The 57671-nt window shown below is 40.9% G+C and carries 37 protein-coding genes, 1 tRNA gene, 3 rRNA genes and 1 pseudogene; 19 read left to right on the forward strand and 23 right to left on the reverse strand.

All coding sequences use genetic code 11. The features are described 5' to 3' along the window. Positions 1-50: 50 nt before the first annotated feature. From BQ7489_RS12445 to BQ7489_RS12465, 5 genes are all read right to left on the reverse strand, one after another. Complete coding sequence (locus tag BQ7489_RS12445) at positions 51-1337, reverse strand: IS1380 family transposase (RefSeq protein WP_071147970.1); 1287 nt, start codon at positions 1335-1337, stop codon at positions 51-53. Between the two features lie 131 nt (positions 1338-1468). Further along, positions 1469-2530 carry a RagB/SusD family nutrient uptake outer membrane protein gene (locus BQ7489_RS12450; RefSeq protein WP_083580596.1) on the reverse strand — a complete coding sequence of 354 codons (1062 nt, stop codon included), beginning with the start codon at positions 2528-2530 and terminating at the stop codon, positions 1469-1471. Between the two features lie 17 nt (positions 2531-2547). Further along, positions 2548-5784: a TonB-dependent receptor gene (locus tag BQ7489_RS12455; RefSeq protein ID WP_083580598.1), complete on the reverse strand. Its 3237-nt coding sequence runs from the start codon at positions 5782-5784 to the stop codon at positions 2548-2550. A 118-nt stretch (positions 5785-5902) separates the two neighbouring features. Then, positions 5903-6907 (reverse strand): FecR family protein, encoded by a 1005-nt coding sequence (locus BQ7489_RS12460; protein ID WP_072531265.1) that lies wholly within the window; start codon positions 6905-6907, stop codon positions 5903-5905. A 67-nt stretch (positions 6908-6974) separates the two neighbouring features. After that, entirely contained in the window at positions 6975-7568 is a 594-nt protein-coding gene (locus tag BQ7489_RS12465) for an RNA polymerase sigma-70 factor (RefSeq protein ID WP_072531266.1), read from the reverse strand. A 185-nt stretch (positions 7569-7753) separates the two neighbouring features. Between BQ7489_RS12465 and BQ7489_RS12470 the strand changes: the two genes are divergently transcribed. The 10 genes from BQ7489_RS12470 to BQ7489_RS12515 all read left to right on the forward strand — a co-directional run bounded on the left by BQ7489_RS12470 (position 7754) and on the right by BQ7489_RS12515 (position 20825). Then, the gene (locus BQ7489_RS12470) at positions 7754-9202 is read left to right on the forward strand and encodes a THUMP domain-containing class I SAM-dependent RNA methyltransferase (RefSeq protein ID WP_072532178.1); all 1449 of its coding nucleotides are present in this window, start codon (positions 7754-7756) and stop codon (positions 9200-9202) included. Positions 9203-9310: 108 nt separating this feature from the next. Continuing rightward, entirely contained in the window at positions 9311-11599 is a 2289-nt protein-coding gene (locus BQ7489_RS12475) for a S9 family peptidase (RefSeq protein WP_072531267.1), read from the forward strand. A 26-nt stretch (positions 11600-11625) separates the two neighbouring features. Further along, on the forward strand, positions 11626-12900 hold the full coding sequence (gene purD, locus BQ7489_RS12480; protein ID WP_072531268.1) for a phosphoribosylamine--glycine ligase: 1275 nt from the start codon (positions 11626-11628) through the stop codon (positions 12898-12900). Positions 12901-12902: 2 nt separating this feature from the next. Then, complete coding sequence (locus tag BQ7489_RS12485; RefSeq protein WP_072531269.1) at positions 12903-13841, forward strand: hypothetical protein; 939 nt, start codon at positions 12903-12905, stop codon at positions 13839-13841. Continuing rightward, positions 13817-14278, forward strand: a complete 462-nt coding sequence (locus BQ7489_RS12490; protein WP_072531270.1) for a YqaA family protein — start codon at positions 13817-13819, stop codon at positions 14276-14278. Before BQ7489_RS12485 ends, BQ7489_RS12490 begins: the two co-directional genes overlap by 25 nt. A gap of 21 nt (positions 14279-14299) precedes the next feature. Further along, the gene (gene mnmD, locus BQ7489_RS12495) at positions 14300-14956 is read left to right on the forward strand and encodes a tRNA (5-methylaminomethyl-2-thiouridine)(34)-methyltransferase MnmC2 (RefSeq protein ID WP_072531271.1); all 657 of its coding nucleotides are present in this window, start codon (positions 14300-14302) and stop codon (positions 14954-14956) included. Between the two features lie 62 nt (positions 14957-15018). Continuing rightward, positions 15019-15891 carry a metal ABC transporter solute-binding protein, Zn/Mn family gene (locus BQ7489_RS12500; RefSeq protein WP_072531272.1) on the forward strand — a complete coding sequence of 291 codons (873 nt, stop codon included), beginning with the start codon at positions 15019-15021 and terminating at the stop codon, positions 15889-15891. A 9-nt stretch (positions 15892-15900) separates the two neighbouring features. Then, on the forward strand, positions 15901-16671 hold the full coding sequence (locus BQ7489_RS12505) for a metal ABC transporter ATP-binding protein (RefSeq protein ID WP_072531273.1): 771 nt from the start codon (positions 15901-15903) through the stop codon (positions 16669-16671). 128 nt (positions 16672-16799) lie between these two features. Next, positions 16800-20126 carry a DUF2723 domain-containing protein gene (locus tag BQ7489_RS12510; protein WP_072531274.1) on the forward strand — a complete coding sequence of 1109 codons (3327 nt, stop codon included), beginning with the start codon at positions 16800-16802 and terminating at the stop codon, positions 20124-20126. 87 nt (positions 20127-20213) lie between these two features. Then, positions 20214-20825, forward strand: a complete 612-nt coding sequence (locus tag BQ7489_RS12515; RefSeq protein WP_072531275.1) for a polysaccharide deacetylase family protein — start codon at positions 20214-20216, stop codon at positions 20823-20825. Positions 20826-20886: 61 nt separating this feature from the next. Here BQ7489_RS12515 and BQ7489_RS12520 read toward each other — a convergent pair whose 3' ends face one another. The 4 genes from BQ7489_RS12520 to BQ7489_RS12535 all read right to left on the reverse strand — a co-directional run bounded on the left by BQ7489_RS12520 (position 20887) and on the right by BQ7489_RS12535 (position 25018). Next, positions 20887-21681 carry a gluconate 5-dehydrogenase gene (locus BQ7489_RS12520; protein WP_072531276.1) on the reverse strand — a complete coding sequence of 265 codons (795 nt, stop codon included), beginning with the start codon at positions 21679-21681 and terminating at the stop codon, positions 20887-20889. Between the two features lie 86 nt (positions 21682-21767). Next, positions 21768-23168 (reverse strand): D-alanyl-D-alanine carboxypeptidase/D-alanyl-D-alanine endopeptidase, encoded by a 1401-nt coding sequence (dacB, locus tag BQ7489_RS12525; protein ID WP_072531277.1) that lies wholly within the window; start codon positions 23166-23168, stop codon positions 21768-21770. A 40-nt stretch (positions 23169-23208) separates the two neighbouring features. Further along, positions 23209-24549, reverse strand: coding sequence for a dihydrolipoyl dehydrogenase (lpdA, locus tag BQ7489_RS12530; RefSeq protein WP_072532179.1), 1341 nt, complete (start codon positions 24547-24549; stop codon positions 23209-23211). Between the two features lie 40 nt (positions 24550-24589). Beyond that, the gene (locus BQ7489_RS12535) at positions 24590-25018 is read right to left on the reverse strand and encodes a PH domain-containing protein (RefSeq protein WP_072532180.1); all 429 of its coding nucleotides are present in this window, start codon (positions 25016-25018) and stop codon (positions 24590-24592) included. A 136-nt stretch (positions 25019-25154) separates the two neighbouring features. Between BQ7489_RS12535 and nadB the strand changes: the two genes are divergently transcribed. Together nadB and BQ7489_RS12545 are read left to right on the forward strand one after the other, a co-directional pair. Continuing rightward, entirely contained in the window at positions 25155-26735 is a 1581-nt protein-coding gene (gene nadB, locus BQ7489_RS12540; protein ID WP_072531278.1) for an L-aspartate oxidase, read from the forward strand. Between the two features lie 108 nt (positions 26736-26843). Continuing rightward, entirely contained in the window at positions 26844-27602 is a 759-nt protein-coding gene (locus tag BQ7489_RS12545; RefSeq protein ID WP_072531279.1) for a polysaccharide deacetylase family protein, read from the forward strand. 278 nt (positions 27603-27880) lie between these two features. Here the strand turns inward: BQ7489_RS12545 and rrf are convergent. The 12 genes and pseudogenes from rrf to nadA all read right to left on the reverse strand — a co-directional run bounded on the left by rrf (position 27881) and on the right by nadA (position 46516). Next, positions 27881-27991, reverse strand: a 5S ribosomal RNA gene (gene rrf, locus BQ7489_RS12555). 94 nt (positions 27992-28085) lie between these two features. Then, positions 28086-30969: ribosomal RNA gene (locus BQ7489_RS12560) — 23S ribosomal RNA — on the reverse strand. A gap of 229 nt (positions 30970-31198) precedes the next feature. Beyond that, positions 31199-32726 (reverse strand): 16S ribosomal RNA (locus BQ7489_RS12565). Together the 16S, 23S and 5S rRNA genes form the textbook arrangement of a ribosomal RNA operon. Before the next feature lie 890 nt (positions 32727-33616). Then, entirely contained in the window at positions 33617-33994 is a 378-nt protein-coding gene (locus BQ7489_RS12575; RefSeq protein WP_072531282.1) for a DUF3836 domain-containing protein, read from the reverse strand. 224 nt (positions 33995-34218) lie between these two features. After that, on the reverse strand, positions 34219-34908 hold the full coding sequence (locus tag BQ7489_RS17815) for a rhamnogalacturonan acetylesterase (RefSeq protein ID WP_239496995.1): 690 nt from the start codon (positions 34906-34908) through the stop codon (positions 34219-34221). A gap of 72 nt (positions 34909-34980) precedes the next feature. Beyond that, a pseudogene (locus BQ7489_RS17820) lies at positions 34981-36369 on the reverse strand (glycoside hydrolase family 88/105 protein); the annotation flags it as partial. 13 nt (positions 36370-36382) lie between these two features. Next, positions 36383-38344, reverse strand: coding sequence for a rhamnogalacturonan lyase (locus tag BQ7489_RS12585; protein WP_072531284.1), 1962 nt, complete (start codon positions 38342-38344; stop codon positions 36383-36385). 12 nt (positions 38345-38356) lie between these two features. Continuing rightward, the gene (locus BQ7489_RS12590) at positions 38357-39808 is read right to left on the reverse strand and encodes a rhamnogalacturonidase (protein WP_072531285.1); all 1452 of its coding nucleotides are present in this window, start codon (positions 39806-39808) and stop codon (positions 38357-38359) included. Next, positions 39805-40434 (reverse strand): DUF4450 domain-containing protein, encoded by a 630-nt coding sequence (locus BQ7489_RS12595; RefSeq protein WP_239496953.1) that lies wholly within the window; start codon positions 40432-40434, stop codon positions 39805-39807. Before BQ7489_RS12595 ends, BQ7489_RS12590 begins: the two co-directional genes overlap by 4 nt. A gap of 138 nt (positions 40435-40572) precedes the next feature. Continuing rightward, positions 40573-41901, reverse strand: a complete 1329-nt coding sequence (locus tag BQ7489_RS12600) for an oligogalacturonate lyase family protein (protein ID WP_072531287.1) — start codon at positions 41899-41901, stop codon at positions 40573-40575. 15 nt (positions 41902-41916) lie between these two features. Then, complete coding sequence (locus BQ7489_RS12605) at positions 41917-45138, reverse strand: exo-rhamnogalacturonan lyase family protein (RefSeq protein ID WP_072532181.1); 3222 nt, start codon at positions 45136-45138, stop codon at positions 41917-41919. A 385-nt stretch (positions 45139-45523) separates the two neighbouring features. Further along, positions 45524-46516, reverse strand: coding sequence for a quinolinate synthase NadA (gene nadA / locus BQ7489_RS12610; protein WP_072532182.1), 993 nt, complete (start codon positions 46514-46516; stop codon positions 45524-45526). A 461-nt stretch (positions 46517-46977) separates the two neighbouring features. Between nadA and BQ7489_RS12620 the strand changes: the two genes are divergently transcribed. Next, positions 46978-47511 (forward strand): RNA methyltransferase, encoded by a 534-nt coding sequence (locus tag BQ7489_RS12620; protein ID WP_072532183.1) that lies wholly within the window; start codon positions 46978-46980, stop codon positions 47509-47511. Positions 47512-47578: 67 nt separating this feature from the next. On the opposite strand, the gene BQ7489_RS12625 is transcribed toward BQ7489_RS12620, so the two are convergent. Next, positions 47579-48190: a DUF4294 domain-containing protein gene (locus tag BQ7489_RS12625; RefSeq protein WP_083580602.1), complete on the reverse strand. Its 612-nt coding sequence runs from the start codon at positions 48188-48190 to the stop codon at positions 47579-47581. Between the two features lie 88 nt (positions 48191-48278). On the opposite strand from BQ7489_RS12625, the gene BQ7489_RS12630 reads away from it, so the two are divergent. Both BQ7489_RS12630 and BQ7489_RS12635 read left to right on the forward strand, forming a co-directional pair. Further along, positions 48279-50324: a helix-hairpin-helix domain-containing protein gene (locus BQ7489_RS12630; protein WP_072531289.1), complete on the forward strand. Its 2046-nt coding sequence runs from the start codon at positions 48279-48281 to the stop codon at positions 50322-50324. A 48-nt stretch (positions 50325-50372) separates the two neighbouring features. After that, positions 50373-51152, forward strand: coding sequence for a radical SAM protein (locus BQ7489_RS12635; protein ID WP_072531290.1), 780 nt, complete (start codon positions 50373-50375; stop codon positions 51150-51152). 54 nt (positions 51153-51206) lie between these two features. Here the strand turns inward: BQ7489_RS12635 and BQ7489_RS12640 are convergent, their stop codons facing one another. Beyond that, positions 51207-52901, reverse strand: a complete 1695-nt coding sequence (locus BQ7489_RS12640) for a SulP family inorganic anion transporter (protein WP_072531291.1) — start codon at positions 52899-52901, stop codon at positions 51207-51209. Positions 52902-53116: 215 nt separating this feature from the next. Here BQ7489_RS12640 and rbr point away from each other — a divergent pair, with 215 nt between their 5' ends. The 4 genes from rbr (at position 53117) to BQ7489_RS12660 (ending at position 57600) form a co-directional block, all read left to right on the forward strand. After that, positions 53117-53695 carry a rubrerythrin gene (gene rbr / locus BQ7489_RS12645; protein ID WP_072531292.1) on the forward strand — a complete coding sequence of 193 codons (579 nt, stop codon included), beginning with the start codon at positions 53117-53119 and terminating at the stop codon, positions 53693-53695. A gap of 142 nt (positions 53696-53837) precedes the next feature. Beyond that, positions 53838-55130 carry a phosphopyruvate hydratase gene (eno, locus tag BQ7489_RS12650; RefSeq protein ID WP_072531293.1) on the forward strand — a complete coding sequence of 431 codons (1293 nt, stop codon included), beginning with the start codon at positions 53838-53840 and terminating at the stop codon, positions 55128-55130. 269 nt (positions 55131-55399) lie between these two features. After that, positions 55400-55473: transfer RNA gene (locus BQ7489_RS12655), tRNA-Asp, on the forward strand. Positions 55474-56106: 633 nt separating this feature from the next. Further along, a complete protein-coding gene (locus BQ7489_RS12660; protein WP_072531294.1) occupies positions 56107-57600 on the forward strand; it encodes a glycoside hydrolase family 28 protein in 1494 nt (497 codons plus the stop codon). The last annotated feature ends 71 nt before the right edge of the window (positions 57601-57671 follow it).

Here is a 57671-nt window from a genome sequence, read left to right on the forward strand (position 1 = left end):
ACCATGCGACTTGAGGCAATACGCAAAATCACGACCATAAGTTGTCGGTGTCATCCAAAGTCATTCTGGAACACATCAGCATAAGCGTTGTTGCATGAATAGATATTCAGCACATACTGCCTTGATGTCCTGACCCATTTGGCTGGCACAGAGATGAACTTGAAGACAAACGCCTTGATGCGGCTTGTTGCTTTGAGTCCGAACCTCTTCACGTCAAGCCTCGCCATGATGAATTTATAGAAGTTGCGTATGAGTGCCGTAAGCAGAAGAAACACCGTGTTTTCTCCCATGAAGGATTTTGGAAGCCTGTTCCAGCCGAATCCGTTATTCATGTCATCGAAGATGCGTTCCTTCCCTCCACGGAGGTTATAGAATTCGACAATCTCTTTCTCGGAAGACTCGTAGTCATTTGTAAGGATGCAGCGGTAGGTGTATTCTCCTTCCCACAGGTCGAGTTCGCCGTCTATCCGCTTCTGTCTTTGAATCACAAGACGGTATGCCTTCCCTTTCCATTTCTCGATGAGAATGGAGGCCAGCTCAAACTCAATGCCGCCCAATTCCACTTTCTTCCAACCTCTGAGGGCAAAGATGTCATTGTAGAGCGAACTGCATCGGTTGGCACGGATATAGAAGGTCTTGCAGTGTTTAGCAATCTCTTCCACTATCTCTTCAGAACACGAGCCGCAATCAGCTCTGAAACGGTTGATCATAAGCTTGTTCTTTTCAAACCTTTCAAAGAACCTCTTCAGCGTGTCCTTCTGGTGGAAACGGACATTTGTGTTGCCGTCGCTGTTCTCAATGCCGACAATCAAGTCGCCAATAACCGCCACGCCAGGACGGTATCCGAGAAACTTCTTGTATGTGGGTTTCGCATCAAACTTCTCAGCCTCTATGAACTGGTGGTCGAAGTCAACGTCATACCCCTCGCCATCTTTCAGCTGCCCTGTGGACAATAGGCAATTGAGGAGCAGTGTATTCAGCATGTCTGCCGTGTTTAAGTCGTAGGTCTTGCCAGTGTCGGATGTGTAGGAAATGTTATCCTGGGTCAGTTCCTTTATGGCTCTGAGAATCGTGTCGGCACTGCATGTGCGAAGTGTCGGATGAAGCGAGAGGTGATACATCAGATGAGTGGTGACATCCTCTATGCATGAGCCGCCACAGAAATAAACGCTCATAAGCGAACGGATGATTTCGCTGTATTGATAACCATACAGCCTACATCTCATACCGAGGGTTGAGTCGATTACAGATGAGAGATTGGAGTCAAATTGCTCCATTATTGAAAAAATTCCTCCAAAAGGAGAGAGTTTCTCAGATTTTATTGCTACCTTTGCCATGTCTGTCGGGTTTGATACATATTTTGATTTGCAACACTAAGATAGGTGAAAAATCTGACATGGCAAAATCCTGAGCAACTTTTTGTTGCTCAGGTACTTATAAAATAAGTTAAACTAAAATGCTGCGGAATTTAGGTATTTGAAATCCATACATCTTTAAATATCACTTTATATCGTTGATCAATCTTTTCATTATATAATTGCAACAAGCGTTTTGATGGTAATGCACGTTGCCAAGGACGCCCATTAATTGCATCTCTCTCCATCCCTGCTTCCTTGTCATATTTCATAACGAAATATACATTTCCGACATTTCCACTACCTGTTGCAGTTGCATCAAATTTATTATTAGACAATTCTGCATTTGTAAAATTCACATAAAAGATAGACTCTGTATTGAGTCCTCCATCACAATTTGTAATATCCCACATATCACTATAATTAGAATACAGAGAATATCTTGAGGAATTAATTAATTCTAATGCTAAATCCTTAGCTTCATTATATAATGAAACATCATTTAATTTACAAGCTCTTGTTAAACAAACTCTGGCCTTGAATGCCTTTGCAACATCTTGAGTAATTCTTCCATCCATAGATTTCCCTACTGGCAAGTTTTTTATAGCAATATTTAAATCCTCAAAAATTACTTTATAAAAATCTTCAACAGAAGACCGATGAGCATCCGTAACAACCCCACTAATTGGCTCTGTATTTAAAACTACATCTCCCCATGTCTCTGTAATCATCCATAAATAAAATGCTCTCCAAAACCGAGCTTGACCTTCATATGACTTATTATCACTTTCAGATAAATTATTAGATGGCAATAAAGCTAGTGTCTGATTACAAATATTCAAAGATAAATACATATTTTTCCATACATTTCCTACAGTAGATTGAGAACCATTTAAATCAACTGTATAATCAGATAACTGATTAGCTTTATTATCACCACCACGCAAAAATAAATCAGTTCCTGTTTCAGTCATACCAAAACCGTCTTCCTGACCATAAAATGTTCTTGCTCCTGTATAACAAGCATTAAGTGAACTTTCAATACCAACTTCAGTATTAAAAAAGGGATTAATAGTTAAACCACTCTTATTAGTCTCTTCTAGAAAACTTTCACAGGATGTTAAATTTGCACAAGCTAAAGAGATAACTATTAATTTTATAATATTAGTTTTCATACTATATCTATATTAAATTACAAACTGAGATTTATACCAAAAAGGACTTGTTTTGCCAATGGGAAATCTAGGCTACCATCACTTTCTGGATCATAATTAGGAAACTTAGTAAAAGTTACAAAATTATTTAACGAACAATATACACGTAATTTAGACACATGTAATTTAGTCGATAATCTTTGGGGCAAAGTATATCCCAATGTTATATCTCGAATCTTCACAAAAGATGCCTTCCGATATGCCAAGCTCGACTGCAACAAATAATTATTTGTTGAATAGCTACTATTAGGACGTGGATAGTCGTTTGTTGGATTTTCTGGTGTCCAATAATTTACAGGTGCACTATTTTCCAAAGCACTTGGTTTATATAATTGTGTATATGCATCCTTAACATATTGACCAATACGCCCATAAATGAAAAACATTACATCAAAATCTTTAAACGTAATATTATTAGTTATACCAAATGTATACTTTGGCACTCGAGAAAATATAACCCTATCATCTGTAGAAAATACACCTTCCCCTGTTGTTCCTTTTGAAGACATATCAGCAACTTTAATATCTCCCGGTTTAAATCCACCAAAAGCTTCAGCTTCTTTTTCTTCTCCCAACTGCCATATGCCAATTTTTTTATAATCATAAAAGACTTTAGTAGGCGAATCAACAAACCATAAATTTCCCTCATCACGAGAAACTCCATTATTTAACTCTTTAATTTTTTCTCTATTAAGGCTAAAAGTCCAATCTGTAGTCCATGTAAATTTCTGACTCTGGAACCATATTGTATTCAATGTTGCTTCAATTCCTTTATTATCAACTTTACCCACATTTTGCATAACGGATGTAAAGCCAGTGGAATTAGGGAGCAAACTTGGTAATAACAAATCAGAAGTTTGAGATGTATATAAATCAAGTGTACCTGAAACTCTATTATTTAATATTGCAAAATCTAATCCCAAGTTCCAAGTCGCTGTTTTTTCCCATGTCAAATCTCTATTTTCAATTGCACTTGGATAATAACCATAGACAGGCGTATTACCAAATGCATATACAGATTTTGACAGACCTCCTAATGTAGCATACGCATCAATTGCACTATTACCTGCAACTCCCCAACTTAGACGAACTTTTAAATTATTGAAAATTTTTTGATTTTTCATAAAATTTTCTTCAATAATACGCCAAGCAACTGATGCTGAAGGAAAGTACCCCCATTTATGCCCTTCAGCCAACACAGAAGAGCCATCAGCGCGTAATGATGCCTGTAATAAATAACGTTCATTAAATTTATAATTTATACGTCCAAAGAATGAAACCATCTTGGTTTCAACCAAATTACTAGAAATTTCTTTAGAATCTGTATTAGCGCCAAGGTCATGAAAAGATGTTAAAGAAGAAGCTTGATTAGCCCCACTTGCAACAACACTTTCAGAACCATATGAAGTAGTACTACTACCAATCATAGTTGTCAACCCATGTTTACCGAACATCTTTGAATAATTCAACACATTATCCCAAGTATAACGATAATCATTATCTGATTGAATAGAAGACGTTGTCTTCTCACCTAAATTTTGCACAGTATTCTTACCTTTAAATATCCCTTCACGACTATCATGAATATCAATACCAATAGTAGATTTAAATGTAAATCCAGCCCCAATATTCAAATTAATGTATCCTGATGCAAATAATCTTTTAGAACGTATATTATCCTCATAAGCACCTGGCTGTTCATCACATAATGGGCTATACGTAGAACTACTTCCAGGGGCTGGATTCAAAATAAAGTTTCCCTCATCATCGTAAGCTCTACCAATACAAGGTATTTTATTAGCTAAATTTAACGGATTTTGTCGTTTATCTTGATCCTTAAAAGTATATGACGCATTTACTCCAACATTTATTAATTGATTAACTTTATGATCAAGACTTATACGCCCATTATACCTCTTCAGAACATCATTTTTAAGCAATCCATGATCATTTTGAAATCCCAATGACACCGAATAAGAAGTTTTTTCAGTACCTCCAGTCATACTGATTTCATAATTTTGTGTTAGACCTGTTCCCAATATTAAATCTTGCCAATCTACCCAATATCCTTTATCCAAATAATCCAACTCTTCTGCATTAAAAATTAAAGCATCATCCATATATTGATTTGGAGCAGCAGCATTAGTTGTACGATAAGCCTCTCTTTTTAACTGTGCATATTCTGGTCCATTCATCATACGGGGATATTTAGCCTTATTTTTAATTGACACATAAGCATTAAAATCAACTTTAGTTCTCTGACCTTTTTTCCCAGATTTCGTAGTTATAATAATAACACCATTAGCCCCTTTAGTACCATAAATGGCTGTAGATGAAATATCTTTCAATACTTCAATAGATTCAATATCCGTCGGGTTTATATCTACCAAAGAACCATAATCAATACCATCTACTAAAACTAATGGTTGATTATCTGCTTTAAGTGATCTATTTCCACGTAAAGTCAATGAAACAGTTGAACCTGGTTGACCACTAGATTGAACAATATCTAGACCAGCAACTTTACCTTGTAAAGATTTCAAAGCATTAGTAGTAGGAGTAGCTGTAATATCAGCTGTCTTAACAGAAGATATAGCACCTGTCAAATCACTTTTTTTCATAGTACCATATCCAATAACCACAACTTCATCCAATGCTTCAGTATCCTCTCTTAATATTATTGATAAATGTTTCTCATTTTGTGCTTTGACTTGTTGGGTTTTATAACCAACATATGAAATGTCTAAAATCGCATTATAAAATGTTTCTAAATTAAAATTACCATCGAAATCAGTAATTGTACCATTTGTAGTTCCATTTTCCTTTATAGTCGCACCAATTACTGATTCCCCATTAACATCCAAGACTCTACCCTGAACTTTAATTTTTCTATTAGAATCAGAGTTCTTTCTTGCATTTCTTTTAATTATAATTTTTTTCCCTTGTATTTTATAAACAACATCTGATTGCCCAGTTAAAATTTGACTAACAACATCATCAATTGATGAATTTTTCACATTGAGAGATACATGTTTTTGTGTATCTAAATCAGAGGAAGAAAAAACAAATGAATATCCCGTAACTTTTTTTAATTGTTCAATAGCCTCTTTTACAGTTATATCATTAAGAACCAATGATATATCTTGAGAAAAAACTGACAAATTAAGACAAAACGCCATTGAAGCTACGACAATAGCTTTATTAATAATTTCCATACAACATTAAATTAAGGTTTTAACAAAGATAACAGTCAATCTAAAAATTAATCAAATCTTATCGATTTGTCAAAAAAAACGTATAATTTTCATAATATTACAAATTTAAGATTTAACATTAATAAATTACAAAATCTCCATTTACACATCTATATCTCAACTGATTAGTAGATGACATCGTCTGTAAAATTTGATTTACAGTATTCCCTTGCACCTTAAAACTACCATAAAAACGTCTTTCCTTTAATGAATCAGCTACCACAATTCGAACATTGAAACTCCTAGATAATTGTTTAGCAATATCTTCTAATAAAATTTCGTCAAAAAATAATTCATCATTCATCCACAAATTGGATTTATCTGCCATCGTTTTTAATTTTTTCATCTCACCCGTGACTTTATTCAAAACCATTTTTTCATCTGGTTCCAAATAAAGTTCGGGCATTTTCTTAATCTTATTTACTAACGCTACTTTTCCCTCCAACAGACTAATAGCAATTTCTTTATCATCCAAATAATTTCGAAAATTAAACTTCGTCCCCACAACCTTTAAATCCAATTCCTTTGTATTAATTTTAAAAGGAGTTTCTTTATTGTGGGCAACCTCAAAATATCCCTCTCCTATCAGCTTCAAACTCCGGTCATCCACTCCAAAACCTTGAGAATAGATTATCTTCGAACCTGCATTCAACCAAACTAAAGTTCCATCCGGCAAATTCAATTTGGTACATGAACCTAGTGGAGCCTCTATTACAATATCAGCAAAATTTTGCTTAACGACTTGCTGACCTTGCCAATATGCAGTTATCGGTAATATTATAATCAGAACAACTGCTGCCGCCTTAAGAAACATTGTCCAAGAAAAGCGGTGGACATGTTCCTTCTGCCGCTCTGCATCAGCCACACGATTCTGAAATCTTTCAAAGGCCTTCTTTGCATTAAAGGCTACCTCCTCATCTACCGCACCCGATGAAAACCAAACTTCCATCTTCTCGCGTATATATTTTCTATTCTCTTCAGATTCAGCAGCCCAATCCTTCAACTGCTGAAAAGAACTCTTATCTAATGTACCAGAAAAATAACTTATAATTAGTGTATCTATATCTCGATTATTAACTTGCATAAAGTAACGTTCTTTTATAGTAAGACAAAAAAATAAAATTAAAGGGTAGTCTGATTTCTAGTTTTTTTCAAAAATCAATAAAAAAAGTGATAAGAAGTATTTCCAAATATTCCTTAAAGCGCTGCTGAAGACAAGATAATGCATTCTTAATGTGATACTTAACCGTATTAATAGAAATTCCTAATTCATTTGCAATTTCTTCATATGTTTTATATTCAAATCTACTTTTCTTAAAGACAGTACGACATCCTGTCGGAAGTTCTTCTATACACATCCGCAATTGCTGTTCCAATTCTTTTTCTAACAAAGAACCTAATGGATGGGTATCTTCCACAAATATCGTATCCAAAAACTCGAGGTTATCTGAAGACAAGAAAGAGGAAAGACGTAACTCTTCACGTTTGTTCAATGACTGCAATTCATTTAAGCATCGATTACGCACAGCCCGTATTAAATAAGAACGGATAGAATATGTTATTTCAATTTCTTCATGATGTTCCCATAAATAGAAAATAACATCATCTACAATTTCTTCAGAAAGAGCCAAATCTTTTAAAAACTGATTAGCAAAACGACATAAAAGACTATAATGATGAGTATAGATATATTTAAAAACTTTTTCATCTCCCTTATGTAGTTGATCAAGTAATATTTTATCCATCTTTAAAGATTGTTTTGGACGAAATAATAATAATTTCTTGAGTTAGCCAAATTTATTTTACCTTACGCAAATTTTTCATATAAATAGAACAATAAGATTTAATGAAAACCCCTACAAACTGTTGATTGATAGTGCAAAAATTGCTACTTTTGCACCGTCTATTGAAATTACGTAATTTAATCAAAATGAATCAAGAATTCGAGCTTATCGCCAAAACCTTCCAGGGACTGGAAGAAGTGTTGGCACAAGAACTCACTGAACTGGGAGCCGGAAATATAGAAATCGGACGCCGCATGGTTTCATTTACAGGGGATAAGGCCATGATGTACAAAGCCAACTTCTGCCTGCGTACCGCTATCCGTATCCTGAAGCCGATCAAACATTTCACGGCAAAGACAGCCGACGAAGTCTATGAAGCCGTAAAAGATGTAGCGTGGGAAAACTACCTGGACAATATGAGTAGCTTTGCTGTAGACGCCGTAGTATTTTCCAATGAATTCCGCCACTCTAAATTTGTGGCCTACAAAGTAAAGGATGCTATTGTGGACTATTTCCGCGACAAAACCGGAAACCGCCCTTCGGTACGTATCAATAACCCGGATCTGGCAATCAACATACACATAGCCGAAGACCAATGTACCTTGTCACTCGACAGTTCAGGTGAATCACTGCACCGCCGGGGATATCGCCAAGAACAGGTGGAAGCCCCATTGAACGAAGTTTTGGCTGCCGGCATGATATTGATGACCGGATGGAGAGGCGAATGTGATCTGATTGATCCGATGTGCGGCTCGGGTACAATCCCTATTGAAGCGGCTTTAATAGCACGTAATATCGCTCCGGGAATATTCAGGAAAGAATTCGGCTTTGAGAAATGGAAAGATTTCGACCAGGCGTTATTCGATGAAATATACAATGATGATTCACAGGAACGTGAATTCAAACATAAAATCTACGGATACGACAATAATCCGAAGGCCAACGAAATCGCAACCCATAACGTAAAGGCTGCAGGCGTAAGCAAAGATGTAATACTGAAAATACAGCCGTTCCAGCAGTTTGAACAGCCACAGGAAAAAAGTATCATCATCATGAATCCTCCTTATGGTGAACGAATTTCATCAGACGATCTGTTAGGTCTGTACCAAATGATCGGCGAACGGTTGAAACATGCTTTCGTGGGTAATGACGCATGGATTCTGAGTTACCGTGACGAATGTTTCGACCAGATTGGTCTAAAGTCATCTGTTAAAGTTCCTCTGTTTAACGGAGCTTTGGAATGTCAATTCCGGAAGTATCAGATTTTCGACGGCAAATACAAGGCCTTCCGAAGTGAAAACAGCGACAAGGAATTCAAACCTAAGCGTGAAGAAAGGGTTGCCCGTCCCCGTAGAAATGCTGAAAAGGTGGAATATAAAGGTAGATATAAATCAGATTCCAGGAACGAACGCCGTAACAACAGACGTAGTGAAGAAACAGACAGGGATAATTTCAGATACAGAAAAGAAGAAAGGAAACCACGTACGGCCAGACCGAATACTGATGACGGACGCCCGAAACCAACTCCGGGCCCACGCTATATGCATACCCGCCATCAGTTGAGAGATGAAGAGAATTCTAATAATGAACAATAAGAGCTATTACAGAGCCCGGTTAGTGGATAAAATCCAATCCAGTAACCGGGACTTCTTGTTCTAAAGAATTTTCTTTCGCTGATAAAAACCATAAAAACAAAATCCTACATGAAACGTATTTTTTCTTTTATAGCATTATTCTGTATGATAGCAGTATCCGTATCTGCCCAAGAGAAAAAGACATTCACATTGGAAGATGTCATTCCCGGTGGAAACAATTATTTTAATCTGGTCCCCAAAAATATGCCGGGCCTACAATGGTGGGGAGATGTATGCGTCCGCACTGATATAGAGGAAATCAAAAAAATCGATGTCAAAAGCGGAAAAGAAAGTACATTGGTCACACTCGATGAAGTGAACAATGCTCTGCAGAACAGCTCCAAACCTTATGGGCAACTTCGCCGGATACAACCTTTACGAACATTGATGTACATCAGTTTCCCGTCAGAGACAAAGACAGAAATTCAATTCACGGCCTCAGTTGGTGATGAAACAGCTAAAGACACTTATATGTTTTTCTACGATTTCAAAAAGAAAGAAATCACCGACATGTTCCGTATACAGGAAAAAGATGCTGCCAATTTCGATTTCTGTTCAGCAAACAATACGCTGGCCTATACATCAGGCGATTGTCTGTACATTGCCAATAAAGGAGACTTTACCCAGGCTATCAGTCCGATACCAACAAACAGCCATACAGATACACGGCATGCCATTGTTTACGGACAGGCTGTACACCGCAATGAGTTCGGAATCACAAAAGGGACGTTCTGGAGTCCGAAAGGCACTTATCTTGCCTTTTACCGTATGGATCAAAGCATGGTGACAGATTATCCGCAAGTAAATACTACAACCCGGATTGCAAGTCTGGAGCCTGACAAATATCCGATGGCCGGCATGACCAGCCACAAAGTGACTGTCGGCATATATAATATGAAGACGGGGAAGACTATCTACCTGCAGGCCGGCGATCCTACCGACCGTTACTTCACCAACATAAGTTGGGCACCGGACGAAAAAAGCATTTATGTAATTGAACTGAACCGTGACCAGAACCACGCACAACTGGTTCAATATGATGCCGAATCCGGTGAAAAGACAGCTGTCCTTTACGAAGAAAAACATTCCAAATACGTTGAACCTCAACATCCTTTGACATTCCTGCCTTGGGATAACTCCAAATTTATCTATTGGAGCCAAAGGGATGGATTCCATCATCTGTATCTGATGGATACAAACCGGAAGCAGAAAGAAGAATGGAAACAGGGAAAAGACACAGACTCCCAATATTGTGAGTACCTGGAAACCATTCCGCTGACACAAGGCGACTGGCTGGTACAGGAAATTCTAGGATTTAACAAGAACCGTAAGGAAATTATAATAGGCAGTACGGAAATATCATCATTGCAGACCAATATATTTTCACTGAACGTAAAGGATGGGAAACGGACCCTGATAGGTAACAAAGACGGAATGCACCATGCCCAACTTTCCACCAGCGGAACCTATATCATAGACAACTTTACATCGCACGATGTTCCACGTGAAATCAGTATATTACCGACCAACGGGAAAAAAGGGGTAATACTGCTACAGGCATCCGATCCGATGACAGACGGATACAATATGCCGGAAATAACTATAGGAACAATCAAGGCTGCCGACGGAAAGACCGATTTATATTATCGTCTCATCAAGCCGGTCAACTTCGATCCTAACAAAAAATACCCGGCAATCATTTATGTATATGGCGGACCTCATGCACAAATGATTCACAACACCCGCTTCTATGATGCACGTGGATGGGATTTATATATGGCTCAACAAGGCTATGTAATGCTGACAGTCGACAGCCGTGGCAGCGACAACCGTGGAATCCGGTTCGAAAACTGTACATTCCGTCACTTGGGAGACGAAGAAATGAAAGACCAGGTTGAAGGTGCAAAATTCCTTCAGTCTCTTCCATATGTAGATGCAGACAAGATCGGGGTACACGGATGGAGCTTCGGCGGTTTCATGACCACCAATCTCATGCTTACCTATCCGGAAATATTTAAAGTTGGTGTAGCAGGCGGTCCGGTCATCGACTGGCAATTCTATGAAATAATGTACGGTGAACGCTATATGGATACCCCCCAAAGCAATCCGGAAGGATACAAGAGTTCAAACCTGAGGGAAAAAGCGGGAAATCTGAAAGGCCGTCTTGAAATTATTATCGGTGGTACCGACCCTACCTGTGTACCCCAGCATAGCATCAGTTTCCTGAGGGCATGCATTGACGCAGGAACGCATCCCGACTTCTTTATCTATCCGGAAGACGGACACAACATGATGGGGCGTGACCGTGTACATCTGCATGAACATATCACCCGTTACTTTACCGATTTCTTAAAATAAAAAATAACATAACCATTATACAGACTATGAAACTTTTATTGTTAGGTTCAGGCGGACGCGAACATGCATTGGCATGGAAAATCGCTCAAAGCCCGAAAATAGAAAAACTGTACATCGCTCCGGGAAATGCCGGAACTCGTGAAGTGGGCGAAAACGTAGCTCTTAAAGCCGATGACTTTGAAGGCATAAAGAAATTCGTCATTGACAACGGAATCAATATGGTAGTTGTAGGCCCTGAAGATCCCTTGGTAAAGGGTGTATACGATTTCTTCAAGAATGATGACGCCCTGAAGCAAATCCCGGTAATCGGTCCGTCAAAAGCCGGAGCCGTACTGGAAGGAAGCAAGGAATTCGCCAAAGGATTCATGCAACGCCACAACATTCCGACAGCCGGATATAAAAGTATAACAGCCGAAAATCTGGAAGAAGGTCTGGCATTCCTCGAAACGCTGGAAGCTCCTTATGTGTTGAAAGCTGACGGACTATGTGCCGGCAAGGGTGTATTGATTCTACCTACGTTGGAAGAAGCCAAGAAAGAACTGAAGGAAATGTTAGACGGTATGTTCGGAAACGCTTCCGCTACAGTAGTCATTGAAGAATTTTTAAGTGGTATCGAATGTTCCGTATTCGTACTGACCGACGGTAAAAACTACAAGATTCTTCCTGAAGCAAAAGATTACAAGCGTATAGGTGAAGGCGATAAAGGTCTGAACACTGGAGGAATGGGATCTGTTTCCCCTGTTCCATTTGCCGATAAAAACTGGATGAAGAAGGTAGAAGACCGCATTATCCGTCCTACGGTTGAAGGCCTGGCAGCAGAAGGAATAGACTATAAAGGATTTATATTCTTCGGACTTATCAACGTAAAAGGTGAACCGATGGTCATTGAATACAATGTCCGTATGGGCGACCCGGAAACCGAAAGCGTAATGTTACGTATCAAAAGTGATCTTGTCGATCTGTTCGAAGGTGTCGCAGCCGGCAACCTGGACGAAAAGACACTGGAAATAGACCCACGTTCTGCCGTATGTGTCATGCTGGTTTCAGGCGGATATCCTGAAGCATACAAGAAGGGCTTCACCATAACCGGAATTGAAGATGCCAAAGCTGGAGGAAGCATCGTATTCCATGCCGGTACAGCCTTGAAGGATGACCAGACTGTAACCAATGGAGGGCGTGTCATCGCCGTCAGTTCGTACGGGACCGACAAAGAAGAAGCTCTGAAAACGTCATTTGCCAATGCCAGCAAAATCCATTTCGAAAAGAAATATTTCCGTTCGGATATCGGTTTTGACTTATAATCATGCAAGCAAGAAACAGATTTCAATATGACGTAGCTACGGGACGGGGCACCCTTCCCGTAGTTGCCCTCATCACCATATTGATATGGATGATATCGTCTGTACATAATTGGATCAACCTCGGTTCTTTGTTGTGTGCAGGCATCGTATCCTATCTCCTGATTGAAATGGATACGCATTTTGCTTTAATCCGCACACGTACAACCTTGCCATCTGTCCTGTTTCTTCTTTTTTATTGTGCATTGACTTTTCTACATAATTGGTCAATAGAATGTCTGATACCTGTATTCTTTCTGTTTACTTTGTCGGCATTATTCCAAAGCTACGAATTACCCAATGCATCTGTCACCATTTTCCATGCCTTTTTCTGGATAGGTATAGCTAGCTTGATTGTACCGAATTTTATCTGGCTGGCTCCGCTACTATACATACATATGATACCCTTGCGTTCATTGAATGGAAAAAGTTTCTTTGCCGGACTGATAGGTGTCAGCATACCTTATTGGTTTATCCTATGCTATTATGTATATCAGAACAATCTGCAAGGATTTACAGATCTGGCCAGCAGACTGATACAATTCCAGCCGATAGATTATATGAATCTGCAGCCCTCTCAATATGTATCATGGGCGGTAATCTTCATTTTATCTGCCACATTCATAGTCTTGTATCTGCAAACGGCCTATAAAGATAAAGTACAGACACGGATAACGTTAAAAGCAATCATACTCATTGGAGTATGGATACATATCTTCATATTCCTCCAACCTCAGCTGATCAATATCCTGTTACCAGTGACAATGATTCCAGCAGCCATTATCGGCGGCCATGTATTGGCGCTCACATTTTCAAAAATTACGTATATCCTGTTGATAGTCACACTATCTCTCTGCGGATTACTTTGTCTCTTCAATTTATGGATGCATTTATTCAGCTATTGACCGATTGGGGATATTGGGGAATGTTTATCTCTGCTTTTCTGGCAGGAACTATTTTACCGTTCAGCTCGGAAGCTGTCCTCCTCGCCTGTATAGGATTAGGACTGGATCCTGTCCTATCAACGCTTTCGACAACCGCCGGAAACGCCCTGGGAGGACTTACCTGCTACTGGATCGGTCATCTGGGAAAAATGGAGTGGATACACAAATATTTTAAAGTAGACCAGAAACAATTGGACCGTGCCGTCCACTTTATTCATGGACGCGGATCATGGATGGCCTTATTTTCCTTTCTACCGGTTATAGGTGACGCCATCCTGATTGTATTGGGGCTGATGCGTGCCAACGTTTGGATTGTCTGTATCTCAATGACTATCGGAAAGCTAGCCAGATATGCTTTGCTGGTAGCAGCTACCTTAGGAATCATCAGCCTGTTTTGAATTTTATAATTATAAATAAGGATGTTACAAATTGAACAAACAGCCGACGGAAGTTACACCCTTTTCGTCCCTGAAATAAATGAACATTACCATTCGGTAAAAGGTGCTTTGACCGAATCGGAACACATATTTATCAACATGGGATTAAAGCATTCTTCCGTATTGTCTCCCCGTATTCTGGAAATAGGATTCGGTACAGGTCTAAATGCTTTTTTAACTCTGATCGAAGCCGAAAAAGAGCAAAAAAAGATTCATTATACAACTATTGAACGATACCCTATAACCAATGATTTAGCCGGCAAACTGACATATCCGGACCTGATATGCCCGGGAAAAGCCAAAGAATTCGCCGAACTTCACCGGGTTGATTGGAATACAGATATCATCATAACCCCTTATTTCACCATCAACAAGATAAAGGCCGACTTTACCTGTTATCCGTTCAAAAAAGGATATGACATTATTTATTTCGATGCCTTTGCCCCGGAAAAACAACCGGAAATGTGGAGTCAGGAACTTTTCGACAAACTTTACGGATGCTTAAACGAAAAAGGGATCCTTACCACTTATTGTGCCAAAGGCAGTGTAAGACGTATGCTCCAACACTCAGGATTCCTGGTAGAACGTCTGCCCGGTCCTCCCGGAGGCAAAAGAGAAATACTTCGGGCTACCAAATGAACCTACTTTAAAGGCAGATTGGAAAGAATTGGTTATATTTGTCAACTATTAGAAAACCGCATATGAAAAAATATTTGTTTCTTGCATTGACATTACTGTTTTTGGTTTCCTGCAGGGGCAAACAACAGCAGGAACAACAACCCATACTGACCGTCACTATCGAACCTTTACGATACTTCACAGAAGCTATTGCCGGTGACAAATTCAAGGTAGAAAGTATGGTACCGGAAGGAAACAATCCGGAAACTTATGATCCTACCCCCCAACAATTGGTTTCCTTAAGCAAAAGCCGGGCTTATCTCCGCATCGGTTATATCGGCTTTGAACAGATATGGATGGATAAACTGAAAAGCAATACTCCAGGCCTGACCGTTTTCGATACATCCGAAGGAATCATGTTGATAAAGGAAAATTGTTCTCACCACAACAACGGAAACAATCACGGACACTATCATGCAGAAGGAATAGAGCCTCATATATGGAATTCTGTAAAAAATGCACGGATCATAGCCGACAATATCTGTAAGATTTTAAGTTCGTTGGATACAGCCAATACAGCTTACTACCGGCAAAAACGGGACAGTCTGGATAACATCTTTGACAAGACAGAGAAACAGATCCAAGCCAATCTGCCTGACAGCTGCACATTTCTGATCTACCATCCGGCACTTACCTATTTTGCACATGAATATGGTCTGACACAGATCAGTATTGAAGAAGGTGGGAAAGAACCGTCGCCCTCCCATCTCCAGAAACTGATCAAAGAATGTCAGAACAGACTGGTCAATACCGTCTTTATCCAAAAAGAATTTGATACCCGGAATGCCGAACTCATAGCCAAAGAGATAAAGGCAAAAATAGTCCCTATAAATCCTTTAAACTATAACTGGCCGGATGAAATGATTCATATTTCACAAGCCCTAAGTAAAAAATGACCTACCGACATGGACAAACAACCCATCATACAACTGCACCATATTTCAGCCGCTTACGACAAAAAACAGGTCCTGGAGGATATAAATCTAACCGTATACGATAAAGATTTTTTAGGAGTGATAGGGCCTAATGGAGGAGGTAAAACAACTTTAATGAAAATTATCCTAGGACTATTATCTCCCACTCGTGGAGATATCCACTTCTTCCAGAACGGGATTGAAACGTCTGCCATCAGTATGGGATACCTGCCTCAGTATAGCAGCATTGACAAGAAATTTCCCATTTCTGTATACGATGTAGTTCTCTCAGGGCTCAACCGACAAAAATCATTGTTCCGGCGCTTTTCTCCACAACAACATGAACAGGTGCAACATACCATCACACGTATGGGATTAGACGGTCTGGAAAAACGTGCTATCGGACAACTGAGCGGCGGGCAGCTTCAACGCGCCCTGCTGGGAAGGGCTTTGGTATCCAATCCCCAAGTAGTAATTCTTGATGAACCTAATACATATATAGACAAACGTTTCGAAGCACAGCTTTACAAGCTGTTGGAAGAAATCAACCAACATTGTGCAATTATTCTGGTAAGCCATGATATCGGGACCGTACTACAGAATGTCAAGACCATTGCCTGTGTCAATGGTACATTAGATTACCACCCTGATACAGAACTTCCGAGTGAATGGCTGGAAGAACATTTCGGATGCCCTATTGATTTGGTCGGACATGGAAACCTTCCTCATCGAGTCCTAAAATGCCACCACCATAATCCCTGATCGGCACAACAGCCACTTTACTTGATATAAAAAAACGAAAAACCATCCTAACGATATGATTCCCTGTAGCGAAAATCACTATCTTTGCGCACATCTATAGAATGTTAACGAGAAACCCAATAACTCACATGAAACAGTACAACAAGATTAACAATCTGGTAGGCTGGCTCACATTTATCATAGCTGCATTTACATATTGCATGACAATTGAACCTACTGCCAGTTTCTGGGATTGCCCCGAGTTTATCACAACTGGATATAAACTGGAAGTCGGCCACCCACCAGGCGCACCTTTCTTCATGCTTACAGCCAATCTATTCAGCCAGTTTACCAGCGATCCGTCGCAGGTAGCCCGCATGGTCAATACAATGAGTGCACTTATGAGTGCCGCCTGTATACTTTTCTTATTCTGGAGTATCACACATCTGGCAAAAAAACTGATCTGCCCGAAGAATGAAGAAATGACAACAGGCAAACTCATCTCAATCATGGGCTCGGGTGTAGTAGGAGCATTAGCTTACACATGGAGTGATACATTCTGGTTCAGTGCTGTTGAAGGTGAAGTATATGCCTACTCCAGCTTGTTTACAGCCATCGTATTCTGGCTCATTCTGAAATGGGAAAACCGTGCCAATGAAGCCCATAGCGACCGTTGGTTGATTTTAATCGCATATCTGACAGGGTTATCAATCGGAGTACACCTGTTGAACCTGCTCTGTATCCCGGCAATTGTGCTGGTTTACTATTACAAAAAGAATCCTACAGCAAATCTGAAAGGCAGTCTTTTGGCACTATGTGGCTCTATGGTATTGGTTGCAGCCGTATTATATGGAATTGTTCCCGGTATCGTAAAAGTAGGTGGCTGGTTCGAACTGCTGTTCGTCAACGATTTCGGCTTTTCTTTCAATACGGGTCTGATTGTCTATATCATTGTCCTGGCAGCCAGCATTATCTGGGGAGTATATGAAAGCTATACCATACGCAGCCGCAAACGGATGAACATTTCCTTCCTGCTGACAATTGCCCTATTGGGTATCCCATTTTATGGACACGGATGGAGCAGTGTGCTGATCGGTATTATCGTATTGGCTGTTCTTGCACTCTATCTCTTCGGAAACTTACCCGAAAAATACCGTGTATCTGCCCGTACCCTGAATACAGCCCTGCTATGCCTGATGATGATTGTTGTGGGCTATTCGTCCTATGCGGTAATTGTAATCCGTTCGTCTGCCAACACACCGATGGACCAGAACTCTCCGGAAGATATCTTTACATTGGGAGAATACCTGGGACGTGAACAATATGGTACGCGCCCATTGTTCTATGGACAGACATACGCTTCTAAAATGGCCTTGAAAGAAGTTGATGGAGGCTGTATGTATGACGTAAGTGAAGGAGCTCCAGTATATCAACGTAAAGAGAAAGAACATCCTGGAGAAAAAGACAGTTATGAAGTAATACGTAACAAGACCGAATACAAATATGCCCAGAATATGCTTTTCCCACGTATGTACAGTGATGCACATGCAAAAGCATATGAAGACTGGCTAGGTGGAGTAGAAGGCCGCATGGTTCCATACGACCAATGCGGTGAGATGATTATGGTGAAAATCCCTACCCAATGGGACAATATCAAGTTCTTCTTCATCTACCAGCTGAACTATATGTACTGGCGCTACTTTATGTGGAACTTTGCCGGACGCCAGAATGACATCCAGGGACAAGGTGAAATTGAACACGGCAATTGGATTACCGGAATTCCGTTCATAGACCGATTCCTTGTAGGCGACCAGACACTATTACCGAGCGATTTAAAGAACAACAAAGGACATAACGTATTCTATTGTCTGCCTCTGATTCTGGGATTGATCGGTCTGTTCTGGCAGGCATACCGGGGAGAAAAAGGTATCCAGCAGTTCTGGATTGTATTTTTCCTTTTCTTCATGACCGGTCTGGCCATCGTACTTTATCTGAACCAGACACCACAGCAACCTCGTGAACGGGATTATGCCTATGCAGGATCATTCTATGCATTTACGATATGGATAGGTTTAGGTGTTGCTGCTATCTCCGAATGGCTGAAAAACAAAATGGGAGAAAAACCAGCTGCCATTCTGGCCAGTATTGTATGCGTGTTAGTCCCGATCCAGATGGTCAGCCAAACATGGGACGACCATGACCGTAGCGGACGCTATACTTGCCGTGATTTCGGCCAGAACTACCTGAGCAGTGTACAAGACAAAGGTAATCCAATCCTCTTTACCAATGGCGATAATGATACATTCCCACTATGGTATAACCAAGAGACAGAAGGATTCCGTACCGACGTACGTGTTTGTAACTTGAGTTATCTGCAAACCGACTGGTACATCGACCAGATGCGTCGTCCGGCCTACGATTCTCCGTCTGTTCCAATCAACTGGGACCGTATCAACTACGTACAAGGGCACAACGAAGCAGTATATGTACGACCGGAAGCCATGGAAACTATCAATAACTACTATAAACAAAATCCGGAAGAAGCTAAAAAAGAATTCGGTGATAATCCATACGAATTGAAGAATATCCTGAAATATTGGGTATTGGCTCCTAAAGAAGGGTTACAGATGATTCCGACAGACAGTATCGTCATCAAATTGGATAAAGAAGCCATCAAACGTTCAGGAATGATGACACCCGATTCCATTCCAGACTATATGCATATTTCGTTGAAGGGCAAACGTATGTTATACAAGAGCGAATTGATGATGTTGGAAATGCTGGCCAATACAAATTGGGAACGCCCGTTATATATGGCCATCACAGTAGGTTCCGACAACCACATGAATCTAACCCAGAATTTCATACAGGAAGGACTGGCATATCGGATCACTCCATTCAACAATGCGGCACTCGGACGTCAGATTGATACAGACAAGATGTACGATAACCTGATGCATAAATTCAAATTCGGTGGCATCGACAATCCGGACATCTATCTGGACGAAACGGTATTGCGTATGTGCGATACACATCGCCGTCTGTTTGTCCAACTGGCCAGCCAACTGATTAAAGAAGGTAAGAACGACAAGGCTTTGGAGGTACTCAACTATTGCGAAAAAAAGATACCAAGCACTACAGTGCGGCATGACTATATCTACAGCAGTTCCAAAGAAATGGCCGACGATTACATCAAGCTAGGACAGATCCAGAAAGCCGAAGATATTCTGGATCAATTGGCTAACAACTCTGTAGAATATGCAACTTGGTACTTGAGCCTGGATGAAACTCATCTGACAAGCTCATACGAAGACTGTATGCGTCATTTCTATATATTGGATGATGTCTGCAAGACATTAGCGACACTGAAAGACACCAAAACAGGTAAACCGTTGCCCTCAGCCGGACATTATGCAGAAAAATTTGACCAGTTATATAAATTATTGGAGGCACGTGTAGGACAACAACAAAAATAACAGCTTATATAAAATCTATCAAAGGAAGCCGAAAAACAGGGTACCTTTGATAGATTTTTATATGTTCACAAACAACCCCTGAAAAACATGCTCATAGAACAACCCCCATTATTACTCCGATGGATTTATCCCAGTGCCTTATGGCGTATGGACCCAAAAGAGAAATCGGTTTATCTGACATTCGACGACGGGCCGATCCCTGAAATAACCCCATGGGTACTCGATCTGCTCGACAGATATGGAATTAAAGCCACATTCTTTATGGTAGGAGACAATGTGAGAAAACACCCCAAAGAATTCCAAATGGTAGTTGAAAGGGGCCACCGCATAGGTAACCATACATTCAACCATATAAGAGGATCTGAATATTTAAGCAGAAACTACCTGTCCAACGCCGATAAAGCCAATGAATATCTACACACTAACCTATTCCGTCCTCCACACGGACATATGCGCTGGTTACAGTATATGGTACTGAAACGTAAATATCAGATTGTAATGTGGGATCTGGTTACTCGGGACTACAGCAAACGGTTAAACGGTCCGCAAGTGTTCAATATATTAAAAAAATACGTACGGAACGGATCGATCATCACGTTCCATGATTCGATTAAATCAGAAAAAAATATGAAATATGCCCTTCCACGTTCGATTGAATGGCTATTGGAACAGGGATATGAATTCAAGGTATTCGACTGAAATGAAAAAAGCTGATGCATGAAACATCAGCTTTTTTCATTTTTATTTCTCAATACAAAGATCATTTAGGTTGCTTACCGATATAAGCCAGAATACCACCGTCTACATACAATACATGACCATTCACAAAGTTAGATGCGTCTGAAGCCAGGAATACTGCAGGACCCATCAGATCTTCCGGAGTTCCCCAACGGGCAGCCGGAGTCTTGGCTACAATAAAGGCATCAAACGGATGACGGGAACCATCCGGCTGAGGTTCACGCAACGGAGCTGTCTGAGGAGTTGCAATATAACCCGGACCGATACCGTTACACTGGATATTGTATTCGCCATATTCGGAAGCGATATTACGGGTCAACATCTTCAAACCACCTTTAGCTGCTGCATATGCAGATACGGTTTCACGTCCCAGTTCACTCATCATAGAACAGATATTGATAATCTTTCCATGACCTTTCTTGATCATACCTGGAATAACGGCTTTGGAAACAATGAACGGAGCGTTCAGGTCAACGTCAATAACCTGACGGAATTCGGCTGCTGTCATATCACACATAGGGATACGTTTGATGATACCGGCATTGTTCACCAAAATGTCAATAACACCAATTTCCTTTTCTATCTGGGCAATGAAAGCATTGACAGCCTTTTCATCTGTAACATCACACACATATCCGTGAGCATTGATGCCCAATTCTTTATAAGCTGCCAGACCTTTATCTACCAGCTCCTGTTTGATGTCGTTAAAAACAATAGTGGCACCAGCCTGTGCAAAACCGGTAGCAATAGCAAATCCGATTCCATAGGAAGCTCCTGTTACCAGAGCGATTTTACCTTCAAGTGAAAAATTAACCATAATTTTCTTAAATTTATATTGTTACTAAAATAGCCTCTTTATTGTCATTTTTATCCGAAGATGTACAAATATACAAATTCTTTCTATCAATCAGATAAAATTTCACAAATCTTATCCTGAAAAAGCCGTGTTTCTTTTCCATTCAACGCATTTTGATTAATAATGACAAACGCCAGCAGATGCTTGCCCGATGTCTTTACATATCCGGCTAAAGAACTTACCCCCATCACAGTTCCGGTCTTGGCACGGACATTACGGAACGGTTTTCCTCTACGCATTCTGTAACACAGGGTTCCATCTACCCCGGCAATGGGCAAAGCATTATAAAGAAACATGAATATATCTTTACGACTATAGGCATATTTCAAATATTCCATCAACAGATCCGGCGAAATATAGTTATACAGAGACACACCGCTGCCATCCACAATATTATAGCGTTCGGACATATAACCTATAGAATCCTTCATAAACTGATATATCACCTTTTGGGCATCTTTCGAACCTACAAAAGGTTTATCGGATTTAACCGCCGCCAAACTATAAAAGATAGATTCGGCAGAAAGGTTGTCACTTTTCTTTAATGCTCTTTCAAGTACAGAAAGAAAGGGGCGGCTGCACGTATAAAACCCTTTGCTTGATTCCGGACATAAACCATAAGCCATCTTCCGGAAAGAAATTCCCCGTTTCTTCAACTGATAGGCAAAAGTATGCATAAAAAAGTCTTCCGACGAATACAGATTGAGAGTTTCCGTTGTGCGTCTGTTGACATTACCTTCTACACGGATTATATTGCCATTCGACAACCAGTTACGGGTGACATTCAGCTTACCGACCCCTATCACATAACTCTCTGCCTGATTATCGACGGTATAATAATCCGATTCCGGATGTACCTTCACGATAGGTCTTCCCCCTTTTTCCCCGGGAATAACCATAACGTTCACACATCCGCGGTTCAACATCAAAGGTGAAAGATAAGGCTGGAAATAATAAGGAGTGTCATCCCATGACCATCCGGGCCCCCAATATACAGAATCTGTCATCGATACATCTCCTACCAGAGAGCCCTCGATATGACGGATTCCGGCATGCTGGACAGCTTCTGCCAGTCTGACCATATCTTCTTCCATAAATTCCGGATCAAAACCACCGACTACATACAAATCACCATGCAATATACTGTCACCGGAAATATCTCCCGTATAAGCCAGATGGGTCTGATACTGATAATCAGAACCTAACACCGATAAAGCCGTGACTGACGTTATTATCTTTTCGATAGAAGCCGGACGGTACAGCTTCTGGTCCTGATACGTATAGACAGTTTTTCCTTCCGTCAGGTCATAAACGGATATACCGACTTCTGATGTCTTCAACAATTCGGAAGAAGAAATAAAAGTATCCAGACGTCCAGACAATGGCTGTGCCTCCGACATACAGAAGACCAGATAAGAAACCAGCAATAATATTGTCCTCAGCTTCATGAAACTTCCCTTAAAAACAACCTAATGTTATCCCAACCTATTATAATTCTTTGAATATTTCACTTACTGTAGGATGAGGAAATACATAACGTTTCCATTCCAAATAAGAACGTTTGTCTTCTACCATCATCCCTGCCATCACGATCAGTTCCGAGGCAGGATTACCTAACATATGTACTCCTAGAATAATTCCCTTGTCATCTATCAATACTTTACAAATACCATTTACGCCTTCATTTTCAGCCACAAAGCGTCCAGAATATGTCATCGGAAGTTTAATTACATGATAAGAAACACCCGACTTGACCAATGCCTCTTCAGAGCTTCCTACACAAGCTACTTCCGGATTCGTATAAACCACAGAAGGAATGGCATCATAACTCATCGAATCGGCTTTTCCTAAAATATGATGTACCGCTACCTCCGCTTCACGAACCGCGGTATGTGCCAATAAAGACTTACCGTTCAGATCACCGCATACATATACACCCTCGACCGATGTCTGTAAATGCTCATCAACCACAATCAGATTACGTTCTGTACGTTCCAAAGAAAGATTTTCCAGTCCGAAACCATTCATCACCGGTTTACGTCCTGTACTGACTAATAATTTATCGGTTGCTACAGTAGCATTTTCTCCATTTTGTTCATAGTTCACGTAAATATTCCCCTCATCCTCAAAGACACTGGTTACCTTTGCTCCCAACAAGAAAGTAATCCCCTTCTTGGTATAGTCAGCACGAAGTACTGCAGAAATCTCTTTATCAAGCCCTCCAAGAATTTCAGGAAGCATTTCAATAACGGTAACCTTGACTCCCAGACTATTGAAAAATGAGGCGAACTCCATTCCGATGACACCCCCACCAATGATAGCCAGCGATTGAGGAATTTCCTTATTGGCAAGAGCCTCACGATGAGTCCAGAAACCAACGGTTTCAAGACCGGGTACCGGAGGAATAACCGTATCACTACCTGTACACAATATCAGTTTGTCACATTCATAAGTCTCTTCTCCACAGCGAATGGTATGGCTGTCAACTACCTGTGCCTCTCCGTTTACGACTGTAACATGACAAGCCTCCAGACGTGCCTTTATCCCCAAAACCAATTTACGGACAACTTTAGACTTCCGGGTAACCACTTTTCCCAAATCAACAGAAACATCCGATACACTCAAACCGTATTTCGAAGACTGGCGTGCATGATCATACATTTTAGCCGAGTATAACAATGTTTTGGTAGGAATACATCCTTCATTCAGGCATACACCACCCAATGCATTCTTTTCAAACAAGACTACACTTAATCCTGCTTTTCCAGCGGTTTCCGCTGCCGTATAACCGGCGGGACCACCACCGATAATTGCTAAATCATATCTCATAATTTCTATCATTTATTAAAAAAGATTTCTATTCCATATCCTACTTGTCAAGCAACTCAATAGCTGAATTCCTTTTTCTGATCCAATTCACAAAATCTTCCCGGTTTTTAGGAGAGATACTTATTTTGGCCAGACTGCCGTTTCTACGCCTGAAACAAAGTTCACAACGTTCAAAAGAAAGGGCAGGCTCAAAAAATGTCATTGAACGTACTCTACGTACACTTACAATCCGTTCCAGTTCAACCGATACACCGGAGATGAACCTTCCGCTTTCAATTTTCAAGACACCGTCGGCCGTGATGACATACCGTGTATGTATAAGCATTTCTATTTCCATAATGACCAGTAAGGCAAAAATGACAGCCACCAGTATATCATGCAACCAGAAAAATGCAAACATCCCCACCGAAGAAACCGCTATTACCAGCCAATACCACCAGCCGACACCCGAATAAAAGGTCCTGTTCATACTCTTCAATTTTAAATTGTACGTGTGAAGATAGTGATTTATCTATTTCCTCCTTTAAAAAACCATCAAAAAATATCAGCCCCACAATTACTGAAAAATAGTTTTTTTGTAGTTTTGCAGTATATATACAAACGTTATGGTAAAAAAATTCGATTTTCTCGTTATCGGTTCAGGAATTGCCGGAATGAGTTTTGCGTTAAAAGTAGCGCATAAAGGTTCGGTTGCACTTATCTGCAAGGCCGGACTTGAAGAAGCCAATACATTTTATGCCCAGGGCGGTATTGCTTCTGTTACCAACCTCAAGGTTGACAATTTTGAAAAACATATCCACGACACCATGGTTGCAGGCGACTGGATCAGCGATCCTGCAGCCGTAGAAAAGGTGGTACGCAATGCGCCTTCACAAATTGAGGAACTCATCAGATGGGGAGTCAAATTCGACAAGAAGGAAAATGGAGAATTTGATCTGCACAAAGAAGGAGGACATTCGGAGTTCCGCATACTTCATCATAAAGACAATACCGGAGCCGAAATCCAGACAAGTCTGATCGAAACCGTCAAACAGACTCCTAATATAACCATCTTCAGTAACCATTATGCCGTTGAAATCATCACCCAGCATCATCTGGGCATCATTGTCACCCGGCACACTCCCGGTATCAAATGCTTCGGAGCTTATGTGCTGAATGAAGAAACCGGTGAAGTGGACACATTCCTTTCCAAGGTTACGGTTATGGCTACCGGCGGTTGTGAAGCCGTATATAACCATACAACCAACCCGTTGGTAGCAACAGGCGACGGAATTGCCATGGTATACCGTGCTAAAGGTGTGGTGAAGGATATGGAATTTATCCAGTTCCATCCTACAGCCTTGTACCATCCGGGCGACCGCCCAAGTTTCCTCATTACCGAAGCTATGAGAGGTTATGGAGCCGTACTGAAGAATCTGGCCGGCGAAGAATTCATGCAGAAATATGATCCGCGTCTGTCATTGGCACCACGCGATATCGTGGCACGTGCCATCGACAGTGAAATGAAACAGCGCGGTGAAGACCATGTTTACCTTGATGTCACACATAAAGATCCGGAAGAAACGAAAAAACATTTCCCGAACATTTATAAGAAGTGCCTGAGCCTGGGTATTGACATTACCAAGGACTACATCCCTGTAGCTCCGGCCGCACACTACTTATGTGGAGGTATCAAGGTAGATCTTGACGGACAATCCAGTATCAAACGCCTGTACGCTTTAGGAGAATGTTCCTGCACCGGCCTGCATGGAGGTAACCGTCTGGCTTCAAATTCACTCATCGAAGCCATTGTCTATGCCGATGCTGCAGCCAAACATGCATTGAGTGTATTGGACCGTTATGATTTCAACGAAGATATTCCGGAATGGAATGCGGAAGGTACAATCAGCAACGAAGAACGTATCCTTATAACTCAAAGTATGAAGGAAGTGAACCAGATTATGGAAGCTTATGTAGGTATTGTACGGAGCAACTTGCGCCTGGTACGTGCATGGAACCGTCTGGATATCCTATACGAAGAAACAGAACGTCTGTTCAAACGTGTCAAGGCTTCCCGCGAAATCTGTGAACTGCGTAATATGATTAACGTAGGTTACCTGATTACCCGACAAGCTATGGAACGCAAGGAAAGCCGTGGATTGCATTACACAATAGACTATCCACATCCGGATGAACACCATAAATAATTTACTTTAATATTGAACCAACAAGAAAAAAGTTGTATTACATCTAGAAAAATATCTTTTTGTAATACAACTTTTTCTGTTTTAACCTTAAATAAATATCCGTTTAACATGATCAAACAAGCTTTATTCCCGCTATTCTGCAGCTGTATCTTATCGATACAGGCACAAGAGTCTTCTCTCCCTTATATAACTACCTGGCAGGGAAACAGACAGGCCGCTGTATGCTACACTTTTGATGACGCATGTCCTAACCAGTTCAAGACAGCCATCCCTATTCTGGACCGCTATAAAGCCCCGGCTACCTTCTTTGTATCACAAGCCTTCAATCCCGACTGGAATGTCTTGACTGCAATAAGCCGTAACGGACACGAAATAGCGAGCCATACACAGACTCACTGTAATCTGACCGATGAAGTAGCCGAAACAGAATATGCTCAGTCTAACCGATTGATCGAATCCAAGACAGGAAACAAAGTATATACACTTGCCTATCCATTCTGCAATGCTCCCAGTGACTCCATTACTGCCCGGTATTATTTAGGAGCCCGTATCTGTTCAGGACAGATAGAAAAATCCACCCCCGACAATTTCATGCGTATCAGCTCCATTGTAGTGGGCAAAGAATCCGGTTTTACAACCGGAGAAAGTCTGGTAAGGCTGTTCAGAAATACACTCCAGCAAAACGGATGTTGCATACTTCTTATTCACGAAATCGACAATGGGCCCGGATACTCTCCATTATCATCCCAAGCCTTGGAAGAATCCTTGGAATATATCCATAACAATCCTGTATTTTGGGGTAACCACGTTCAAGGACTATATCTGCTATGCAAAGGAAAAGGAAGCAGCGCAAATCAAGGAAATTGAACGAAGTGAAAAACAAATCAGTCTCACGGTGACAGACAATTTACCGGACAGCGTATATAAGACCCCTGTAACGGTTTCATACCCTCTTCCGGAAGATTGGTCCGACGCAAGCATTAACTGCCGTAAGAAAGCCATAGAATCACGAACAGAAGGCAATAGAATTCTGTTTGACATTATACCCGATTCCGGTATAGTCACAATCAACAAAAAATAAATTCTTAATTTTTTATCGGGCATAAAAAAAGCCCCGAAGTCGGACTGACCTCGGGGCCTTGATAAGACGGCGACTACCTACTCTCCCACTTTTACGCAGTACCATCGGCGTGACGAAGCTTAACTTCTCTGTTCGGAATGGGAAGAGGTGGAACCTTCGTGCCATAGTCACCTGAATTTCGTTATATGATGTCATGACTCACAAGCAAACCGCAATCTCCAGCCTTACTGGCCGAACGTATATGGCATCCGTCCCTCTTGGGGGGGGGACAAGGAAAGAATACGGGCAATTAGTAATGCTCGGCTTTGGTGTCTCCACCTTTACACCTGCATCCTATCGACGTCATCGTCTTTGACGACCCTGAGAAATCTAATCTTGTGGCCGGCTTCGCACTTAGATGCTTTCAGCGCTTATCCGATCCCGACTTGGATACCCGGCGATGCACCTGGCGGCACAACCGGTAAACCAGAGGTCGGTCCAACACGGTCCTCTCGTACTAGTGTCAGAGCCACGCAAATTTCATACGCCCACGATAGATAGAGACCGAACTGTCTCACGACGTTCTGAACCCAGCTCGCGTGCCACTTTAATGGGCGAACAGCCCAACCCTTGGGACCTTCTCCAGCCCCAGGATGTGACGAGCCGACATCGAGGTGCCAAACCACTCCGTCGATATGAGCTCTTGGGAGGGATCAGCCTGTTATCCCCGGAGTACCTTTTATCCTTTGAGCGATGTCCCTTCCATTCGGAAACACCGGATCACTATGCTCTAGTTTCCTACCTGCTCGACCTGTCTGTCTCCCAGTCAAGCGCCCTTATGCCATTACACTCTGCGGACGGTTACCGATCGTCCTGAGGGCACCTTTAGAAGCCTCCGTTACGCTTTTGGAGGCGACCACCCCAGTCAAACTACCCACCAAGCAATGTCCTCCATTCAGGAGTTAGAACTCAAACAAACGAAGGGTCGTATTTCAACAGCGGCTCCACGGACACTGGCGTGCCCGTCTCTCAGCCTCCGACCTATCCTACACATCGCGTGCCCAAATCCAATGCTAAGCTATAGTAAAGGTTCACGGGGTCTTTTCGTCCCATCGCGGGTAATCGGCATCTTCACCGATACTACAATTTCACTGAGCTCACGGTTGAGACAGCGTCCGGATCATTACACCATTCGTGCAGGTCGGAACTTACCCGACAAGGAATTTCGCTACCTTAGGACCGTTATAGTTACGGCCGCCGTTTACTGGGGCTTCAATTCAACGCTTCTCTTGCGATGACGTCTCCTCTTAACCTTCCAGCACCGGGCAGGTGTCAGGCTGTATACTTCTACTTTCATATTCGCACAGCCCTGTGTTTTTGTTAAACAGTTGCCTGGACCTATTCTCTGCGCCCTCTCTTGCGAGGAGGGACCCTTTATCCCGAAGTTACAGGGTCAGTTTGCCTAGTTCCTTAACCGTGATTCACTCAAGCGCCTTAGTATATTCAACCCGACTACGTGTGTCCGTTTGCGGTACGGGTACCTTACAGGTTATGTTTAGCGGATTTTCTCGGCAGTCTGCTTACCTGCGCTGTCACCGCATCCCGGAGGAATTGGTGTACTCTCAAGGTCGGCTCTCCCCACGGATTTGCCTGCGGGAATCTGCGCCTACACTCTTCAACGGGCTATTCCGTCAGCCCGCGGCAGTGCCACTTCTGCGTCTCCACGTCACCCTGTAAGGTAGTAACGGAATCTTGACCGTTTCTGCCATCGGCCTCGCCGTTCGGCTGAGCCTTAGGTCCCGACTTACCCTGATCCGATTAGCGTTGATCAGGAAACCTTAGTCTTTCGGCGAGGGGGTTTCCCGCCCCCTTTATCGTTACTTATACCTACATTTGCTTTTCCATACGCTCCAGAACACCTCACGGTGCGCCTTCAACGCCGAATGGAATGCTCCCCTACCGATACTTGCATATCCCACGGCTTCGGCAGACAACTTCATACCCGATTATTATCCACGCCCGATTCCTCGACTAGTGAGCTGTTACGCACTCTTTAAATGAATGGCTGCTTCCAAGCCAACATCCTAGCTGTCTTAGCAATCAGACTTCGTTAGTTTAACTTAGCTGTCATTTCGGGGCCTTAGCCGGTGGTCAGGATTGTTCTCCTCTCGGGCACGGACCTTAGCACCCATGCCCTCACTCCCATGATCGAACTGATGCGCATTCGGAGTTTGTCAAGACTTGATAGGCGGTGAAGCCCTCGCATCTTATCAGTCGCTCTACCTCGCAGCAGTAATTCATGAGGCTGCACCTAAATGCATTTCGGGGAGTACGAGCTATCTCCAAGTTTGATTGGCCTTTCACTCCTACCCTCAGCTCATCCAGAAGCTTTTCAACGCTTATTGGTGCGGACCTCCATCTGGTGTTACCCAGACTTCATCCTGGCCAAGGGTAGATCACTTGGTTTCGCGTCTACCGCATCTGACTCGACGCCCTATTCAGACTCGCTTTCGCTTCGGCTCCGGGACTCATGCCCCTTAACCTTGCCAGACACGGTAACTCGTAGGTTCATTATGCAAAAGGCACGCCGTCACTTCATAAAGAAGCTCCGACCGCTTGTAGGCGCACGGTTTCAGGTACTCTTTCACTCTTCTGTTCGAAGTGCTTTTCACCTTTCCCTCACGGTACTGGTTCGCTATCGGTCTCTCGGGAGTATTTAGCCTTGCCGGATGGTCCCGGCGGATTCACGCAGGATTCCTCGTGTCCCGCGCTACTCAGGATACCGCTATGCTTCGTCTCGCTTCATGTACCGGACTCTCACCGTCTACGGTCTGATTTTCCAAACAGTTCCATTCACGAGATTGCTTGCAACGTCGCGGTCCTACAACCCCCCGGATGCCGTAACATCCGGGGTTTGGGCTCTTCCCCGTTCGCTCGCCACTACTGGGGGAATCATTCTTATTTTCTTTTCCTGCAGGTACTAAGATGTTTCAGTTCCCTGCGTTAGCCTCCATCACAAGATGGATGATACCTCTTCAAGGTATCGGGTTGTCCCATTCGGAGATCCGCGGATCAAGGGTTATTTGCACCTCCCCGCAGCTTTTCGCAGCTTATCACGTCCTTCTTCGCCTCCGAGAGCCAAGGCATCCGCCATGCGCCCTTCTCTACTTTCCTTATCACGTTCACACTTCCGCCTTTTAGCGGAGTGGGATGACATATACTTTCAGCTCTGTACTGAAAATTACTTTTTGCTTGTTACATCATGTCATAGACCTATTCTTGTGGAGAGAATCACGGGCTTGAACCGTTTGCGGGCCGGCCTCCAGCCTCCCTCATCCTCTTGTATATCAAATAAACAAACCCTGCAGTACAAGGGAAAGAACCGGTGTCGGCATCGCTCCAGAAAGGAGGTGTTCCAGCCGCACCTTCCGGTACGGCTACCTTGTTACGACTTAGCCCCAATTACCGGTTTTACCCTAGGGCGCTCCTCGCGGTTACGCACTTCAGGTACCCCCGGCTTTCATGGCTTGACGGGCGGTGTGTACAAGGCCCGGGAACGTATTCACCGCGCCGTGGCTGATGCGCGATTACTAGCGAATCCAGCTTCGTGGAGTCGGGTTGCAGACTCCAGTCCGAACTGAGAGGGGCTTTGGAGATTGGCATCCCGTCGCCGGGTAGCGGCCTTCTGTACCCCCCATTGTAACACGTGTGTAGCCCCGGACGTAAGGGCCGTGCTGATTTGACGTCATCCCCACCTTCCTCACATCTTACGATGGCAGTCTCGCCGGAGTCCTCAGCTTCACCTGATAGTAACCGGCGACAAGGGTTGCGCTCGTTATGGCACTTAAGCCGACACCTCACGGCACGAGCTGACGACAACCATGCAGCACCTTCACAGACGCCTTGCGGCTTACAAGTTTCCTCATAATTCGTCTGCAATTCAAGCCCGGGTAAGGTTCCTCGCGTATCATCGAATTAAACCACATGTTCCTCCGCTTGTGCGGGCCCCCGTCAATTCCTTTGAGTTTCACCGTTGCCGGCGTACTCCCCAGGTGGGATACTTAACGCTTTCGCTAAGCCGCTGACAGTGTATCGCCAACAGCGAGTATCCATCGTTTACCGTGTGGACTACCAGGGTATCTAATCCTGTTTGATACCCACACTTTCGAGCATCAACGTCAGTGGCGGGTTAGCAGGCTGCCTTCGCAATCGGGGTTCTTCGTGATATCTATGCATTTCACCGCTACACCACGAATTCCGCCTGCCTCAACCGTACTCAAGGACGCCAGTATCAACTGCAATTTTAAGGTTGAGCCCCAAACTTTCACAGCTGACTTAACGACCCGTCTACGCTCCCTTTAAACCCAATAAATCCGGATAACGCTCGCATCCTCCGTATTACCGCGGCTGCTGGCACGGAGTTAGCCGATGCTTATTCATACGGTACCTGCAATGACCTACACGTAGGTCACTTTATCCCCGTATAAAAGAAGTTTACAATCCGTAGGACCTTCATCCTTCACGCTACTTGGCTGGTTCAGGCTCTCGCCCATTGACCAATATTCCTCACTGCTGCCTCCCGTAGGAGTTTGGACCGTGTCTCAGTTCCAATGTGGGGGACCTTCCTCTCAGAACCCCTATCCATCGTCGACTTGGTGGGCCGTTACCCCGCCAACCATCTAATGGAACGCATCCCCATCGCATACCGATGAATCTTTAATCCTACTCGCATGTGCATTTAGGATACCATCGGGCATTAATCTTTCTTTCGAAAGGCTATTCCCGAGTATGCGGAAGGTTGGATACGCGTTACTCACCCGTGCGCCGGTCGCCGGCAATTGAAGCAAGCTTCAATCCCGCTGCCCCTCGACTTGCATGTGTTAAGCCTGTAGCTAGCGTTCATCCTGAGCCAGGATCAAACTCTTCATTGTAGAATATCTTTTTCAGACACATACCCGAAGGCATGTACCTTGTTTTGCTCTGTCCAGGATGCCGATTTCTTTACCTTATTATTATAAAGTATTGACGGTTCTTTCATTCAATCACAACCCCAAAGGGGTCATGACCTTCTTGTACTACATCTTGTTTGTTTATCTAAAGTCTTTCAAAGATCCTGCTTCCTTTTCGAAAGCGGTTGCAAAGGTAAGGCGGATTTTTCTAACATCCAAATTTTTTCGAAGATTTTTTCGGAAAAATTTTTCAGCGCGTCTCCATTGTATGTAAACAACAATGGAAATTCAGGCCGCGGATTCCGGGCTTATCCTTTCTCGCTCCCTTGCCTCCATGCAAGGTAAGATACTCGGTGCAGCGCCTTACGTCCGCTCTCCGCTTACACTGTGTCAATCTCAGATTTGCATCTTTACCGCGTTCTCTCTCGAAAGCGGTTGCAAAGGTACGCACTTTTCGGAATTCCGCAAGCCTCACGCCGAAAAATTTTTCCGCTTTTTCTGTAACCGGATTGTAACACGCTGGAGAACAAGAATATAGGGAGGAAGATTTTTCCGGAAGGACTGAAGGGGCCTTTACCGGGTACACATACTCTTATTCGGGCGCACGCATGCGCAATGCGCACGGGCGTGCGAAATAGAACCTGGAATTTCCTGAAAACACCTTCATCTTCTGCAAAATTCAACTTGGAATCATACACAAAACGACTTCATCTTTTACGGAAAATGAACGCATCTTTCAAACAATACAACAAGGCGTTTGAAAAACAGAAAAAAACAAGAATAGAAATCGAAAGGACATAAAAAAAGTACAGGCATATCTAATCACTTAGACATACCTGTACACATTTAAGCGAGAGAAAGCTTATGTTAGTTTATTTATGATTGTGCGAATCAACTGTTGTATAGAATACCTGATCGGCTGCAATATTTCCTTTTGTGTTATAAGTAACCAACCTTACACTATCACCCATATAAAAATAACTTTTAGTAAGTTTCCAATTATTATCCGAAAGATTCCATGTGTAAAGATCCTTGGTTACCATGTTATTATCTTTACCATATTTCATTTCTATACGCAATGAAGGCTTATAGCCTTCGGAGGTCATCACACAGATTTCACGGACTGCAACATTACCATCGTCTGTCATCTGATCATTATAGATTTTCTTGGGAGTAGCGGCCATTGCCATAATTCCCACTAACATCATTACACATACACTTGCCATTCTTTTTATACTCAAAGTCTTCATATCGTTTAAGTTTTAAGTTTTACTTTTTTTCATCAACAACATGGCAAAGACCGTGCCACAAATTATAAATCATTGACAATCAAATAGATATAAATTCACATAGAAATATAAAGTGTATGATTTATGGACAGTAGTGTCCAATTCTTTAACAGCAGGCATAAAAAAAGCCGTCCCCTCAAAAATCGGGAGACGGCCTCTACCTATAACTATATTTACACTAACAATTATTTCAGATAATCTTTCAGACTACAATTATCCAAAGCTCGGATTCCTTCAACCACAGATTCTGCATTCAATACAGCTCCTTCCTGTGTATTGTGTACAGAGTCTGCATAATAGGATGCAGCTTTGTCTTTCCCCATAGTCTCAAACTTAACGGCCGTACGATCATTCAGATCGATAAACGGTACATTTTCCTGTCTGGCTACCTCTTCCGACCATTTGCCGTAAGTCTGGTCACAACGGTTCATCTTGTTGCCTGTCCAACGGTTGCCCGGAGTGTGTGAAAGCACAATCACATTTGCCCCCCTGGCTTTTGCCTGACGGATATACTGACGGATGTAATAACCGAAAGTATGTACTTCTTCTGTACTGCCGTCACGTTCCATAACGACCTTCTGGGTTTCATCGCCTGTTCCTTTCAACGAAGCTCTTGCACGGCCGGTATTCAAAGGTCCTCCATCATTATGGCCAAAATCAATCAAAACATAATCACCTTTTCTGATGGCTGGAAGCACACGGTCCCATAATCCGATATTTCCATAAGTACGGCTGCTTGTACCACCTAAAGCACAGTTTTCTACAGTAATACGGGATGTATCGAAATAATTCTGGAAAAAGCTTCCCCACCCCCATTTTCCATCGCTACCGTCACCGTTTCCACATTTAACCGTAGAATCACCTATCAAAAACACAACCGGAGTTTTTTCATTGATACGGCTTACACCAGCTACAAACTCCCTCGGATTACCCGGTTCGGAATAAAAAAAGATAGGATTCTTGGTCTGTTGCTCCGTCGGATAGAAATGAACGGCACTATCGTTCATGCGAGGATGCTGGTTCTTCAACAGGTTAATCATTTCGGCACCTGCCCAGATAACCGGACCGTAACCGTGGGCTGCATATACATTTACCGGGCGATAATAATAAAAAGAAGGATCATACCCCATACCGGTACCTACGCAAGTCCCTTCCACCTGTCCTTGTGCATTGATGGCAGATGCAACGGCATGCCATCCCAACTGTACTACCGGTCCATAGGCCATGGCATCAATCCATCCCTTGTTGATGGCATGAGCCATACAATATACATATATGGCAGTAGCCGACGTTTCCAGATAAGAATCATTTCTGTCTAGCAACTGATGCCAGAAACCGTCCTTGCTCTGACAAGCCGCCAATCCACGTACATGAGCCTGAAGCAATCCGATTATCTTTTCTCTGTCCGGATTGTTTTCCGGCAATACATCCAATACTTCACACATGGTGAGGATAGCCCATCCGTTGGCACGCCCCCAATGGAAAGCCGGATGGTCTTTCATTCCTTCCACCCATCCGTGACGGAACAATCCCTTTTCAGGAACAAACATACGTCCGGCAAACTGAAGTACCTGTCTTACCGCTTCCTGATAATATTTCTGTTGGTTATCGGAAGCATATCTTCCCATCAAAGCTACTGCCGGAATCCCCATAAACATATCATCGAGCCACAAAGTATTGTGATAAGGACGGTTACGTGCAAATGTACCGTCGGCCAGACGATATTCCTTATACATGATAAAGTTAAAATAATTATCTATCAAGGCCTGGAGCTTCAGATTCTTGTCTTTCATCTGTGCCTTCATCATGGCAGCACATACAGCACCGGCATCATCCAATGCATGAGGGGTAAGTATCTGCAACATCTGTGGATCGGTTGTACCATATTTCTCATATACCTGCTTGAAATATGGAGCTACTTCGGCGAGAAAATTAAACCGGTCATATACATATTTCCTATAAGCTTCATCGCCTGTAGCATCAGCAGCTGCCAGCATAGCAGAATAAGTCACACCCCATTCGTAACTTGCCAGACGGAAAGCACCGCGTTCAAGCTGGGCATTGGTATCCATCCCCGCATAATCGGTAATCACTTTTCCTGTACGTTGGTCCACAACCCGAGCCGGAGTGTTTTCTTCCAGATATTTCAATACCCTATCCATATCTTTCTTGATTTCCTCGACCGACGTTACACCATAACCCACCTTATAATCTGGCTGTAAAAGATGAAGCGGTGTATTGGAATCATTGACCACTTCCTTTTTTTTCTGAGCATTGGCCGATACTCCTAAAGAAAGGAAAGCCAATAAAGCTACATTCAATACATATTTATTCATAAATCTATATTTTTTATTTTTCACTGAACTTATAACCTCTAAAAATACCTTTCAAATCAGAACCGAAATAAAATCCCGGTTGGGTAGGTTGGTTATAGGCCACATTTTCTGTAGCTATACTGATACGGTACACCGGATCTTCCAGAAATGTATGGAAACGGTATTCGGTCGGTATAGTACTTACATACAGACGTAACGAACTGTTATCGGCAGTACGTAACAAAACCTCTTCACGCCAGTCGCCGATAATGTCTCCCTGCAAAGAAGGATTTGATTTTGTACCGTTATTTGACTCACATCCGTTGAAGGTCTTAATCACATGACAGCTCTTATTCTCCCAATCGTATTTGCTTATACGGTTTCTGTCCAACAGTTCACGCGACAAATCACCATCCCACCATACCGCCATATTATAAGACAAACCAGGAATCCGTCCATCGGCAACAAGCTCTCCTTTAAAATTACGGATTCCCCCTGATGCCAGCGACCACATTTCCACACCCGGACTCATAGGGTCTATATCAGCTGCCATACAACGGCCTACATCCGATTTATCCGGTAACTGAAATAAAATTTTTCCAGTCCGTGCATCACGGAAAGTAGATCCGTCCTTCTTGTTTTCATGGCAGGCCCAAACCTGCAATTCAGGTTTTTCTGGATCAAACTGAGTGAGATGCATGGCATCACCATGTCCTAAACGAGTGGTATATAATCCTTCACCGGTATTGTCAATAGTACACGAACCATAAACTATTTCATCACACCCGTCACCGTCTACATCAGCTACACGAAGATTGTGATTACCTTGTCCGGCAAAATCCTTGCAACCTTCATTATCACTGTCGAATACCCAACGGTTTGTCAGTTCCTTCCCATTCCAGTCGAAAGCAGCCAGAACGGTCCAGGTATAGTACCCTCTGCACATCACTACACTAGGATGTACTCCATCCAGATAAGCCACACAGGCCAGGAAACGGTCGGCACGGTTGGCACGGTCGTCTCCCCATTTTTTCAGTTCGCCACGCGGAGGTATATAATCGACAGTAGCCAAAGCTTCTCCTGTCAATCCACTGAAAACGGTAAGATATTCATTACCTTTAAGTATACGTCCCTGGTTACGGGGAACAGTCGGAATCCTTCTCCGGCGGGGAGCATTGCTATCCTTAAAGCGCTCCTCCAGTCTCTTCTTTTCCATATCAGTCAGAGGTTTTCCGGTTTCACGGTTATCGGCAGCAGCATCACCTATCACATTACCCTTTCCGTCGATTGTCCCGTCGGCTGTCTTCATTACGATTTCCGACTTACCGTCACCGTCAAGATCATATACCATAAACTGAGTATAATGTGCACCGGCACGTATATTTTTTCCCAGGTCGATTCTCCATAACTTTTCTCCGGTAAGGCGGTAACAGTCTATATAAACATTACCAGTATAACCGTCATGCGAATTGTCGTGTGCATTCGACGGATCCCATTTCAATATAATCTCATAATTACCGTCACCGTCTACATCACCTACCGAAGCATCGTTCGGCGAATAGGAATACTTTTCACCCGACGGAGTAACACTGTCTGCAGGACGGTCCAACGGAATATCAATATAACCTTCCGGAGCATTCTGTGGTAAAGTATAACTGCCTTCAATTCCTTTTTCGACTCCATCCACTACAGCCTTCACTGTATAGACAACCGCTCCATTCCCTTGATAGGAATCTTTATAAAACGTTCCCGTTCCAGACGGAACCTCAGCTATCTTTTTCCCGTCACGGTAAATATTGAATGTCGTTTCCATCGGATCAGATGAAAGATATCTCCATGAAAGTGCAACATTACCCGCATCTTCTCTCACAGCAACTACTCCACGACCTAATTTATCACGCTGTAATTTTGTAAAATCATAACTGGTCTGTGCCCAACCGGCAATGCCTACACTACATGCCACCAACGCCATCAACCATTTCCTGTGTGTTTTCATATCTTTTCCTGATTATTTTATATTTTCCACAAACTCCTGTTCACCGTCGACATAAATATTCTGAAAACGGATATTACGGACATCATCAGTTACAAAAAGCGGACGTCCGTCTGGTTTTTCATAATAAAAATAGATATTGTTGAATGAGATATTCCTTGCATGACGTACAAAGAAACCTTTAGCCGGCATAATAGTTCCAAACAGAGCCGGTTCGGGATAACCCTTCTCTTTTTCGGGGACAATGATTTTACCGTCTTCGGCCGTAAAGCCTCCCTTATAATAGAGATGAATGTCATCAAAACTTACATCTTCAATAATTCCGTCTGGTATTCCACTGATAATGGAAGAAAAACTGGAATCTACATTATAGGCATTGATATGGCTGATACGGATACGCCTCAACGCTCCTACCGGAGTACCCTCCGGACTACGCAGACGGGCACCCAGACGTAAAAATATAGCCGAGTTTACAATATCACGCATTGTAATGTTACTGATTACCACATCTTCCAGCTTACCGCCGTCGACCGTTTCCAAAGCCAACCCCCGGCAATGCTCGAAAATACAGTTGGTAATGGCAACATTCCTGAATCCACCGCTTGATTCCGTACCGAACTTGATACGGCCCGTACGGAAATCATGGTCGGGAGCCTGAGGCTCATCCAATCCCCAAGAAGCATCGATCATAGTTCCACGGTCATAACCGCTTACATAACAGTCGGAAATAGTAACATTTTCGGTATCCTTGAAATACCCAAGTGCATAGGAGGCTTTCAATACAATCGCGTCATCCCAAGGTGCATTGACACTACATTTACTGATGCGCACGTTCTTACAACAGTCAATATCAAAACCATCACGGTTAGTATCCACTTTCAGATTATCTATGGTCAGATTCTCCACTCCGGTTGCCAGCAAAGCAAAATGCCCACCTTGCAACATAGAAAAATCCTTTAAAGTAACATTGGTACATTCTTTCAGACTGATGGCCTTGTTTCCCATACCGGCACGCCGGCTGGCTTCCCGGGTAAGACCTTTACCGTAAATCATACCCGGACCACTGATGGTGATATTATCCAAACCGATGCCCCAGATCAACGAATTCTTCCAATGGCTGTGTCCGAAATCCTGATAAGCATTATATTCATTAGGTTCGGCCACATCATAACCTTCATCTGCTGTTGGGAAAGCTCCCACAATAGAAGCTCCCTGTTCCAGATAAAGATGGATATGACTGGCCAGACGGATAGAATAACAGGCATACTCACCTGCCGGAATATAAACGGTACCACCACCTTCGGAAGAAGCTTGTTCTATAGCTTTATTGATAGCATAGGAGTCAATCTGTTTACCATTTCCTTCCGCCCCGAAATCTTTGACATTGTATATTTTTGCTTGGAGAGATGAACTGCCAATAAGAACAAACAGACAAACAGACAAAATAACAGATACCAACTTATTCATTGCTTTTCATTTTCTTGTTTAAACAGATCGGGTAACATAAAATCGGCATAATCAGCTTCACGGTTCTGCTTATATACACAGAAATAGAGCTTTTCACCTTTCCGTAACGTACATATACCGGCTAGAACAGGAGCATCAGTACGTTTACCGGATTCAAAGACTTCCAACGGAGTACTCATTATCCGGCCATTACTCAAACGCATCTCAGCACCTACAGGCACTACCAGTTGGGTCACTTTCAATGCACCCGACTTTCCATGATAGACAGTAACATGAGTACCTTCCACGTTAAATATATTGTCTATACAAGTTTCAGGAACTATTACCTTATCGGGCTTCGGGCTGTCATATCCTCCAAAAACAAATCCCAACCGGGTATTTTCCGGAAGATCCTTATTTTCCACTTCAATAATCAATCCTCTGGTTTTACTGAGAGAAACGCAGCGTACCGAAATTTTATCTTGCCTCAACAGATTGTCTTTTTCTGTCAACCAGCGGCTGGTATTCCCTGTAACAATACCAAGTTTCAATGTACCCGAACCATCACTCATCGGATATGACAACTCTTCTTCCGTACCGGCAAACACAATTCCATAAAAAAAGAAACAAAGAAATAACGTTAACAAAAATCTAAGCTTGTGCATTTCAAAAATTTAAAGTCCAACCTATGTTTTTCATTTACAGAAGCAAATATACATCTTTATAGATTCCACCGTATAGATTTTTATACCCGCTTCCTTGATTTTTGTATAAAATATCCTGTTTCACTTCCTGAAAGAGGAAATATCTACCATCATCAGATTAAGTCTCTTTCCACCGGTAAAATGTCCCGATTGAAAAAGCAGTCTGTTACCGTCGGGACTGAAACTTGGATGTGCATGGTCGGGTTTCATCTTTGTATCAGAGGCTATCCGATGCCGTTCACCCGTAGCGACATTGATAATCCACACGTTTCCTCCGAATGTATCACCGGCCGCCCAATAATTGTCACGGCTGGCATTGCAATGCCAGAAACCACGTCCTATCAACTGGCCTTCAATGGCACGACGGTCTTTCTCCATCTCAACCTGTCCGATAACCTCTACATCGTCAGTACGGAGATTGATACGGAAAATACCACTGGCCTGCTTACGTAAACGGGGCTGGAAACCCAATACATTAAAGTATACATAATCTCTGGTAGCAAAAGTTTCATGCGTCACCCAATCCAACGGGGTTTCCTTATATAAAGGTTTGAAACCAGATCCGTCAGCTTTACAATACCACATACGTTGATGTGCATCCCCTCCCGTTTCATTACAGAACAAAATTTCATCCGGAACAAAACGACTTGCCTGTACATGTCCTACCTTGAATTCAACATCTACCACTTTTGTAACTTCGCCTGTCTTCAGATTCATTTTCCGTATTCCTCCTAAAGAAGGTTTTATCTTAACCGGCTGGTTATCTTGAGGCTTGAAAGCATTTTCTTCCATCCTCTTCTTTTCTTCTTCCGTACCTTCACGTTCTACCGCAATATAGGCGTATTCATCGTCACAACTTACGGCATATCCTCCCGGGCGTCCCATATCTTTTGGAAAAGTACCTACAAATGTCTCATAATCAAACTGTCTTTTTACTTTTCCCATATGTACATCATGAAAGAAACGATCCAGATCAAGTACATACATATTCCAATTACCATTTTCATTATGATTCATAAACATACGGTTGTCCTTATTTGCTAGGAAAGCATTTCCTAGGTCCGGTCCTTCTGTTGCCTGAATTATCTTCCCCGTCTCCATCTCTATAAAGTAAATCTGGGTAGGCCTGAACTTACGTACCTTACCATCGGGTAACCTACGTTCCATTTCCTTGTCATTCCCTCTGGACGAAGAACGGAACAATAAATATTTTCCATCAGAGGTCCACATCGGATCTGTCTGATACAAAAAACGGTCATTTCTGGCAGTATCTGTCAACACCGTTATTTCAACTCCTGTTTCTTTATCTATATACGACTGCATTTCAGAAGCCGTATAAGTTCCAAACTGCGCAAAAGCCATACAGTTTGTTCCCATGTATAAAACCATCGACAAAATAAACCTGTTCATAATCCCTATAGCATTTTATTGAGGTATCACTTCCTGCATAAAAATAGCATCCAAACTCCATAAAGCAGCTTCATTGGTGCTAATACGTTCACATTCATCCAATGGAGACGGAACTTCAGGAGGAAGAATCCGGTCAATCTTCATTTCCCGGTTACGTTTCCACAAAGCATCCCAAGCTTCAGAAGCCAGTTTCGGATCATACAGCTGCCATGCTGCATATGCAGCCAGACGTCCTATACGGAAATTACTGTAGTTCCGGTAATCACGCGCATGTTCCAACCATGCCTTATCGAAGGCAGGAATATGTATCATTGACTGCATTTCATTCATGATTTCAAATCCTCCCATAATAGTCATCAGATGATTGGTATTCTTTAAACTAGGATCACCTTCATAAGTCAGTACTCCGGTAGCCGGATCGAAACCTAAAGCTTTGTTACCGGTAAAAAAACCATTTGGCAATGCAGCTATACTTTCCATACCGGCTATAATCTTGTCACGATACACCGTATTCCGGGTACGCTCCCATTCTGTCATCCAATTGCCCGCATACGATAACCAGTCGGGTCCGATACGCAGACGTGCAGGAGCAGAACACGGGAACTTACTCCTAGGTTCGGCCAAACGCATAGGATCGAGTGTATAAAGCTTCTGTTCTGCATCTTTCACTTCAGTCATCAGATCACCAGTACGTTCATCGGTGGTGAGATAATAATAAAAACGGTTCCAGGCAGCCTGACTGATCCGTGCCTCTTTGGCTCCGCATCCCCAATGACTTACATTGTGCCGGCTTCCCAATCCGGCATTCGGACCTATATGATATACATCCACTTCAGTGGTATGACGTGTCATAGCCTCAGCCATTTTCCATATATCGGCCCTCCCTGTACGCAGGAAATTATACCATAGCCACATGTTCGAAGCCAACTCCGTATTATCCCAGGCAAAACCTCCTATATCATATCTCCAAGTATGACGTATCGGATCATAGGCATGCATTACATCACCATAATTCCAAAATCCGTACCATTTGTTCTGCTCGACAGCTTTCTTATAGAAGTCTATATAGCTGTCCAGACGATTTTCGACCATAGAGCAGGCATCGTTTGTCCTATTAGGTAACGACCATATACCAAATGCCTTACAATCATGTAAATAACGTGGAGTACACATCAATGGAGCCGCTTGAGATAAAAGTTTTGCCGTAGAAGAAATCCCCGACTTACCAGGATACGCATTTTGAGGAACCAGAACCAATGTACTGGTACGGGCAATACCATAAGGAGTACTCATGCCTTCCTGTACATCTTCATAACTGGCATTCAAATCGTGAGCCACTTTATCATAATGACGTAAATCCATCGCTTCCGATTCCGGACTCCAGAGCCATACAATCAAAGAAGCTTCATCCGAACGGGCATTCTGTACTTCCAATGTAGAAGGATAAGATTGCCAGAAATCCTGCAGACATACTCCTATACCTCCAGTGACATCACCGGCAAAAACATATCCTTCAGAACGGGTACCGCTATAAGTGCCGATCCATGGACTATCGTTTGTAGCCCGTTTACGGACAGTGAATGAATTATCTGTAAGTTGCGACAAACGGAAATTATCCCACGATGCCCAATGGTCAATCAAATTACGGTTCTTTTCATCAAACTCTTCATATCCGGGAATACGTTGCCCCTTCATCTGCTGCTGTTGCAACGTATTGTCGTTACCTAAGGCCAATACCCTTCGTCCCACCAACGGCTGTACCGGTTCACTCCAAACACCGCCGTCGGCACAGGCAAACGCAACATGCCGGTTATACAACGCTTCACGCATAGGAACCTGGAAACGGATACCTAACGAACGGATAAAGTCCTTATCCTGATTACCGTCATATATAAAAGAATGTATCATCTTCACCTGATCACTTCCAGCATAAAAATACATTCTCAACACAAAAGGTAACCATTCCCTACCGGAAACATCCTTATGTGTACCTTCTATCTTTACCAAAGCACGAACATTCCCGACACGCTCTACTGATACATTTTTTATCATGCTCTGATAATGATCTATATGAATTTCATCCATATTTTCACTGAAAGGTCTGTCCTGTACAGAAAGGACAAGATCGGCCTTACCACCTACTTTTGTCTTATCGTAAAACAGGCTGTCCAATACAACTCTACCCGAACGCGGAATATAGGCCGTAATAATTCCGGTCGAAATTTTCAACTGACCGGCAGTTTCTTCCACTTGTAAAGCAGAAGATGTCTTTTTCATTTTTTTCTTCTTGAAAGGTATTAAAGCCAGCTTATCCGTATTGGCAGGAATCACGGCGGCAACCCCCGCCCATTTAACGGAACCATCAGGCCAATAGGCTGTTGCCCAAGTATCGGAAGCCAACTGAGTACCTTGTTCTGTTTTCAACAGAAGCTGCGTTTCAGGTTTTACTTCCCCTTGTCTGAAAGGCACCCCAAAACTTACAGCACAATCTTGGGAAGGCACATTTCCAATCCAATGTAAAGAAACTGTATTATCAACATCCTGTTGTGAATAACGGAAATTCGTAATTTTTGTACGCGACCATGTAGTCCTGAATCCAAACCATCCGGACGTCAACGGACGAGGATCATTAAAATCGACCAGCAATTCTCCATCTATATAATACCTCACTTTATTACCCTGGTTCTGGATTTTTATATGGTACCACTTGTTTGCCTTCAAAAGATGTTCCGGATCTTTATATTCCTTCAAGATAGCCGGACGTGCCTTGGCATCCTTTACACCTGCTTCATTTCCATCGTAACGACGAAAACGGGTAGTAGAATTATGGTTGCCTCCATATCCCATATAGTAAAGCTGCAAAGTATAACAATTCAAGAAAACTCCGCTACGCCATTTTTCTCTGTCCCAAATAGTAGGATATTTCGAATCGGACGCCATCCAGAAACAGTTCAAATCACTCAAACGGTCTCCCTCCCTTCCTTCTACCGCCACACAGGCATCGTATTCGATAGTGATATTACCCGACATCTTTTCTTTTCTCCATAACGTAAGTCCTTTAGGAGAAACAATCTCACAGGTATCACCTGAAAAGGATACCTTATAATCGGGAGATTCTGACTCGATTTTCCAATACTTACTAAATTTTGCTTTATCCAATCCCGAGACACTTCCGGATTGGGCTTTAAAAACCAACGGACAACATAATAACAAAACAGACAATATAAATTTGTTCATAGTCATTACAGGTTTAACTTTTTATTCACAAACATAAGCAATAATAATTTTGTAAAACCTATAATATAATACACAATCCTTGTAATATCATATAATCTAACAAAAGACAACTCGTTAGATTAAAATTAATCAGGCTATGTCCAGATAACTAAAAACAAAACTTATTATGTACTAAAGCTTGAATATAGACATAAAAAAAGGAGTACCGCTGTACTCCAACCTTTGTTAACCTTAAATCTAATACTATGAAAAACACGGTACAAAGGTACGGACTTTATTGTATTATGCAAATTTTTAAATGAAAAAACTATGTTGTATAACACATTTTAATAACTTAGAATAAAACTCTAAAAACATATTAACAACATAGTTTTTCCGAAATTACTTACAAACCTAACTTAGCTGATATATCAAGCATCTTCTGAATCGGTCTGACGGCTTTTTCCGCAACCGATTTTTCTACATTCACTTCCGGCCATTCATATTTCAATGTATTATACAGCTTCTCCAAAGTGTTCAAACGCATGAAATTACATTCATTACATGCACAAGTACTATCTTCTGGAGGAGCAGGAATAAATGTCTTTTCCGGGCATTTATTACGCATTTCATATAATATACCACTTTCAGTAGCTACAATAAACGTTTTCTTTTCACTGGAAATAGCGTATTTCAACAGACCGGCAGTAGAACCCACCTTATCGGCCAACTTGGCTACAGCACCTTTACATTCCGGATGAACCAGAACAGCCGCATCAGGATACTGTTTCTTCAACTCTATGATTTTCTCTACAGAAAATTTTTCATGAACATGACAGGCACCGTTCCATAACAACATATTCCGCCCGGTTATGGAATTTATATAATTACCCAGGTTACGGTCGGGACCAAAAATAATCTTTTCATCAACAGGAAAGCTTTCTACAATCTGCTTGGCATTGGTTGAAGTTACTACTACATCGGTAACCGCCTTGACAGCCGCACTTGTATTCACATATGAAATCACTGTATATCCAGGATGAGCTTTGACGAATTCAGTAAATTCATCTGCCGGACAACTATCGGCCAAAGAACAGCCGGCATTCAGATCGGGAATCAACACTTTCTTGTCAGGACAAAGTATTTTAGCCGTTTCACCCATGAAATGTACTCCACACATTACAATGATGTCGGCATCGGTTTTTGATGCCCATTGGGCCAAAGCCAGACTATCGCCTATAAAATCCGCTATTTCCTGGATTTCATCCGACTGATAAAAATGTCCGAGAATAACTGCATTCTTTTCTTTACACAATTTCTTTATCTCTGCTTTCAAATCAAGGGTCTTGTCTACCGGTTCGTCAACAAATCCCTTTGCCAACCATTCACTTCTGTTCATCATTAATAAAAATATATTTTTTCTTTTTTAGAAAGAAATTTATGATAGTTATAATAGTCGGTTAATAGTGTTAGTAAAACTTATAACGTTTTTTTGTTTTTTCGGTTATTAATGTTTGTATTGGAGATATTAGAAAGACATTAACAGGCTTATATATTGAAAATATAAGCTTTACTTATTCTATTAACACTTTGTTTATATGTGGCAAAGTTAAAAACTTTCCAGTGATTCAATTCATTTTTTATGCTAAAAAATATGTTTAAACCATTTCTTAAACTTCTCTTGAATATTTTTGGAATGTTTGTTTTCTGTATCATATAGTGCTTTATCCGGATAAAGCAAGAAGAACTTTTCATTTTCTTTTTCTTCATTTTATACACCTTTTCAACGGTTATGAACTGGGTTATCAATATAGTTTTTATCTTTGTGCACAGAATAAAGAAAACTGCCCTATGTCGGAACTGAAAAAACTGAAAGTAACGGAAATGAACCGTCTTACCGTGGAAGAATTCAAGGAAGCGAGAAAGCTTCCTCTGGTTGTGGTACTTGATGAAGTACGTAGTCTTCATAATATAGGGGCGGTATTCCGTACTTCGGATGCATTTCTTATAAATCGTATTTATTTATGTGGTATTACAGCTACTCCTCCTCATCCGGAAATGCACAAAACAGCTTTGGGGGCGGAATATACTGTCGACTGGAAATATTGTAAAAAGGCACAAGATGCTGTAAATGAGTTGCATGATGGCGGGTATACAGTATTTGCCATTGAGCAGTGTAAAGGTAGTACTATGTTAGATGAATTACAGCTTGATCCGGCAAAAAGTTATGCTATAGTTATGGGGAATGAAGTGAAAGGAGTCCAACAGGAAGTTGTTGATATGTGTGACGGCTGCATTGAAATACCTCAATATGGAACCAAACATTCGTTGAATGTATCTGTTACTGCAGGAATTGTACTTTGGGAATTCGCTAATAGAATGATAAAGAAATGAACATGTTAATATCAATGTTTTTTATTAACATAATTTTCTGATATTGTTAAATGATTTATTTACAGTTCTATAGCTGACCATTTTCTACAAGTGTAACAACCCTTTCCACAAGTTTGTCATCATCTTCCGGGTGATATTCTTTTTTCAGGCTGGCCCCGAACAATGCCGCAAAAGCTTGGTAAAATCCAGCTTTCAACGGTCCCATAAATGCTCTTACCAATTCATAAGACGATTGGTTACATTCCCGGTTTACAAGTTTTATCAATAGTTTACCCTGTGAAAAGGTCAGTTTTTTCATTCGGGCGGTGTATTGTTGTTTAAGTCCTTTTTCAACCATTTTCATATGCTTTTCCCTTGCTTTTGTATTTGGAAGAGTCTCCATATATTCATAGGTTTCCAATACAGCATTCTTTATTTCTTTAGCTAAGGGAAGCGTTTTCTTTACGTCACGTACAAGTTTATTGTAATAACGTTCCTGTCTTTTGTTTTTAAATCTGAGTTTTGGGTAAATATATATGTTTTTTAGCGTTATAGAAGGTATAGTATCTCCTTGATACACACAGACCGGGACTTTATATCCTCCGAATACTTGTGTAACATTGTTCCTCTGTGCTTTTATTCCGTTAATGCATGTAACGGAAAGTAGTGTGAACAGGATTATATATACGTTGGTCTTCATATGCCGCAAAAATAAACATAATAATAATCGGATATCGGATTATACGAAAAATTAACGTATGATTTGATGTTATAAGGTAGTGAATAAAATGTTTAAAAGATTGTTAATTTGTTGTATATTAAAGAGTTGTTTTGTTATATCCATACAAGCTCAACTTGTTTGGAAGAATTTGGAAGTAAATATAGAGAATGATGAAAATCTCTCGGAACTGGAACAACAGTACGAAGAATTATCTGAGCTGGCAGAACATCCGTTCAATATTAATACTATAACTAAAGAAGAGCTGGAACAACTTCCTTTTCTGTCGGATCAACTGATAGAAAATATTCTTTATTATGTATATAAGTATGGTCCTTTGTTGTCGGAAAAAGAGTTGTTGGGGGTGGAAGGGATGGATTGGCAGACAAGAGACATACTTCAGAACTTTATATACATAGGAGATTCCGGTAAACAGCGTAACAGACTGGATATTAAAGATATTATGAAATATAACAAACAGGAACTGGTCACAAGGGTAGATGTACCTTTTAATCAGAAAGCGGGATATGCGGATTATAGTAAGACAGTTCTGGAAGAAAGTCCTAACAAAAAATATATGGGTAATCCTGTATATCATAATATACGGTATAAGTTCCAGTATGGACAGCAGCTTTTTGTTGGTATAACGGCTGAAAAAGATTCCGGTGAACCGTTTTTTACTGGCCATAATAAAAAAGGATATGATTATTATGGATTTTATATGATGTTACAGAATGTTGCTAATTTAAAAACGTTGGTGATAGGTAACTATAAAGCCAGTTTCGGTTATGGTCTGGTCATGAATATGAATAATTTTTCGTTAGGAAAAAGTGGAATAGGAAATAACATCCGTTTTGGTAAAGGGTTTTCCAAACATGCTTCTACAGACGAGTATAATTACTTGCAAGGTCTTGGAGTAACATATAGATTGAGTAAAAGATGGGATATGTCTGCTTTCTATTCTTATAGAAAAATGGATGGCAATGCTGAAGATATGTTTATAAAGACGTTAAAAACAGATGGTTTTCATAGATTAAAAAAAGATATGGAAAAAAAGAATATGTTAAGTAACCATCTGATAGGATGTAATTTAACATATAACGGAAAATTTGTTGAATATGGATTAACAGCTGTTTATAATAAATTCAACAAGATGTTGAATCCTGATTTTTGTCCGTATAATAAGTATTACCCTAGAGGTAAGAGTTTTTTTAATGTAGGAGGATTCTATAAGTTTTTTCTGAATAGGTTTACATTTTCGGGTGAAGCCGCTATTGATAAATGTGGCAAGTTATCTATGCTTCATATTATAAGTTATTCACCAGATGTTAATAATAGAATTATTTTTATGAACAGATATTATGATGTGAAATATCAGACCTTATATGGAAATGCTTTTGGTGAGAATTCAAGGATGCAGAACGAATTAGGATTTTATTTAGGATTGGAATCCAGTATATTATCGAAAATAAAATTATCAGGTTACATAGATTTATTTCATTTTCCATATTTGAAATATAGAGTGGATCATGTTCATACTACTGGTTTCGATACTTCGGTACGGATAGATTATTCACCTATAAATTCACTGACTATGTTAATTAAATACAATTGTAAGAATAAACCGTTGAACTTTCAGTCGGATGACGGGAAAAAATATGTTTTGGCCAATTTGCGTCATCGTCTTCATAGTCAGTTTTTATATGATATGAATTCATGGTTGTCTTTAAAAACTTCTTTGGAATATATCCGTACCGGTTTTTATGGTTTGGATAAAAGTTCTGGATTTTATATATCGGAATCAGTAAAGATGGATATTCCTTCTTTTCCGTTGAAATTAGCTTTTTCATCCGCCTGGTTTTCTACTGATGATACCAGTTCAAAGATTTATATGTATGAACCAGGGATATTGTATTCGTTTTCAATGTATTCTTTTTATGGAAAAGGAAGCCGGCATTCTTTCAATTTAGTCTATGAGTGGAAAGATAAACTGTCTGTTCACACAAAGTTAGGATGGACACATTATACGGATAGAAATAAAATAGGGACTGGTTTGGAAGAAATAGATGGAAATAATAAGTTGGATTTACAATTACAGTTAAAACTAAAATGGTAAACGGATTTATTGTGTACATTTGCTGGTGTACTAAATAAAATATAGTTTATGTCAACAATTATCTATGCTTCTCCTATTTTCGGTCCTATACACAGCCGTCGTTTAGGAGTTTCGTTGGGTATAAACCTATTGCCTGGAGATGGAAAGGTATGTACCTTTGATTGTATTTATTGTGAATGTGGATATAACAAGGATCATCGTGCCCATAGTAAATTGCCTTCCCGTGAAGAGGTACGTAAGGCTTTGGAGAAACGTTTGTCTGATATGCGTGACAATGGTCCTGTTCCGGATGTATTGACTTTTGCGGGTAATGGAGAACCTACGTCACATCCTGATTTTGCAGGTATTATAGAAGATACTTTGAAATTGCGCGACATGTATTTTCCTCAGGCTAAAGTAAGTGTGTTGAGTAATTCCACTTTTATCCATAAGCCTGATGTTTTTGATGCTTTGAACAAGGTGGATAACAATATATTGAAGTTGGATACGGTAGATATTGATTATATCCGGAAAGTGGACAGACCTACAGGAGCTTATGATGTTGAAAAAATAATAGAAGGTTTGAAGGCTTTTAAAGGAAAACTGATAATTCAGACTATGTTCATGAAAGGAAAGACCGATGAGGGTGAAGATGTTGATAACACTTCCGATAAATATGTCTTACCATGGCTGGAAGTGGTAAAACAGATAGCTCCACAAAAAGTCATGATCTATACCATTGACAGGGAAACTCCAGATCATTCTTTGAAGAAAGCGACTCATGAAGAGTTGGATCGTATTGTCGGATTATTGAAAGATGCTGGATTGGATGCCAGTGCTTCCTATTGATTTATATATACTCCTCATTATCAATAACATGATAATGAGGAGTATTATTTGTTATTATTTCTTTGTCAGCTCAGTTATTTCTTTGTTGGCTACTTCAAGTGCAGCATTGATATTGCTACAAATATTTTCTTTACCTAACAACTCGTAGAATCCAGATTTTTCAAGTACTGCGTGTACTTTTTCATTTACTCCGGAAAGGATAATATGAATACCTTCTTTTTGTGACATCTGACATAGGGTGGTCAGGTTATGGATTCCAGTAGAATCAATGAAAGGAACTTTCCGCATCCGGATGATTCTGATTTTTGGGCGGTCGCCTAGGCTTGCCATTATTTCTTCGAATTTGGTAGCTATGCCAAAAAAATAAGGTCCGTTTATTTCATATACTTCCACACCTTTAGGTACAATAAGATGTTCTTCATGTACTTCCATATCCGATTCTTTATTCGGATCTATTTCATCTGTAATAACAGAGATTTCTGTAGTTTCCATGACACGTTTCATGAACAATACGCAAGCTATAACCAGTCCCACTTCAATGGCTACAGTAAGGTCGAATATGACAGTAAGGAAAAAAGTCATAAGCAATACAACTACATCTGATTTAGGGTTGTTCAATAGTCCTTTGAAAACCCTCCATCCACTCATATTGTACGATACGATTACCAATACACCTGCTAGGCATGCCATTGGAATGTATTGTGCCAGCGGCATCAGAAATAGAAGTATGAGTAATAACACTACTGCATGAACAATACCTGCTATCGGTGATTTTCCACCATTGTTGATATTGGTCATAGTACGTGCGATAGCACCTGTTGCAGGAATTCCTCCAAAAATAGGAGAAACGAAATTAGCTATTCCTTGTGCTATCAATTCAGTATTTGAATCGTGACGGTCGCCTATTACACCATCGGCAACTGTCGCTGAAAGTAAGGATTCTATAGCTCCCAGTACTGCAATGGTAATTGCTACAGGGAACAGATTCTTGATTGCTTCCCAATCAAGTGCTGGAACAGTTGCTTCCGGTAATTGTGATTTGATTCTGAAACGGTCACCTATAGTATCGATGCTGGTAATTCCGCCATATTCTTTCATAAGATAGACAGCAAGGGTTACCAGGATAATGGCTACCAGCGAACCTGGAATTTTCTTGGAAAATTTAGGGGTTATAGCAATGATAAGGATACTGGCTAGGCTTACAATGGCATTCCACCAATTGACCGTATCGAAATGATGGAAATAAAGAATCCATTTTCCGATAAAGTCACCAGGTATTTTTTCTCCATTGAATTGAAGGCCGAATATATCTGCTATCTGCGTGGTAAAAATTGTGACAGCGATACCGCTAGTGAATCCTATAATGATAGGATAAGGAATAAATTTAATGATGGTACCCAGTTTGAATACTCCCAATAATACAAGAAGAATTCCTGCCATCATAGTTGCAACCATTAGTCCGTCTATGCCATATTGTTGGATTATACCGTAGATAATTACGATAAAAGCTCCGGTAGGTCCACCTATCTGGACCTTACTTCCTCCTAAAAATGAAATGATAAAACCTGCTATGATAGCTGTGATAATACCTTTTTCCGGACTTACTCCGGAAGCGATTCCAAAAGCAATTGCTAATGGAAGTGCTACAATACCTACAATAATACCGGCCATTAAGTCGGTCATGAAGTCTGCTTTAGTGTAGTTTTTTAATGTAGTGACTAGTTTGGGCCTGAATTCCAATCCTTTCATATTAATAAAAATCCTATAAATAATAAAAATAAGTGCAAAAATACATAATTTGATGGATATGATAATAATAAATAAGGTTATATTAATATAGTTAGAGCAATTTCTTTAAATATTCTTAATTACATAATTGTAATTATTGCAAATACAAATTAATTATTATATTTGTAACATCAATAAAGAAACTACGATGTTTAACCCGATAACAGCTGACAATTATGGAAAAAAGTTTAAAAGGAACAAGAACGGAAAAGAATCTGGCAATTTCATTTGCAGGTGAGTCACAGGCTAGAAACCGTTATACGTATTTTGCAAGTGTAGCTAAGAAAGAAGGCTATGAACAGATTTCAGCAATCTTTACAGAAACGGCCGATCAGGAGAAAGAGCATGCTAAACGGATGTTCAAATGGTTGGAAGGTGGTATGGTAGAAATCACGGCTAGTTATCCTGCCGGGGTGATTGGTACTACTCTAGAAAATTTGAAGGCTGCGGCTGCCGGAGAAAATGAAGAATGGAGTATGGATTATCCTAAATTTGCTGATATTGCCGATGAGGAAGGATTTCCTGCCATTGCAAAAATGTACCGTGAAATTGCTGTAGCAGAAAAAGGACATGAAGAGAGATATTTGGCTTTCGTAAAGAATATAGAAGATGGAAAAGTCTTTAAGAAAGATGTGGAAATTGTATGGCAATGCCGTAATTGCGGTTATCTCTATGTAGGTACAGAAGCTCCTGAAATTTGTCCTGCATGCCTTCATCCGCAGGCTTATTTTGAAGTGAAAAAGAATAATTACTGATAATAATTGTTTTGTAGATATATGCAGGATATCTGGTGTGGTCATATTTCTTTAATGATATTTTCCATATCCAGATATTCTGCTTTTTCATAAAATCCGGATGGAGTATTGAATTAGGTATAGACTTTAAAAAATTCTTGTTATGAAAATAAAATCGATTATTGGTCGTGAAATACTGGATTCACGAGGTAATCCTACTGTAGAAGTGGAGGTTAAATTGGACTCTGGTGTGATAGGCCGTGCTTCTGTACCCTCTGGAGCTTCTACTGGTGAACATGAAGCATTGGAACTTCGTGATAAGGATCCGAAGCGTTATGGTGGAAAAGGTGTATTGAAGGCTGTTGAAAATATCAATACTTTGATAGCTCCGGCATTATGTGGTTGGTCGGTTCTGGAGCAGCGTGCCATTGATAAGAAAATGATAGAAATGGATGGTACGAATACTAAATCAAATTTAGGGGCAAATGCTATATTGGGAGTTTCTCTGGCTGTAGCCAAAGCAGCAGCGAATTATTTGAAAATTCCTTTATACCGTTATATCGGAGGTGTCAATACTTATATTATGCCGGTTCCTATGATGAATATCATCAATGGAGGTTCACACAGTGATGCTCCGATAGCTTTTCAGGAATTTATGATCAGACCTACAGGTGCTTCTTCGTTCCGTGAAGGGTTGCGGATGGGGTCTGAAGTGTTTCATGCGTTGAAGGAAGTACTTCATAATCGTGGGTTGAGTACGGCTGTTGGTGATGAAGGAGGCTTTGCTCCTGCTTTGAAAGGAACGGAAGATGCATTGGAATCTATTGTTACTGCTATAAGAGATGCCGGGTATGAACCGGGTAAAGATATCATGATTGGTATGGATTGTGCATCGTCTGAATTTTATAGAGACGGGGTTTATGATTATACTGTATTTGAAGGAAAAAATGGCATAAGACGTACTTCGGATGAACAGATAGCTTATTTGGAGAGCTTGATAAGCAAATATCCGATTGATTCGATAGAGGACGGCATGAGTGAAAACGATTGGGACGGATGGCAGAAATTGACTTCCCGTATAGGGAGTCGTTGTCAATTGGTAGGAGATGATCTGTTTGTTACCAATGTAGAATTTTTGTCGAAGGGAATCGAAAAAGGATGTGCTAATTCTATTTTAATCAAAGTGAACCAGATAGGTTCGTTAAGTGAAACATTGGATGCTATTGAGATGGCTCATCGTCATGGATATACGACTGTAACTTCTCATCGTTCAGGGGAAACAGAAGACGTTACTATTGCCGATATAGCGGTTGCTACGAATAGTGGGCAGATTAAGACTGGTTCTTTGAGTCGTTCCGACCGTATGGCAAAGTATAATCAACTCCTTCGTATTGAAGAAGAGTTAGGTGATCTGGCAGTTTATGGATATAATCGTATTAAGGTATATAATCATTGATTTTTAGAATATAGATGAGAATGCATTGTTTCAGTATAAAGAATTATATGGAATGATGCATTCTCTATTCAAATATGGATATTTATATTTGAATAGCTCGTTGTAATTTTTATCCTTTTTTTAATTGTTAAGATATTGATAATTAATTATGTACTATTCATTCTGAAAAAATATAAGGAAAAAGTTTATGTAAAAGTTTGCAAGAATCAAAAATTGTTGTACCTTTGCAACCGCAATCGAGAAAGATTGTAAGCGAAACAAAAACAATTGGTGCGTTAGTTCAGTTGGTTAGAATACATGCCTGTCACGCATGGGGTCACGGGTTCGAGTCCCGTACGCACCGCGAAGATATCCGGTTTACATATAAAAATGTAAATCGGATTCTTTGTATATGTTAGTATGAATATTGTTGACCTAAATAATTCAGAGTGTACTCAGAGGAGTTATTGATATCAAATTTTTCTTTGAAATATAATCTCATTAATTTTCTGATGAGCTAATTTGACAGATATTATCTATTATATTGGATTTTGTTATTATTGAAAGCTTCATTTATATTAATAATTTACTTATTATATTGGTTATTCAGAGTAGTAATCATTATATCAGTTACCATTTTCAAGAGTCTGTTTATTTTGAAAGTTATATGTAGTATTTGATAGATCTTTCATCTGGTTATTATTTTCATTTATGTATTTGTTTCGAAGATGTCTGTTTCTATATATGGGATATAATATATGTTTTATAACTGAATTTTCCATATATAGTGGATATTTTTCCATATTGATGATATTAAAAACAGATAATTTTATGCTAAAGATACTAATAGAAATTAGAAATTATTCTGTCTATATGATTTGTTGGAAAGTTGGAAAAGCAGACGTTTATGTGGATGAGATATAAAGATAATTCCTGTTAGGTCGTCAATGTATCTATTTTTTTAGAATAATTGCTGTATTATTTGACTTATTGAGATATGAAAAAAATTTTGATAACCTTAATGTTATTTGCCACTTTTATTGTGGGTAAGTCACAATCTTTTCCTGATTTCGAATGGGGGGAAGGTATTCCATCTCCTGATTTATCTTGGACTGGTGAAGTTGGTTCTCAGTTATTCCCGGAGGGCGATAAATTTTCTGCTTTTGATTATGGATTGAAGAATGATACTATGCAATTAAGTACCTCTGCCATTCAACGTGCCATTGATGCTTGTAGTAAGGCAGGTGGTGGTATTGTTGAAATTCCTGCAGGAAAGTATAGGATTGGTGCTATTTATTTGAAAAGTAATGTAAATCTGCATCTTCATGAAGGAGCAGTTTTAATTGCCAGTGAAAATATAGCGGATTATCCTGAAATTCGTACGCGTATAGCGGGTATTGAAATGGTATGGCCCAGTGCTGTTGTTAATATATTAGATGCCGAAAATGTAGCTCTTACCGGAAAAGGCATAATTGACGGTCGTGGAAAGGTGTGGTGGAACAAGTATTGGAACATGCGTAAAGATTATGAAAAGAAAAAACTTCGTTGGATTGTAGATTACGATTGTAAGCGGGTACGAGGAATTCTGGTTTCGAACAGTAAGCAGGTTACTTTGAAGAATTTTATATTAATGCGTACTGGTTTTTGGGGATGTCAGATATTGTATTCTGACAAATGTACGATCGATGGCATTACTATTAATAATAATATAGAAGGCCATGGACCTAGTACGGATGGAATAGATATTGATTCTTCCACCAATATTCTTATTGAAAATTGTGAAATAGATTGTAATGATGACAATATATGTATTAAAGCTGGTCGCGATGCTGATGGTTTGAGGGTAAATCGTCCAACTATGAATGTTATTGTACGTAATTGTGTTACACATAAAGGGGCTGGTTTAATCACTTGTGGTAGTGAAACTTCAGGTGGTATTCGGAATGTATTGGGATATGATTTAAAGGCCTCAGGTACTTCATCTGTATGTCGCTTGAAATCGGCTATGAATCGTGGAGGTATTGTTGAAAACATTTATATGACTCGTATTAAGGCCGATTCTACCCGTGGAATTCTGGTAGCTGACCTTAATTGGAATCCGAGTTATAGCTATTCTAAATTACCTGAAGAATACGAGGGAAAAGAAATACCTGAACATTGGAAAGTGATGCTTACACCTGTAACTCCCGAAGAGAAGGGATATCCTCATTTCCGTAATGTATATCTGTCGGATATTGAAGGTACTGATGTCGGGACTTTTATATCGGCTTCTGGTTGGAATGATGCTCTACGGCTTGAGAATTTTTATTTGACCGGTATAAAGGCAGAAGTAAAGAAAGCCGGAAAAATCGCTTATACTTCTGGTTTTAATATTGGTAATGTTCGTTTGAAAGTAGCTGATGGCGGGAAAATTGAACTTAGAGACAATGAGGATATAAGTATTGATATAAAGTACACTACTGTCCCGTTAAAAAAGGGAATCGGTCTTTGAAATAGTTGAAATATAGTCTTTTACAAGCATTTTTAGGGTGCGACGATTTGAAATTGCTACATTGTAGTCTA

This window comes from Bacteroides ilei, from assembly GCF_900128495.1.
Taxonomy (GTDB): domain Bacteria; phylum Bacteroidota; class Bacteroidia; order Bacteroidales; family Bacteroidaceae; genus Phocaeicola; species Phocaeicola ilei.

What these genes read in the sequence shown, in the direction of transcription:
- BQ7489_RS12445 (WP_071147970.1), bottom strand. Translation starts at nt 1,337, where the DNA reads ATGGCAAAGGTAGCAATAAAATCTGAGAAACTCTCTCCTTTTGGAGGA.
- BQ7489_RS12450 (WP_083580596.1), bottom strand. Translation starts at nt 2,530, where the DNA reads ATGAAAACTAATATTATAAAATTAATAGTTATCTCTTTAGCTTGTGCA.
- BQ7489_RS12455 (WP_083580598.1), bottom strand. Translation starts at nt 5,784, where the DNA reads ATGGAAATTATTAATAAAGCTATTGTCGTAGCTTCAATGGCGTTTTGT.
- BQ7489_RS12460 (WP_072531265.1), bottom strand. Translation starts at nt 6,907, where the DNA reads ATGCAAGTTAATAATCGAGATATAGATACACTAATTATAAGTTATTTT.
- BQ7489_RS12465 (WP_072531266.1), bottom strand. Translation starts at nt 7,568, where the DNA reads ATGGATAAAATATTACTTGATCAACTACATAAGGGAGATGAAAAAGTT.
- BQ7489_RS12470 (WP_072532178.1), top strand. Translation starts at nt 7,754, where the DNA reads ATGAATCAAGAATTCGAGCTTATCGCCAAAACCTTCCAGGGACTGGAA.
- BQ7489_RS12475 (WP_072531267.1), top strand. Translation starts at nt 9,311, where the DNA reads ATGAAACGTATTTTTTCTTTTATAGCATTATTCTGTATGATAGCAGTA.
- purD (WP_072531268.1), top strand. Translation starts at nt 11,626, where the DNA reads ATGAAACTTTTATTGTTAGGTTCAGGCGGACGCGAACATGCATTGGCA.
- BQ7489_RS12485 (WP_072531269.1), top strand. Translation starts at nt 12,903, where the DNA reads ATGCAAGCAAGAAACAGATTTCAATATGACGTAGCTACGGGACGGGGC.
- BQ7489_RS12490 (WP_072531270.1), top strand. Translation starts at nt 13,817, where the DNA reads ATGGATGCATTTATTCAGCTATTGACCGATTGGGGATATTGGGGAATG.
- mnmD (WP_072531271.1), top strand. Translation starts at nt 14,300, where the DNA reads ATGTTACAAATTGAACAAACAGCCGACGGAAGTTACACCCTTTTCGTC.
- BQ7489_RS12500 (WP_072531272.1), top strand. Translation starts at nt 15,019, where the DNA reads ATGAAAAAATATTTGTTTCTTGCATTGACATTACTGTTTTTGGTTTCC.
- BQ7489_RS12505 (WP_072531273.1), top strand. Translation starts at nt 15,901, where the DNA reads ATGGACAAACAACCCATCATACAACTGCACCATATTTCAGCCGCTTAC.
- BQ7489_RS12510 (WP_072531274.1), top strand. Translation starts at nt 16,800, where the DNA reads ATGAAACAGTACAACAAGATTAACAATCTGGTAGGCTGGCTCACATTT.
- BQ7489_RS12515 (WP_072531275.1), top strand. Translation starts at nt 20,214, where the DNA reads ATGCTCATAGAACAACCCCCATTATTACTCCGATGGATTTATCCCAGT.
- BQ7489_RS12520 (WP_072531276.1), bottom strand. Translation starts at nt 21,681, where the DNA reads ATGGTTAATTTTTCACTTGAAGGTAAAATCGCTCTGGTAACAGGAGCT.
- dacB (WP_072531277.1), bottom strand. Translation starts at nt 23,168, where the DNA reads ATGAAGCTGAGGACAATATTATTGCTGGTTTCTTATCTGGTCTTCTGT.
- lpdA (WP_072532179.1), bottom strand. Translation starts at nt 24,549, where the DNA reads ATGAGATATGATTTAGCAATTATCGGTGGTGGTCCCGCCGGTTATACG.
- BQ7489_RS12535 (WP_072532180.1), bottom strand. Translation starts at nt 25,018, where the DNA reads ATGAACAGGACCTTTTATTCGGGTGTCGGCTGGTGGTATTGGCTGGTA.
- nadB (WP_072531278.1), top strand. Translation starts at nt 25,155, where the DNA reads ATGGTAAAAAAATTCGATTTTCTCGTTATCGGTTCAGGAATTGCCGGA.
- BQ7489_RS12545 (WP_072531279.1), top strand. Translation starts at nt 26,844, where the DNA reads ATGATCAAACAAGCTTTATTCCCGCTATTCTGCAGCTGTATCTTATCG.
- BQ7489_RS12575 (WP_072531282.1), bottom strand. Translation starts at nt 33,994, where the DNA reads ATGAAGACTTTGAGTATAAAAAGAATGGCAAGTGTATGTGTAATGATG.
- BQ7489_RS12585 (WP_072531284.1), bottom strand. Translation starts at nt 38,344, where the DNA reads ATGAAAACACACAGGAAATGGTTGATGGCGTTGGTGGCATGTAGTGTA.
- BQ7489_RS12590 (WP_072531285.1), bottom strand. Translation starts at nt 39,808, where the DNA reads ATGAATAAGTTGGTATCTGTTATTTTGTCTGTTTGTCTGTTTGTTCTT.
- BQ7489_RS12600 (WP_072531287.1), bottom strand. Translation starts at nt 41,901, where the DNA reads ATGAACAGGTTTATTTTGTCGATGGTTTTATACATGGGAACAAACTGT.
- BQ7489_RS12605 (WP_072532181.1), bottom strand. Translation starts at nt 45,138, where the DNA reads ATGAACAAATTTATATTGTCTGTTTTGTTATTATGTTGTCCGTTGGTT.
- nadA (WP_072532182.1), bottom strand. Translation starts at nt 46,516, where the DNA reads ATGAACAGAAGTGAATGGTTGGCAAAGGGATTTGTTGACGAACCGGTA.
- BQ7489_RS12625 (WP_083580602.1), bottom strand. Translation starts at nt 48,190, where the DNA reads ATGAAGACCAACGTATATATAATCCTGTTCACACTACTTTCCGTTACA.
- BQ7489_RS12630 (WP_072531289.1), top strand. Translation starts at nt 48,279, where the DNA reads ATGTTTAAAAGATTGTTAATTTGTTGTATATTAAAGAGTTGTTTTGTT.
- BQ7489_RS12635 (WP_072531290.1), top strand. Translation starts at nt 50,373, where the DNA reads ATGTCAACAATTATCTATGCTTCTCCTATTTTCGGTCCTATACACAGC.
- BQ7489_RS12640 (WP_072531291.1), bottom strand. Translation starts at nt 52,901, where the DNA reads ATGAAAGGATTGGAATTCAGGCCCAAACTAGTCACTACATTAAAAAAC.
- rbr (WP_072531292.1), top strand. Translation starts at nt 53,117, where the DNA reads ATGGAAAAAAGTTTAAAAGGAACAAGAACGGAAAAGAATCTGGCAATT.
- eno (WP_072531293.1), top strand. Translation starts at nt 53,838, where the DNA reads ATGAAAATAAAATCGATTATTGGTCGTGAAATACTGGATTCACGAGGT.
- BQ7489_RS12660 (WP_072531294.1), top strand. Translation starts at nt 56,107, where the DNA reads ATGAAAAAAATTTTGATAACCTTAATGTTATTTGCCACTTTTATTGTG.